Annotated in this window: 40 protein-coding genes and 1 tRNA gene; 24 read left to right on the top strand and 17 right to left on the bottom strand. The window is 66.7% G+C overall.

The features are described from left to right. On the bottom strand, window positions 1–1,059 hold a 1,059-nt coding region (locus Q0W90_RS04880; protein ID WP_297773421.1), incomplete at its 3' end, for an FAD-binding protein. Between the two features lie 65 nt (window positions 1,060–1,124). On the opposite strand from Q0W90_RS04880, the gene Q0W90_RS04875 reads away from it, so the two are divergent. From Q0W90_RS04875 to Q0W90_RS04865, 3 genes are read left to right on the top strand one after another with little or no spacing between them, the layout of a single operon-like run. After that, window positions 1,125–1,961, top strand: a complete 837-nt coding sequence (locus Q0W90_RS04875) for a uracil-DNA glycosylase (protein ID WP_297773417.1) — start codon at window positions 1,125–1,127, stop codon at window positions 1,959–1,961. Beyond that, window positions 1,958–3,088, top strand: a complete 1,131-nt coding sequence (locus Q0W90_RS04870; protein ID WP_297773415.1) for an FAD-binding protein — start codon at window positions 1,958–1,960, stop codon at window positions 3,086–3,088. The genes Q0W90_RS04875 and Q0W90_RS04870 overlap by 4 nt, the downstream gene beginning before the upstream one ends. A gap of 54 nt (window positions 3,089–3,142) precedes the next feature. Then, on the top strand, window positions 3,143–4,174 hold the full coding sequence (locus tag Q0W90_RS04865; protein WP_297773412.1) for an LLM class flavin-dependent oxidoreductase: 1,032 nt from the start codon (window positions 3,143–3,145) through the stop codon (window positions 4,172–4,174). Between the two features lie 7 nt (window positions 4,175–4,181). Here Q0W90_RS04865 and Q0W90_RS04860 read toward each other — a convergent pair whose 3' ends face one another. Together Q0W90_RS04860 and Q0W90_RS04855 are read right to left on the bottom strand one after the other, a co-directional pair. Next, on the bottom strand, window positions 4,182–8,126 hold the full coding sequence (locus Q0W90_RS04860) for a bifunctional diguanylate cyclase/phosphodiesterase (RefSeq protein ID WP_297697489.1): 3,945 nt from the start codon (window positions 8,124–8,126) through the stop codon (window positions 4,182–4,184). Between the two features lie 206 nt (window positions 8,127–8,332). Continuing rightward, the gene (locus Q0W90_RS04855; protein ID WP_297593108.1) at window positions 8,333–8,767 is read right to left on the bottom strand and encodes an HIT family protein; all 435 of its coding nucleotides are present in this window, start codon (window positions 8,765–8,767) and stop codon (window positions 8,333–8,335) included. Window positions 8,768–8,850: 83 nt separating this feature from the next. Here Q0W90_RS04855 and Q0W90_RS04850 point away from each other — a divergent pair, with 83 nt between their 5' ends. Further along, on the top strand, window positions 8,851–10,236 hold the full coding sequence (locus tag Q0W90_RS04850; RefSeq protein ID WP_297593110.1) for an amidase: 1,386 nt from the start codon (window positions 8,851–8,853) through the stop codon (window positions 10,234–10,236). Window positions 10,237–10,240: 4 nt separating this feature from the next. On the opposite strand, the gene Q0W90_RS04845 is transcribed toward Q0W90_RS04850, so the two are convergent. Then, complete coding sequence (locus tag Q0W90_RS04845; RefSeq protein ID WP_297593112.1) at window positions 10,241–10,747, bottom strand: DNA-deoxyinosine glycosylase; 507 nt, start codon at window positions 10,745–10,747, stop codon at window positions 10,241–10,243. Between the two features lie 40 nt (window positions 10,748–10,787). Between Q0W90_RS04845 and Q0W90_RS04840 the strand changes: the two genes are divergently transcribed. Together Q0W90_RS04840 and Q0W90_RS04835 are read left to right on the top strand one after the other, a co-directional pair. Further along, on the top strand, window positions 10,788–11,912 hold the full coding sequence (locus tag Q0W90_RS04840) for an adenylate/guanylate cyclase domain-containing protein (protein ID WP_297773408.1): 1,125 nt from the start codon (window positions 10,788–10,790) through the stop codon (window positions 11,910–11,912). Between the two features lie 285 nt (window positions 11,913–12,197). Continuing rightward, the gene (locus tag Q0W90_RS04835) at window positions 12,198–12,782 is read left to right on the top strand and encodes a hypothetical protein (RefSeq protein ID WP_297773405.1); all 585 of its coding nucleotides are present in this window, start codon (window positions 12,198–12,200) and stop codon (window positions 12,780–12,782) included. 33 nt (window positions 12,783–12,815) lie between these two features. Here Q0W90_RS04835 and Q0W90_RS04830 read toward each other — a convergent pair whose 3' ends face one another. The 3 genes from Q0W90_RS04830 to Q0W90_RS04820 all read right to left on the bottom strand — a co-directional run bounded on the left by Q0W90_RS04830 (window position 12,816) and on the right by Q0W90_RS04820 (window position 18,763). Then, window positions 12,816–14,597 (bottom strand): serine/threonine-protein kinase PknH/PknJ, encoded by a 1,782-nt coding sequence (locus Q0W90_RS04830; RefSeq protein ID WP_297593118.1) that lies wholly within the window; start codon window positions 14,595–14,597, stop codon window positions 12,816–12,818. 486 nt (window positions 14,598–15,083) lie between these two features. Next, window positions 15,084–17,000, bottom strand: coding sequence for an ABC transporter ATP-binding protein (locus Q0W90_RS04825; protein WP_297773403.1), 1,917 nt, complete (start codon window positions 16,998–17,000; stop codon window positions 15,084–15,086). Further along, the gene (locus tag Q0W90_RS04820) at window positions 16,997–18,763 is read right to left on the bottom strand and encodes an ABC transporter ATP-binding protein (protein ID WP_297593122.1); all 1,767 of its coding nucleotides are present in this window, start codon (window positions 18,761–18,763) and stop codon (window positions 16,997–16,999) included. Before Q0W90_RS04820 ends, Q0W90_RS04825 begins: the two co-directional genes overlap by 4 nt. 182 nt (window positions 18,764–18,945) lie before the next feature. Here Q0W90_RS04820 and Q0W90_RS04815 point away from each other — a divergent pair, with 182 nt between their 5' ends. Both Q0W90_RS04815 and Q0W90_RS04810 read left to right on the top strand, forming a co-directional pair. Next, window positions 18,946–19,503 (top strand): DUF3558 domain-containing protein, encoded by a 558-nt coding sequence (locus Q0W90_RS04815; RefSeq protein ID WP_297593124.1) that lies wholly within the window; start codon window positions 18,946–18,948, stop codon window positions 19,501–19,503. Next, the gene (locus Q0W90_RS04810; RefSeq protein ID WP_297593126.1) at window positions 19,500–20,072 is read left to right on the top strand and encodes a DUF3558 domain-containing protein; all 573 of its coding nucleotides are present in this window, start codon (window positions 19,500–19,502) and stop codon (window positions 20,070–20,072) included. The genes Q0W90_RS04815 and Q0W90_RS04810 overlap by 4 nt, the downstream gene beginning before the upstream one ends. A 7-nt stretch (window positions 20,073–20,079) precedes the next feature. On the opposite strand, the gene Q0W90_RS04805 is transcribed toward Q0W90_RS04810, so the two are convergent. After that, window positions 20,080–20,583: a histidine phosphatase family protein gene (locus Q0W90_RS04805; RefSeq protein WP_297593128.1), complete on the bottom strand. Its 504-nt coding sequence runs from the start codon at window positions 20,581–20,583 to the stop codon at window positions 20,080–20,082. A gap of 1,239 nt (window positions 20,584–21,822) precedes the next feature. Here Q0W90_RS04805 and Q0W90_RS04800 point away from each other — a divergent pair. The 3 genes from Q0W90_RS04800 (at window position 21,823) to Q0W90_RS04790 (ending at window position 26,934) form a co-directional block, all read left to right on the top strand. Continuing rightward, on the top strand, window positions 21,823–22,974 hold the full coding sequence (locus Q0W90_RS04800; RefSeq protein WP_297593132.1) for an exonuclease SbcCD subunit D: 1,152 nt from the start codon (window positions 21,823–21,825) through the stop codon (window positions 22,972–22,974). Further along, a complete protein-coding gene (locus Q0W90_RS04795; protein ID WP_297773400.1) occupies window positions 22,971–25,592 on the top strand; it encodes an AAA family ATPase in 2,622 nt (873 codons plus the stop codon). Before Q0W90_RS04800 ends, Q0W90_RS04795 begins: the two co-directional genes overlap by 4 nt. A gap of 97 nt (window positions 25,593–25,689) precedes the next feature. Next, entirely contained in the window at window positions 25,690–26,934 is a 1,245-nt protein-coding gene (locus Q0W90_RS04790) for an alpha/beta fold hydrolase (protein WP_297593136.1), read from the top strand. Here Q0W90_RS04790 and Q0W90_RS04785 read toward each other — a convergent pair. The 4 genes from Q0W90_RS04785 to Q0W90_RS04770 are packed head-to-tail and all read right to left on the bottom strand — an operon-like array spanning window position 26,921 to window position 32,340. Further along, window positions 26,921–28,627: an ABC transporter family substrate-binding protein gene (locus Q0W90_RS04785; protein WP_297773426.1), complete on the bottom strand. Its 1,707-nt coding sequence runs from the start codon at window positions 28,625–28,627 to the stop codon at window positions 26,921–26,923. The genes Q0W90_RS04790 and Q0W90_RS04785 overlap by 14 nt on opposite strands. Continuing rightward, window positions 28,608–30,443, bottom strand: a complete 1,836-nt coding sequence (locus Q0W90_RS04780; RefSeq protein WP_297773399.1) for an ABC transporter ATP-binding protein — start codon at window positions 30,441–30,443, stop codon at window positions 28,608–28,610. The genes Q0W90_RS04785 and Q0W90_RS04780 overlap by 20 nt, the downstream gene beginning before the upstream one ends. Continuing rightward, entirely contained in the window at window positions 30,440–31,315 is an 876-nt protein-coding gene (locus Q0W90_RS04775) for an ABC transporter permease (RefSeq protein ID WP_297593151.1), read from the bottom strand. The genes Q0W90_RS04780 and Q0W90_RS04775 overlap by 4 nt, the downstream gene beginning before the upstream one ends. Window positions 31,316–31,362: 47 nt before the next feature. After that, window positions 31,363–32,340, bottom strand: coding sequence for an ABC transporter permease (locus Q0W90_RS04770; RefSeq protein ID WP_297697483.1), 978 nt, complete (start codon window positions 32,338–32,340; stop codon window positions 31,363–31,365). Window positions 32,341–32,531: 191 nt separating this feature from the next. Here Q0W90_RS04770 and Q0W90_RS04765 point away from each other — a divergent pair, with 191 nt between their 5' ends. The 4 genes from Q0W90_RS04765 (at window position 32,532) to Q0W90_RS04750 (ending at window position 36,549) form a co-directional block, all read left to right on the top strand. Beyond that, window positions 32,532–33,023: a carbonic anhydrase gene (locus Q0W90_RS04765; RefSeq protein ID WP_297593141.1), complete on the top strand. Its 492-nt coding sequence runs from the start codon at window positions 32,532–32,534 to the stop codon at window positions 33,021–33,023. A gap of 202 nt (window positions 33,024–33,225) precedes the next feature. Continuing rightward, window positions 33,226–34,155, top strand: coding sequence for a sulfate adenylyltransferase subunit CysD (cysD, locus tag Q0W90_RS04760; RefSeq protein WP_297593143.1), 930 nt, complete (start codon window positions 33,226–33,228; stop codon window positions 34,153–34,155). Further along, entirely contained in the window at window positions 34,155–36,005 is a 1,851-nt protein-coding gene (cysC, locus tag Q0W90_RS04755; RefSeq protein ID WP_297773396.1) for an adenylyl-sulfate kinase, read from the top strand. The genes cysD and cysC overlap by 1 nt, the downstream gene beginning before the upstream one ends. A 58-nt stretch (window positions 36,006–36,063) precedes the next feature. Further along, entirely contained in the window at window positions 36,064–36,549 is a 486-nt protein-coding gene (locus Q0W90_RS04750) for an RrF2 family transcriptional regulator (protein ID WP_297599027.1), read from the top strand. Window positions 36,550–36,566: 17 nt separating this feature from the next. Here Q0W90_RS04750 and Q0W90_RS04745 read toward each other — a convergent pair whose 3' ends face one another. Then, a complete protein-coding gene (locus tag Q0W90_RS04745; RefSeq protein ID WP_297599029.1) occupies window positions 36,567–36,956 on the bottom strand; it encodes a VOC family protein in 390 nt (129 codons plus the stop codon). Between the two features lie 57 nt (window positions 36,957–37,013). Continuing rightward, a complete protein-coding gene (locus tag Q0W90_RS04740) occupies window positions 37,014–37,427 on the bottom strand; it encodes a VOC family protein (RefSeq protein ID WP_297599053.1) in 414 nt (137 codons plus the stop codon). 66 nt (window positions 37,428–37,493) lie between these two features. On the opposite strand from Q0W90_RS04740, the gene Q0W90_RS04735 reads away from it, so the two are divergent. Together Q0W90_RS04735 and Q0W90_RS04730 are read left to right on the top strand one after the other, a co-directional pair. Beyond that, the gene (locus Q0W90_RS04735) at window positions 37,494–38,372 is read left to right on the top strand and encodes an LLM class flavin-dependent oxidoreductase (protein WP_297773423.1); all 879 of its coding nucleotides are present in this window, start codon (window positions 37,494–37,496) and stop codon (window positions 38,370–38,372) included. Window positions 38,373–38,451: 79 nt separating this feature from the next. Next, on the top strand, window positions 38,452–39,324 hold the full coding sequence (locus Q0W90_RS04730; RefSeq protein ID WP_297599032.1) for a tetratricopeptide repeat protein: 873 nt from the start codon (window positions 38,452–38,454) through the stop codon (window positions 39,322–39,324). A gap of 63 nt (window positions 39,325–39,387) precedes the next feature. Here the strand turns inward: Q0W90_RS04730 and Q0W90_RS04725 are convergent, their stop codons facing one another. Next, entirely contained in the window at window positions 39,388–39,759 is a 372-nt protein-coding gene (locus Q0W90_RS04725) for a nuclear transport factor 2 family protein (RefSeq protein WP_297599034.1), read from the bottom strand. A gap of 67 nt (window positions 39,760–39,826) precedes the next feature. On the opposite strand from Q0W90_RS04725, the gene Q0W90_RS04720 reads away from it, so the two are divergent. Beyond that, window positions 39,827–40,357, top strand: a complete 531-nt coding sequence (locus Q0W90_RS04720) for an NUDIX hydrolase (protein ID WP_297599036.1) — start codon at window positions 39,827–39,829, stop codon at window positions 40,355–40,357. A gap of 64 nt (window positions 40,358–40,421) precedes the next feature. Beyond that, entirely contained in the window at window positions 40,422–40,931 is a 510-nt protein-coding gene (locus Q0W90_RS04715; protein ID WP_297599038.1) for a hypothetical protein, read from the top strand. 16 nt (window positions 40,932–40,947) lie between these two features. On the opposite strand, the gene Q0W90_RS04710 is transcribed toward Q0W90_RS04715, so the two are convergent. After that, window positions 40,948–41,625 (bottom strand): glycoside hydrolase, encoded by a 678-nt coding sequence (locus Q0W90_RS04710; protein ID WP_297599040.1) that lies wholly within the window; start codon window positions 41,623–41,625, stop codon window positions 40,948–40,950. A 201-nt stretch (window positions 41,626–41,826) separates the two neighbouring features. Here Q0W90_RS04710 and Q0W90_RS04705 point away from each other — a divergent pair, with 201 nt between their 5' ends. Next, window positions 41,827–42,177, top strand: a complete 351-nt coding sequence (locus Q0W90_RS04705) for a hypothetical protein (protein WP_297599042.1) — start codon at window positions 41,827–41,829, stop codon at window positions 42,175–42,177. A 30-nt stretch (window positions 42,178–42,207) separates the two neighbouring features. On the opposite strand, the gene Q0W90_RS04700 is transcribed toward Q0W90_RS04705, so the two are convergent. Next, window positions 42,208–42,283 (bottom strand) — tRNA-Arg (locus Q0W90_RS04700). Window positions 42,284–42,410: 127 nt separating this feature from the next. Between Q0W90_RS04700 and argS the strand changes: the two genes are divergently transcribed. The 4 genes from argS to thrC all read left to right on the top strand — a co-directional run. Continuing rightward, complete coding sequence (gene argS / locus Q0W90_RS04695; protein WP_297773392.1) at window positions 42,411–44,063, top strand: arginine--tRNA ligase; 1,653 nt, start codon at window positions 42,411–42,413, stop codon at window positions 44,061–44,063. Next, window positions 44,060–45,478 (top strand): diaminopimelate decarboxylase, encoded by a 1,419-nt coding sequence (lysA, locus tag Q0W90_RS04690; RefSeq protein ID WP_297599045.1) that lies wholly within the window; start codon window positions 44,060–44,062, stop codon window positions 45,476–45,478. The genes argS and lysA overlap by 4 nt, the downstream gene beginning before the upstream one ends. Window positions 45,479–45,481: 3 nt before the next feature. Next, window positions 45,482–46,807: a homoserine dehydrogenase gene (locus Q0W90_RS04685; RefSeq protein WP_297697480.1), complete on the top strand. Its 1,326-nt coding sequence runs from the start codon at window positions 45,482–45,484 to the stop codon at window positions 46,805–46,807. Beyond that, window positions 46,804–47,731 (top strand): threonine synthase (thrC, locus tag Q0W90_RS04680; protein ID WP_297773390.1); only part of this gene is annotated, 928 nt, incomplete at its 3' end. The genes Q0W90_RS04685 and thrC, both read left to right, overlap by 4 nt.

Below are 47,731 nucleotides of genomic sequence, written 5' to 3'. Positions count from 1 at the left end.
GATCCCGGTGACCAGCCGGCCCAGCGCGGGAAGCGGCACCCCGACATCTTCGAGCATTAACGAACCCTTGGCTTCGACGGCCGGGATGCAAAACCGCCGCGCGGCGACGAACGCTTCGCCCTCGTCGGGATCGTCGGTCGAGAACACTTCCGTCGCACCGCTTTCCGCGAACACCTTGGCCATGATTTCGGCGTCTTCGCTTCCCGCCCGGCCGCGCTCATCGGACCCGGCCACCAGCATGGCCGCCGCTTGACGGTCCAGGTCCATGCGCAGGGTGTCCTCGACGGCGTTGATCGCCACCGAATCCATGAACTCCAGCATCGAGGGGCGAAGCCGCGCGGTGACCGCGAGCACCGCGTCGACCGCGTCCTGTACCGACGAGAAGCCGGCCACCACGATGCTGGACGCGTTCTGCTTGGGTACCAGCCGCAGCGTGACCTCCGTGACGACGCCCAGCGTGCCCTCGCTGCCGACAAAGAGCTTGGTCAGCGAAAGGCCCGCCACGTCCTTGAGGCGTGGGCCACCCAGCCGGACTGCGGTGCCGTCGGCCAGCACCACCTGCATGCCCAGCACATAGTCGGTGGTGACGCCGTACTTCACGCAGCACAGCCCGCCGGCGTTGGTGGCGATATTGCCGCCGATGCTGCAGATTTCAAACGAAGACGGATCCGGCGGATACCACAGGCCGTGTTCGGCGGCGGCCTTCTTCACCTCGGCGTTGAACAGGCCGGGCTGGCAAACCGCGGTGCGGGTGACGGGGTCGACGGCGACGTCGCGCATCTTCTCCGTGGACAGCACGATGCCGTTGTCCAGGGCGGTCGCCCCGCCGGACAGGCCGCTGCCCGCGCCCCGGGTCACGACGGGCACTCGGTGCGCGGCGGCCCAGCGCAGCACCGTCTGCACCTCTTCGGTGCGCCGCGGCCGCACCACGGCCAGCGGTTTGCCGGCCGACGGGTCGAAAGCGCGGTCCTGGCGATAGCCCTCGGTCACGCCGGCGTCGGTGATGACCATCCCTTCGGGCAGGTCGGCGATCAGGCTGGCCAGGGCGTCAGAGCTCACGGCCCGATAGTAAGCCCGTGTCACGGCCCCGGACGGTGCCCGGGTCCGCATGACGTGGCGCCTGAATGCAGGATGTTCATGTGCTCGACCACCCACGCACCGGCCAGCCGTTCGACTCTCCGGTTGGCGCCGGTACCGGATGGCCGGGTGATCCGGCCACACCGCGGACCGCGGTGGCGGCCGACGCCGCTCAGGTCATCGCGTTCGCGGACCGCGCCACCTCGATACCCGAACTCGATGCCCTGGTGAGCGTGTGCCGGGCCTGCCCGCGGTTGGTCGACTGGCGCGAGGAGGTAGCCGTCGTCAAACGCCGGGCCTTCGCCGACCAACCCTATTGGGGCAGGCCGGTACCGAGCTGGGGATCGGCGCGGCCCCGGCTGTTGATCGTCGGGCTGGCACCCGCGGCGCACGGCGCCAACCGCACGGGGCGGATGTTCACCGGCGACCGCTCGGGCGACCAGTTGTACGCGGCGCTGTTCCGGGCCGGTCTGGTGAACCAACCGACCAGCGTCGACGCTGCGGATGGGTTGCGGACCAAGCAGATTCGCATCGTCGCGCCGGTGCGGTGTGCGCCTCCGGCCAACGCCCCGACACCGGCCGAGCGGGACACCTGCTGGCCCTGGCTGCAGGCCGAATGGCGGCTGGTGTCCGGCCACGTGCGTGCGGTCGTGGCCCTGGGCGGATTCGGCTGGCAAATCGCGCTGCGACTCCCTGGCGCCGCCGGCCCAGCAGCGGCGCGCAAGCCCCGGTTCGGCCACGGCGTCGTGGCCGACCTGGCACCCGGCGTGCGGTTGCTCGGCTGTTACCACCCGAGCCAGCAAAACATGTTCACCGGTAGGTTGACACCAGCAATGCTCGACGACGTCTTCCGCAAAGCAAAGGAACTGGCAGGGATCAAGTGAGCGAGGTTCTGGTATCCGGCGCCAGTGTGGCGGGTACGGCGGCCGCGTTTTGGCTTGGGCGGCATGGTCATTCGGTGACCGTGGTGGAGCGCCATCGCGGGCCGCGACCGGGCGGTCAGGCGATCGACGTGCGGGGTCCGGCGCTGACCGTGCTGGACCGGATGGGGCTGCTGGGTGCCGCCCAGAAGCGCAAGACGCAAATCCGCGGCTCCTCGGTCGTCGACCGTGACGGTAATGAAGTGTCCCGCGACACCGAATCGACACCCACCGGCGGGCCTATCGATAGCCCCGACATCGAGTTGCTGCGCGATGACTTGGTCGAATTGCTCTACGGCGCAAGCCAATGGACGGCAGACTACATCTTCGACGACACCATCACCGCGTTGGATGACGATGGTGCGGTCGTCCGCGTCACCTTCGAGCGTGCCGCGCCCAGCGAATTCGATCTCGTCATCGGCGCCGACGGATTGCACTCCAACGTGCGGCGATTGGCGTTCGGGCCGGAAGAGAATTTCATCGAGCGGCTGGGCACGCATGCCGCAATCTTCACCGTGCCCAATTTCTTGGGCCTGGACTACTGGCAGATGTGGCATTACGGGGACTCCACCATGGCGGGGGTCTACAGCGCGCGTAACAACGCCGAGGCCCGGGCCATGTTGGGTTTCGTGGAGACGGATCTGCGGATCGACTACCGCGACATCGAGGCCCAGTTCGCCGAGCTGGAGCGGCGCATGACCGGCGACGGATGGGTTCGCCCGCAACTGCTGGACTACATGCGGACCGCACCGGACTTCTACTTCGACGAAATGTCTCAGATCACGATGGACCGCTGGTCGCGCGGCAGGGTGGCGCTGGTCGGTGACGCCGGGTATTGCTGCTCGCCCCTGTCGGGTCAGGGAACCAGCGTCGCGCTGCTGGGCGCCTACATCCTGGCCGGCGAGCTCAAGTCTGCTTCCCACGACGGAACCGCCGATCACGAACGGGGATTCGCCAACTACCAGCGCGAGTTCGGCGACTACGTCCAGCGCAACCAATGGCTGGTCGTGGACAACATTCCGGGCGGTGCACCGATACCGCAAGAGGTGTTCGATCGCATCGTCGCCTCGATCGTCCCGAAGGACTACTGAGCCGCGTCGCCCCGGGTCGGGAACGTTTGCGGGTCCGCGCGCGTTGACGCCATCGTGCGTCTTTCCGTCCTTGATCTCATCCCGGTACGCACCGACCAGACGACCGGCGACGCGCTGGCGGCAACCGTGCAGCTGGCGCAGGCCGCGGATCGGCTGGGTTTTACTCGCTACTGGGTCGCCGAGCACCACAACATGCCCTCGGTCGGTGCCACCAGCCCGCCGGTGGTGATCGCCTATCTGGCCGCGCAGACCTCGCAGCTACGGCTCGGCTCGGGTGGGGTGATGCTGCCCAACCACGCGCCGCTGGCGGTGGCCGAGCAGTTCGCGCTGCTGGAAGCCGCCGCCCCGGGCCGCATCGACCTCGGCATCGGCAGGGCACCGGGCTCCGACCCGGTGACCTCATATGCCCTGCGCGGTGGGAATGACGGTCGAGACGTGGAGAATTTCCCCGAGTACCTCGACGACGTGGCCGCGCTGATGAGCGCGGGCGGCGTGCGGGTTCCGTTGCGCTCGGGCGACTACACCCTCAAGGCCACCCCGGCCGCCGCGACCGAACCGCGCCTATGGCTACTGGGGTCGTCGATGTATTCGGCGCATTTGGCCGCCGCCAAGGGGTTGCCGTACGTGTTCGCACATCACTTCTCCGGCAAGGGAACCGAAGAGGCGCTCGAGCTCTATCGCTCCCGATTCACGCCCAGCGCCGTGGCCGCGGAGCCGCTGACGTTTTTGACGGTCAACGCGACGGTGGCCGAAACCCGGGCGGAGGCAACGGCGTTGATCCTGCCCAACCTGCAGATGATGGCCAGGCTGCGGACCGGGCAGCCGCTGGGGCCGGTGCCGCTGGTCGAGGAGGCTGCGGTTGCCGAGTTGACGGGACAGCAGGAGCGGATAGTCCAGAGCGGTCTGCAACACGCCGTCCTGGGTGCGCCGGCGGAGGCCGCCGAGCAGATCCGGGCGCTTGCCGAACGGTTCGGCGTCGACGAGGTGATGGTGAACCCGGTGGCGTCGGCCCGCCGCGGCACGGACCCCAACGCCGCGCCGGCGCGCGTCGCGACGCTGGAGCTGCTGGCCAAAGAGCTGTTCTGACTCCCCGTCACGCCCTCGGGTTGGACGGGCTGGAGTGGGGATCTGGCGCGTGGGCGGCGATCCAGGCCCGCAAGTCTTCGGCCGGCAAGGGTGGGCTGTGCACGAAACCCTGGGTGATCATGCAGCCATAGCGTCGCAGGGCGTTCAGGGTCGCCTCGTCTTCGACGCCCTCGGCGACGAGGTCGGCGCCCAGGTTGTGTGCCAGCGCCACCGTGGACCGCACGATGGCGACCGATCGTGCGTCGTGAGCCAAGCGCGTTACGAAAATCCGGTCCAACTTCAGCTCGTCGACCGAAACCTCTTGCAGGCGAGCCAATGACGACCAGCCGGTACCGTAGTCGTCGATCGATATGCGAATTCCCAGGCGCTGCAATGCGGCGACGGTGTTGCGGGATCGTACGGAGTCCACCAGCGCGCTCTCGGTGATCTCGAGGATGAGCGCGTCTGCGGGTAGGTCGTAGTTTGCCAGCAGCCGCTCGACGGTACCGACGAGCTCGATGTCGAGCAGGTTGGTCGTCGACAGGTTCACCGCGACAGTGAGCGTGATGCCCTGCTCACGCCAGCACCGCACCTGTTGGAGAGCCATGCTCAGTGTGCGGTTGGAGATCTTGCGCATCAGTCCGGCGCGTTCGGCGAGGGGCAAGAACTCCTCCGGCAGCAGTGTTCCGCGGGTGGGATGCTGCCAGCGCAGCACCGCCTCGACACTGTGAACGCTGCCGTCGCGCCCGTCGATCTTGGGTTGGTAGTGCAATCTCAGCTCGTCGGTGTCGAACAATGCCGTCCGCAGCTCTTCGATCAGGTTGGGGTCGTTGTTCCGATATACCTCAAACGACGAGTCGTAGACCGCGATCTTGCTTTGGGCGGATTTGGCGTGTGCCATGGCGGTCTCGGCGCGGCTCAGCAGCTCTTGCGGATGGTCGCAGTGGTCGGGACACAGCGCGATGGCGATGCGGCCTTCGACTTGCACGGTGATCGGATCCAAGGCGATCGGCTCACTCAGAGCTTCCAGCAGCCGTCCCGCCTGAGCGCTGGCGGCGGTGAGATTGGCCCCGTCCGCGAGCAGCACGGCGAACTGGTCATCACCCACCCGCGCGAGCAGGTCGTCGCGACGGACACTGCCGGACAATCGGTTTGCGATATGACACATCAGCTCATCGCCGAATTGGCGGCCGATGGAATCGGTGATCTCGTGAAAATCACTCAGGCTCAACAACAACAATGCCCGCCGCGCGTGCCCTCGGCTCGGCACCGACGTGGGTCCCGGCGCCGCGGAAGCGGGTAATGCAGTCAGGGCGCTCGCCAGTGAGTAGCGGTTCGGCAGCGCGGTCAGCTCATCGCTCATGGCGTGCTTGTCGCTCGTTTGCAGCAGGCTCGCATCCCGGAAGGTCAGCGAGAACCGACCGGCCGCCATGACCAGGCTCAGTGCTGCCAGCGTCGCGGCGGCTCGCGAATCATGCGCCAGGACAATCACTCCCAGCGCTACCAGGGAGGTCGCCACCGGAGTGACATAGGGGCTGAATCGGCGTCTGGGTGGGGGCGCCGTGGGCGACGAAGGGGACCAACTCGCCATCGCGATGAGTAGCGACGACGCGGGCCAGCAGGCATCCAGCAGGGAGCCGGCCCGATATGAGCCGGCGGTCGTCTGGAACAGGTACGCCCCATCCGCCACCGCAAACAAGACCAATCCGGCCATCAGCAGCGCCCAGCGAACCTCATTGCGCCAACCGAGTATTGGTAACATACCGGCAGCCAGGGCCAGGAGCACCAGATCAATCCACGGATAGGCCAGACCCATCCATACGGTCGCCGGTGCGCGTGATGTCGCCGCCCGGATGGGACCCTCCGTCAAGGCCGCGGCCACCGCCGCCAACGTCAGGGCGCACACCACCGAATCGAGCTGAATCGGGATCGGCAGCCGCTTGAACCGTGCCCGCATGAGTAGCAGCAGCCCGGCATAGACGAAGGGGTAGTAGACCAAGTACACCGGGTCGGCCACCGACGGGGATCGACCGTTGGGCACCCACAGGGCGTAGACGATGTCACCCGCGGCCGAGAACACCATGCCGGCGGCGATCAGCGACCATGCCAACCGGTCAGCCGGTACGCGGTACGCACGAAGGCCAATCAGACCGGCCGCCAACACGTTCAGCGCCGAATACAGCGTCGTGGCCGAGAACATGCCATGTCCGGCGGCTGGATGTACGCCGCTGGAAACGGCGAAGGCGATCACCCCGATCGCCAGCACTGCGAAGGCGGCCCGAAGGCCTCGCGGTGGCCGACGGACGGCGTCGGCGACATCGCCGGAGGGCTGGTTCGATGTTCCTGTCGCGACGTCGGAAACCGGCGGCGACGCCCGCGGCGTGACCTCGGCGCTGACGCTGTCGGCGACGCGCGACGCGACGGCGGATCCCCTCGATCCGGGAGACGGCGGAAACGCATACGGCAAGGGCAGGTCGGGCATGAAGCTGCGGATGCATTGCCCGCCTTCACGTTTGGCGGCGTACATGGCTAGGTCGGCATGCCGCAGCAGCTGATCGACTGTGCACGTCGATGCGCCGGTGCACACCGTGAATCCGATGCTCGGCTGGACCGTGATCGGAATGCCGTCGATCAGAATGGCCCCGGCGAATGCGTCGAGGATCCGATGCGCGGCCGCCTGCGATTCCTTGACGGAAGCCTCGATGAGCGCCGCGAATTCGTCGCCGCCAAGCCGGGCGATGGTGCCACTTTCCCCTAACGCCGCGGTGAGCCGCCCGGCCACCCGGACAAGGAGTTCGTCGCCGGCCGGGTGGCCCAGGGCGTCGTTGACCGATTTGAAGTTGTCGAGATCCAGGGACAACACCGCGATGGGCATGCCGTCGGGATGCCGGCGCGCGACGGCCTGTTCCAGCCGCTGCAGGAAAAGCGCTCGATTGGCCAGACCGGTCAGGTGGTCACGAAAAGCCTCCCGCGCGACTTCCGAGAGCAGATCCTGGTTCTCGATCAGCACGACGAACTGCCGGGCCAGGACGGCGGCCACCAGTATGCCCAGCGCGCCGATCATCGGGTCGTGCAGCGAATTGCCCGCCGCGTGCGCCCAGCCCACCGCGGCGGCCAGGAGCAGCGGCAGGTAGGGCAGCCACAGCCGCGTCCGGAACTCGATCTCATCCGGCGATGCCGGCCCGGAACGCTCGTGCACGGCGGCCAGTGCTGCCAGCGCCAATATCGCCAGCCCCGTCACTCGCACCAGGTCACCGACACCGCCCGTGTGATAGCTGGCGATACCGGTATAGAAGACCAGCATCATGTCGGCGATGCAGATGGTGGCGACGCCACCGGCCAGCAGGCTGCGGCTCGGCCGGTCGCCGGGACGGGCCCGGGACAGCATCAGGATCGCCGTCGTCACCTGGACGATGTCGGCGAAGACCTCCGCCAGCGTCACCAGCCGCGCACCGGAATGCTCCTGCAGCTGCGCTTCGACCACGAACACCCAGGCGATGACGAACAGCGACGTCGCCACGATGAGACCGTCGAGAAGCAGACGCCGGGGACTGTTGCGAGACAACTGGGACAGCAGCACCAACGATGTCATGGCGCCGACCGGCCACAACAGCAGCACGAACTCGGCGGCCGCAGGGTGAGTGGCGTGGTCGAATTCCGGGCGCACGTCGTAGACCGCCCAAATGATTTCACCGGCCGCCCAGCCGAGCAGGGCCGTTACCAGCGCCAGCCAGCCGTATCGCTGCCGTGGGGCCTTGAAGCGGGCCGCGCGCCCGGCGTATGCCGCCGTGATGGCCAGGCATACCGCGATGACGAAGCCATTGGCCGGATGCGTGCCGTACGGGCCGCGCCATCCCCAGGACGACGACAGCAGGATCAACACGGTGGCTGCGCCGTATACGCCGGCGAGCCGCCACCCAGCGGGCGCGGGCACCCCAGCCCGCCGCCACGGATTCACCGCCCGCCGTCTCATAACCGCTCTAGCCGCTCCCCTGCTGTGTGGTGAAGAAACGAACGCTTCACCACGAGTTACAGGGCATTAAACCGCTGCAGATGTGCGCGAAGTGTGGCTTTTGCCAGGTTGGTGCGACACCGGCCGTGATCGGGTGGGTCTAGCTGTCGTAAACGCGCAGTCGACGAGCCCCGGCTTGCTTCACCAGGGGACGGCCCGCAACGAATTTAATCTGGCCGACTTGCGTCGATCCGGGTCAGCGCGTTGCGCAGAATCTGGCCGGTGGCGTCCCGATCGGGGTCGCGGCGCAGCAGCATTCCTTTGGCCACCGACAACTTGTCGCCGTTGCGGCGCGGCAAGACGTGCAGGTGGATATGGAATACGGTCTGGAAGGCGGCGCTGCCGTCGTTGATGGCGATGTTGGTTGCGTCGGCCAATTCCGTCGTGCGCGCCGCCCGGGCGATGCGTTGGCCCAGGGTGACCATTCCGGCCAGCGTCTCCGGCGCGGTGTCGGTGAGATCGATGCTGTGCCGTTTGGGCACCACCAGCGTGTGGCCGCGGGTGAACGGGCGGATGTCGAGGATCGCCAGGTAGTCGTCGTCTTCGTAGATCCGGATGGCTGGAGCTTCGCCGGCGACGACCGCACAGAACACGCAGGACATGTGGCCCACGGTACTTGGTTGTTCCGCCGCAACCACCCGAGACCAGCGGCGGCCCGGCCGATTTAGGGCGATACGCTGCCGCAGTGAACGATCTCGCCTTCGCCGGCGCGGCGGCACAAGCGCGCATGCTGGCCAACGGTGAACTGAGCGCACCGGAGTTGCTCGAGGTATACCTGGAGCGGATTGCGCACCTGGACAGCCAGCTGCGTTGCTACCGCGTGGTGCTCGCCGACGACGCTCGCTACGAGGCCGCCGTGGCGCAGGACCGCCTGGACGCGGGCGAACGGTTGCCATTGCTCGGCGTGCCGATCGCGATCAAAGACGACGTCGACGTCGCCGGGGAGGTCACGACGTTCGGCAGCGGCGGACACGGGCCCGCGGTGACCTCCGACGCGGAGGTGGTGCGCCGCCTGCGCGCCGCGGGCGCCGTCATCATCGGCAAAACCAATGTGCCCGAGCTGATGATGCTGCCCTACACCGAGTCGCTGACCTTCGGAGCTACCCGTAATCCGTGGGATCCCAGACGCACGCCAGGCGGCAGCAGCGGGGGCAGTGCCGCCGCGGTCGCGGCCGGGCTGGCTCCGCTGGCGTTGGGATCCGACGGGGGCGGCTCGATTCGCATCCCGGCGACCTGGTGCGGCGTGTTCGGCCTGAAGCCGCAACGCGATCGGGTGTCGTTGGAACCGCATGACAATGCCTGGTACGGGTTGAGCGTCAACGGCCCGATCGCCCGGACGGTGATCGACGCTGCCTTGTTCCTGGATGCGACCTCGACGGTGCCTGGGCCCGAAGGGGAGTTCGTGAGCGCGGCGACGCGCAACCCCGGTCGGCTGCGAATTGCGTTGAGCACCAAGGTCCCGACGCCCCTACCGGTCCGCGTCGGCAAGCCGGAGTTGACGGCGGTCGACCAGGCCGGTGCGTTACTTCGCGATCTCGGCCACGACGTCATCACCGCCGATCCGGAATATCCGGCCTCGGCGATGCTCGCCAACTACCTGCCTCGGTACTTGCGCGGCATCTGCGACGACGCGGACGCCCTGGCACACCCGGAACGTCTGGAAGCGCGTACCCGCAACATGGCCCGCTTGGGGTCTTACTTCTCGGACCGTCGGATGGAGGCGATCCGCGCGGCCGAGGGGGCCGTGATCTCGCGGATCCAGGCGATCTTCGACGACGTCGACGTTGTCGTCACGCCCGGAACCGCAACGGGCCCATCCCGCATCGGCGCCTATCAACGGCGCGGCGCCGTGTCGACGCTGCTGAGGGTGGGGCAGTACGTTCCCTACCAACAGATCTGGAATTTGACAGGACAGCCCGCCGCGGTGGTCCCGTGGGACTTCGACGGAGACGGCATGCCGATGTCGGTCCAACTTGTCGGCCGGCCGTATGACGAAGCGACGCTGTTGTCGGTGTCTGCGCAGATCGAAGCCGCCCGACCGTGGGCGCTGCGCCGGCCGCCGGTGTCATAACCGTTTAGTAGCGCTGCGCGGCGCTCGCGATCGGCGCCCAAGCCGCGAGCTTGGCACCCGGCCGCATCGCGTGGGCCGGGCTGGTCGACGGTAGCCGGTGATAGCGGATCTCGTCGGGTGCTGACACCAGCCTCCGGTACAGCTCGGCGGCCTTGGCGCCGTTGAAGTACACCACCGTGATGGTGGGGTAATCGGCGAACAGGCCGCCGAAATCGTTGACCGCCAGGCTCTTTGGATCGATGGCCGAGTCGGCGCTGCCGCCGCGGCGACAAGCGTGAAGCACATCCCACAGGGCGACCCCGTGGGATTGCAGTTCCGCCAGACGCCTGTCGTAGGGCGCGGCCGCGTCGAAGCCGAAAAGCTCACCGGTGATCGACCAGAACGCGTTGCGCGGATTGGCGTAGTACTGGTCCGCCGCCAGTGATTGCACACTGGGAAACGAGCCCAGGATCAGCGTCCTGGCGCGCTCGTCGACGACCGGCGGGAATCCCCGCAGCAACGGTGTGCTCATCACCTCACATCATGACGCACCGGCGTTGTACGTTGGCGACGTGCATCCCGGGGACGACCACACCATCGACGACCTGCTCGAAGGGCTCGAGGGAACCGCGCGCACCGAACGGGCCGAACTCGTGAAGTGGCTGTTCGACCAGGGCGTCACCGCCGAGGAGATCCGGGCGACCAATCCGCCTCTGTTGCTGGCCACCCGCCACCTCATCGGCGACGACGGCACGTACGTGTCCACCCGGGAGATCAGCGAGACCCACGGCATCGACCTGGGGCTGCTGCAGCGCGTGCAGCGCGCCATCGGTCTGGTCCGGGTCGACGACCCCGACGCGGTCGTTCACATGCGCGCCGACGGTGAAGCCGCCGCCTTCAGCCAGCGGTTCGTTGAGCTGGGACTGGATCCCGACCACGTGGTTCTCGTGGTTCGGGTGCTTGCCGAAGGTCTGTCGCGGACCGCCGAAGTCATGCGGTACTCCGCCCTTTCGGCGATCATCCACCCGGGCGCCAGTGAGCTCGAAATCGCCCAAGCCTCAAAGGCTTTGGTGAGCAAAATCGCACCCATGCTCGGCCCGATGATCCAGAACATGTTGTTCATGCAGCTGCGCCACATGATGGAGACCGAAGCGGTCAATGCCGCGGAGCGCGCCGCCGGCAAGCCGCTCCCGGGCGCGCGCCAAATCAGCGTTGCCTTCGCTGACCTGGTCGGCTTCACTCGCTTAGGCGAGGTGGTCACGCCCGAAGAGCTGGGCCATTTGGCCAACCGGCTGGCCATCCTCGCCCGTGACATGGCTGTTCCTCCGGTGCGTTTCATCAAGACCATCGGCGATGCGGTGATGTTCGTCTGCCCCGAGCCGCAGCCGTTGCTCGATGTCGTCGTGAAACTCGTCGACTCGGTCGATTCCGACAACGACTTTCCCCGGTTGCGGGCGGGGGTGGCCTCCGGCATGGCGGTAAGCCGGGCGGGCGATTGGTTCGGCAGTCCGGTCAACGTGGCGAGCCGCGTCACCGGCGTGGCGCGCGCGGGCACGGTCCTGGTCGCGGATTCGGTGTGGGACGTCATCGGGGAGTGCGGTGAGTTTTCGGGATCGTTCGCCGGTGCCCGCCGCCTCAAGGGCATCAAGGGCGAGGTCAAACTGTTTCGCGTCCGCCGGGGCGACGGCGAGAACTGACCGCCGCTCACGGCGGCCGCCGATGGTGTCGATATGGGCAGGCCCGGTGCGACTCGAGGGGGCGTCTGACTCCGTCTTACGCGTGTCCTACGCGGCCGGATTCCTACCCCGTGTTCCGGCGCTTCGAATTGGTCGCTTCCCGGGCCTGCTTCGCTACCCAAAATACGCCGTCGAACAGCCCGGATCAACGGGTTTTCCGGTCCGGGATGAGATCGGCGACCGACCATCTCTTCGCTGCCGGTGAACGCTGTTCTTTTATCCCCGTAACGGTGTAATCATGTAATCATGAAGGCTCATCACACACACGGCCGCCGATACGGCCGCCCCGGAGGCTGGCAGCAGGCCCAGCAACCCGACGCCAGCGACGCCGCGGAATGGTTCGCCGGGCGTCTTCCCGAAAAGTGGTTCGACGGTGATCCCACGGTGACCGTCGACCGCGAGGAGATCACCGTCATCGGAAAGCTCGCGGACGCGGCGAACTCCGAAAGCGAGGAGAGCGAGGCCCGCGCGGTCGGGCGTGCGTCACGATTCCGCGAGGAAACCCGGTCCGAGCGAATGCATATCGCCGACGAAGCTCAGGATCGCTACGGCCGCAAGGTTTCCTGGGGGGTCGAGGTCGGCTCCGCAACGGGCACGGAACGAATTCTGTTCACCCACATCGCAGTACCTGTCATGACTAGGCTGAAGCAACCAGAACGCCAGGTGCTCGACACGTTGGTCGATGCCGGGGTCGCCCGGTCACGCGCCGACGCCCTCGCGTGGTCGGTGAAGCTGGTCGGTGAGCATGCCGAGGAGTGGCTGGCCAAATTGCGGGATGCGATGACGGCGGTTGACGACCTGCGCGCGCAGGGCCCCGATCTGCCGTCGTAACACGCCCTACGGTCTTGGCGCGCAGCCGTCGGGCTACTCGTTGTCGATCCTGGCGACGATCTTGTCCGCGATCTGAGCGCCTTGATCGCTGACGTGGTACCCGCACGCGTTGATATCGACGATCACGTTGTTGGCCACGCTCAGTGCCCGCTGGCACTTCCAACCGTCGCCGCCTTCCTGAATATCCATCAGCGTGATCTTCGGCGGACCCCCTTGGACCTGGGCGAACGTCCACCGGTATGTCTTGCTGTTGTTCGTGACGGTGACCGTCTTGCCGGCGCAGCCCTTCCACTTCTCCGCGGAGTTCTGCAGGAAGCTCTTGGCCTTGTCGGGGGACGGAAACAGCACGACGGCCTGGTTGACCCAGTGGTCGTGTTTGTCGCCGGGCTCTGAGGAGATCAGTCCGCTGACCGAGGTATATCCGGTGCCGGTATACACCGGGTCTTGGGTCGTGTAGAGCGCGCCCTGGCAGTCGGGTGTCGACACCGTCACCGACGGATTGTCGGTTGACGTAATGGGTTTGCCCGGCTGCATCGTCGATGCGCCCATCACGGTGTTGATGTCGGACGGAGCGAGCAGAAGTCCGCTGAGACGGTCGGCCTCGAGCGGGGCGGCAGTCGGCGGTTCGGGCTCAGGTCGAATGAGGAGCCAGATGCTCACTCCGCCGACGATGAGAACCAGCACGGCGGCCACGGCCGCGAGGACGGGCCAGACACGACGGCGCGGTTTGAGCGGGGGTGGGCCCCAGGGCGTCGTGTTGGCGAACTGCGGCGGCGGGCCGCCCCAGTTGGCGTTGCCCCCTTGGTAATACGGCGCCCCGGGCGGTGTCGGCGGCGGGGTGTGGAAGGCGGGCTGGTACGGCGGGGGAGGCGGCGCGGGCGGCGCCGGTGCGGTGTTCAGCCGGGGATCGGGGCCGCCGACCGTGGGCAGTGCGGCCTCCTGACTGCGACGCACGATGGTGGCGGCGCGGTCTCGGTCGGGGCTGCTGAGCGCTTGCTTGGCGGCGAGTGCGAGGTCGCCCGCGCTCGCATAGCGGTCCTCGGGCCTCTTGGCCATACCCCGGGCGATTACCGCATCGAAGGCGTCGGGGATATCGGGGCGGTGCTGGCTGGGCGCGGGTATCGGGTCCGTCAGGTGGGCGGAGATCAGCACGCCGGCGCTGTCTGCCCGATAGGGCGGGGACCCGGTCAGGCACTCGAACAGCACACACGCCAACGCGTAGATGTCGGCGCGGTAGGTGACTTCGGCATCGGAAAACCGTTCGGGCGCCATGTATTTCCAGGTGCCGACGGCGGTGCCGAGTGGGGTGAGTCTTTCGTCGGTGGTGGCGCTCGCGATGCCGAAGTCGACGAGGTAAGCGAAATCGTCAGCCGTGACCAGGATGTTTTGCGGTTTGACGTCGCGGTGCATAACCCCGGCGGCGTGGGCGGCGTCGAGCGCGGAGGCGATCTGTGTGATGATGGCGACCGCGCGCGGCGGGGCCAGCGGACCGAAGCGTTTGAGCACGCTGTCGAGGTTCACGCCCTCGACCAAACGCATTTCCCAAAAGATCTGGCCGTCGATTTCACCGTAGTCGTGCACGGGTACCACGTGGGGTTCTTGTATACGTCCGGCGATGCGGGCCTCACGTTTCAGCCGCTCGCGGAAAACGGGGTCGCTGCTGAAGCTTTTGGAAAGAAGTTTGACCGCCACGGTCCACTCCTTGACGGTGTGTTCGGCCTCGTAGACCTCACCCATCCCACCGCGGCCCAGCAGCCGTTTCAGGTGGTAGGGCCCGAACATCGACCCCACCCGTGAGGCCTGCTCGTCGCTCATTCCTCGTCCTTCCAACCAGACCTCCCGGCCCGCGGGTCGTATGACAGCGTTGCGTGCGGACGCGCGGTCGGGGCCGGTGACTGAGCCATCCTGACGGTAAGTGCGCAGCCGTCCCGCCGCACAATAACCACGATAACGGCGACAGTTATCTGTCAGGTGGGTGCCCACGGACCGCGTGGCTTTTAGGCCTCGTGTTGGTCGTCAGCGGCGAGCTGAAAGGTGAATTCGTGGTCGCAGATGCGGATGCGGTCACCATTGTGCAGCCCGGCGGCCCATGCACCCCGGCGGCTTCTTCGGCGATGAACCGGCCGGGCCCCGCCGGCATGTCGGCACCGTCATCGCCCCGCCACGTCACACACTGTGGCACCGGATGGTCCGAAATGCGTTCGCGACCAGCGTGATCGCTAATTCCGAACGCGAATTATATTGTACCGCCGAACATGCCGGTCACCTGGCGCGATGGCCAACTTCAGCCGCGCGTGGTTGTCAGGCCCGGGTCATCGCGTAGTAGGCGCCACGCCGGGCCAGCAGTTGGGCATGGTCGCCCTGTTCGACGATCCGGCCGGCCTCGACCACCAGGATGCGGTCGGCGTCGCGGATCGTCGAAAGACGATGCGCGATAATGAAACTCGTCCGGTCCCGGCGCAGTTCACACATGGCGTGCTGGATGAGGGCCTCGGTGCGGGTATCGACCGAGCTGGTCGCCTCGTCCAGGATCAGCAGCTGCGGGCGGGCAACAAATGCGCGTGCGATGGTGATGAGTTGTTTTTCGCCGGCGCTGATGTTGGCGCCGTCGCCGCTGACCCGGGTATGGTAGCCGTCCGGCAACGACCGCACGAACCGGTCGACGTAGGCCGCCTCGGCGGCGGCAACCACCTCGTGGTCGCGTGCCTCCGGGCGTCCGTAGGCGATATTCTCCGCGATCGTCCCGTCGAAGAGCCAGGTGTCCTGTAACACCATGCCGATCCGCGAGCGCAGCGACTGCCGGTCCATCGTGGCGATGTCCACACCGTCAATGAGGATCTGGCCGGCGTCGACGTCATAGAACCGCATCAGCAGGTTCACCAGCGTGGTCTTGCCGGCTCCGGTCGGTCCGACGATCGCCACCGTGCTACCCGGTTCGGCCACCAGCGAGAGGTCTTCAATCACCGGAGCGCCCGGGCGGTAGGCAAAGCTGACGTGCGCGAACTCGACGCGCCCACCCGGTCGGTGAGTCGTGTCGGTGGGCCGGGGCCCGGCGGGTGCGGGATCCGGCGATTCTTCGGGCTCGTCGAGCAGGGCGAAGACGCGCTCGGCGCTGGCCACCCCGGATTGCAGGGTGTTGTACATCCCGGCCAGTTGGCTCAGTGGCGAATTGAACTGCCGGACATATTGAATGAAGGCCTGGATGCCGCCCAGGGTGATGTGCCCGGTGGCCACCTGCAGACCGCCCACCACGGCGACGGCGACGTAGCCGAGGTTGCCGATGAACGTCGTCGCGGGTGCCACCAGTCCGGAGAAGAACTGGGCGCCGAAGCTGGCCTGGTAGACGTCGTCGTTGAGGCTGCGGAACCGCTCGCGGGCCGCGGCCTGATGGCCGAACGTCTTGACCACCGTGAACCCGCTGTAGGTCTCTTCGACGTGGGCGTTGAGGTGCCCGAGGCTCGTCCACTGGGCGCGGAACAGGCGCTGGGAATGTCGCGCGATCGCCCGCGTCGCCAGCAGCGACAGTGGCACCGTCAGCACGGTGATGCCGACCAGCAGCGGCGAGATGGACAGCATCATCGCCAGCACCGCCACCACGGTCAGAACCGACGTCAGCAGCTGGCTGATCGTCATCGACACTGACGATTGGACGTTGTCGATGTCGTTGGTGACGCGGCTGAGCAGCTCGCCGCGTTGGCGGCCGTCGAAGTACGACAACGGCAACCGGTGGATCTTGTGCTCGACATCGGAACGCAGCGCCACCATGGTGCGCTGCACGGTGAGGTTGAGCAGCCGGGCTTGCACCCAGATCAGTACCGAGGAAAGGAGATAGAGGGCCAGCGCCACCGTCAGCGTCCGGGCCACGCCGCCCAGGTCCACACCGTGGCCCGGCACTACATTCATCCCGGACAGCAAGTCGGCGAAGGTGTTGTCACCCCGGTCGCGCGCGGCGGAGACGGCCTGTGCCTTGCTGATGCCGGCGGGCAGCCGGCGCCCGATGACGCCGTTGAACAGCAGATCGGTGGCGTGGCCGAGGATCCGCGGAACGATCACCCCGATCACCGTGCCCGCGATGCCCAGTGTGATCACCGCGATGCTCATCCGACGTTGCGGTGCAAGCTGTTTCACCAGGCGGGCGGCCGAGCCCCAGAAATCGCGGGACCGCCCGGCCGGGGCCGGGACCGCGCCGCGGGCGGGGGTGTTGGTCGACAAGGTCATTGGGTGCCCCCGACCTGACCTGATCGCACGGCGCCCACTGTTTGCGAGTCGGCGAACTCGGCGTAGGTGGGGCAGTCGGTGAGCAGTGACTCATGCGTGCCGGTGCCCACCAATCTCCCGCCGTCTATGACGATCACCTGGTCGGCCTGCGCGGCAGTCGAGACCCGTTGAGTGACAACGATGACGGTGGCTACGCTCGATATCTGCTCGAGGGCCGCGCGCACCCGCGCGTCGGTGTGCACGTCGAGTGCGCCGAACGAATCGTCGAACAGATAGATGGCAGGGTGGCGGATGACGGCCCGGGCGATGGCGAGTCGTTGCCGTTGCCCGCCGGAAAAGTTGATGCCGCCCTGGGCGACCCGCATGTGCAGTCCGTCATCGTGTGCGCGCACGAATCCGTCGGCGTCGGCCACCCGCAACGCTTCCCACATGTCCTCGTCGGTGATGACCTGTCCCGGGGCGGCGCCGTAACCCAGGTTGTCGGCGACCGTTCCGGAAAAGAGGTAGCCACGCTGGGGGACCAGACCGATCGCCGACCACAGCCGCTCGGTGTGGTAGTCGCGGACGTCGATGCCGTCGACCAGGACGGCGCCGCCGGTCACGTCGTAGAGCCGGCAGATCAGGGAGACCAGCGTCGATTTTCCCGAACCGGTGCTGCCGACGATCGCGGTGGTGGTTCCGGGCCGCGCGGTCAACGAAATACCTTGCAGCACCGGGCGATCGGCGCCCGGATAGGTGAATGTCGCGCCGTCCAAGCGGACTATCCCGGTGATCCGTCCCGGCGGGGATTTCGGGCTCGGCGGGTTTCGGACGGCGGGGCGGGTGCGCAGCACCTCGGTGATCCGCTCGGCGCATACCGACGCTCGCGGCAACACCACCAGCGTCATCGTCGCCATCAACACCGCCATCAGGATCTGGGTGAAATACGCCAAGAACGCGGTCAACGAGCCGACCTGCATTTGGCCGCGATCGATCCGCAGTCCGCCGAACCAGATCAGGGCCACGCTGGACACGTTGATGGTCAGCGTGGTCACCGGCAGCATCAACGCTTGCCAGTTGCCCGCGGTCAGTGCGGTATTCGACAGCGCGGTGTTGGCTCGCGCGAAGCGGTCACGCTCGAAGCCTTCCCGGGCGAACGCCCGGACAACCCGGACGCCGGCCAGCTGGTCCCGCATCACCCGGTTGATGCCGTCGATCAGGCCCTGCATTCTGCGGAACAGGGGCAGCGTGTGCGACATCACCCAGTAATTGGCCACCGCCATGATCGGCACGCTGACCAGCAGCAGCCACGTCAGCGCGGCCTCCTGGTGGACGGCCATGGCGATTCCGCCGAGGCACATTATCGGGGCCGTCACCAGCACGGTGCCCGTTATCTGGACCAGGTACTGGAGTTGCCGCACATCGTTGGTACTGCGCGTCAGCAACGTCGGCGCGCCGAATCGGGCGGTTTCGCGTTCGGAAAAAGTGACGACGTGTTCGAACACCGCGGCGCGCAGGTCGCGACCAAAGCCCATCCCGGTCCGGGACCCGAAATAGGTCGCCCCGATCGAGCACAGCACCTGCAATCCGGTGGCCCCGAGCATCACCATGCCGAGCCTGACGATCGTGGTGGTGTCGCCCTTGGCGACGCCCTCGTCGATGATGGCGGCATTGACGGTCGGCAGGTACAGCGACGCGAGGTTGCTGATCAGCTGCAGCACCATCAGCACCGCGACCAGCCGGCGGTACGGCTGGATGTACTGGCGCAGCAGTGCCAGGAGCATTGGGTAACTGTCGCACACCGTCCGCCCGGGCGTCCCCGCCAACCGCCCGACGCTCAACGCCCGCACCGCCCGGGTTTGCGGCGTGGAAATCCCTGCTCAGGCGCGTCGGTGGTTGACCCGCTGGGCTGCCGCTACAGTGCATCGTGTGGACCAGCAGCGGGCGGAACGGAAGCAGAGCAGCGGTGCGGCGTAACGCGAGGGCGCTGGCCCTTGTGGCGTCAGCATTGACGATCCTGATTCCCGCGGTGGCGGCCTGCTCCGATTCCGGCGGCAACAAACCCGGAGCGACGGCGTCGTCGACGCCGCAGAAAGGGCAAGGCAACCACGGGCCGATGTTCCCGCAATGCGGCGGCATCAGCGATCAGACGGTGGCCGAGCTCACCAGGGTGAGCGGACTGATCAATACCGCCCGGAACTCCGTCGGATGCCAGTGGCTCGCCGGCGGCGGAATCCTCGGGCCGCACTTCTCCTTCTCCTGGTATCGCGGTAGCCCGATCGGACGCGAACGCAAGACCGAGGAGCTCTCACGTGCCAGCGTCGACGACATCAACATCAACGGCCACGGCGGTTTCATCGCCGTCGGGAACGAGCCCAACCTGGGTGACTCGCTGTGCGAGGTGGGCATTCAGTTCCAGGACGACTTCATCGAGTGGTCGGTCAGTTTCAGTCAGAAGCCGTTCCCGCCGCCGTGCGACATCGCGAAAGAACTGGCTCGTCAGTCGATTGCGAACTCGAAATGATCGCCTCGATGCGCGCCGGATCGCAGAGCAGGACGACGGCCCGCGCAGCCGCAGCCGTGGTGATGGCCGCGCTGCTGGTGTTGACGGGCTGTTCCAGGTCGATCGGGGGCAACGCGGTCAAGGCGGGCGGCAACGTGCCCCGCAACAACAACTCCCAGCAGCAATATCCGAACCTGCTCAAGGAATGTGAGGTCTTGACCAGCGACATCCTGGCCAAGACCGTGGGTGCCGATCCACTCGATATTCAGAGCACGTTCGTCGGCGCGATCTGCCGGTGGCAGGCGGCCAATCCGGCCGGCCTGATCGACATCACCCGGTTCTGGTTCGAGCAGGGCAGTCTGAGCAACGAGCGCAAGGTCGCGGAGTTCTTGAAATACAAGATCGAGTCGCGGCCGATCGCCGGGATCGACTCGATTGTGATGCGTCCCGACGACGCCAACGGTGCGTGCGGCGTGGCCAGCGACGCGGCCGGGGTGGTCGGCTGGTGGATCAACCCGCAGGCGCCGGGTATCGATGCGTGCGGGCAGGCTATCAAGCTGATGGAGCTGACGCTGGCCACCAACTCCTGATCGAGGCTCATCGCGGCACCTCGAACCCGATGAGCGTGGCCACGCCGAGTTCCACCTTTTTCCACGTGCCCGGCACGGTGAGCACCGCGATCGCCGACGTGGGGAACTTGGCCGAAATTCGTTCGGCGGCATCGACATTCGCGTCCCCGGCACCGCTGAGCCCCAGCGCCAGGGTTGACATCGTCGGTTCGTGCCCGATGACTAGCAGCGTGCCGACGGCGTCGTCCACCGTGTTGATTTCGTCGATCAACGTGCCGGGGGTGCTGGCGTAGAGGCGCTCGCTGTATCGCACCGGCGCGTCGATGCCGGTGTTGAGCAACGTCTCCCGGGTGCGTGTCGCCGTGGAGCACAGCACTCCGTCGATGGCGGGCGCATTGGTGCGCAACCAATCGCCGGCGAGTCCGGCCTGCCGGATGCCCCGCGGCGCCAACGGCCGGTCGTGGTCGGCGACACCGGGCGGGTAATCCGACTTCGCGTGCCGCATCAACAGCAAGGTGCGCTGGCCAGTCACGAGCAATCAGAATAATCAGTGCGGCAAGTCGTCGTCATCCCGGTCGTCGAGCAGTTTCCGGGGTGGTGGCCGGTGTTGGTTGGCAGACGAACGGGCCGAACTCGGTTGTATTCGGTAGGCCTAGCGAATGGAGACGATCGGTCGACTGGCAGCACGGTCTCGGCGCCGACGGCCAGGACGCCTAGGGGGACGAATCCTAATTCCTCTGCGAGTTTGTCCCGGGCGTTGTAGAACTTGGAATAGCGGTCCCCCGCTCGTGGCACGCGCTGCCATTGCCGAAGCCAGAAGGCGTTACAGTGAAAGAGTCGTTGCGCACGGGAATTAGATTACTTGTGGCGCCGGGAGTTGCCTTCTGGGTAATCCTCAATTCGCCGGCAGCCTGGGCCGGGCCGGGCGGCAACCTTCCGGGTCCCGGCGTGTGCGACTATCCGGGTGTTGGCGGAAGTACTTTCGAGGCGGGGGCCACGACGTACTACTGCGATTTTCCTATCGAAGAGAACAGCACGCACTGGCACTGCGAATACGGCGGATGGAACATGGGCGGTCCCGGTGGCAACGCCCCCATCGGTGGAAGCTTCATGGGTTTTGGGTTGACCATTCCCGCAGGCGATTTCGGGGGTGCTTCCGGTAGCTGTTCATGGCGCTGGCCGGATAACACCATCGGCCCTGCACCGAATCCACCGGGCGCGTGGAAGAACTATTTGGTGCCCAAGCCGCCGCCGCCCGAACATCGGGCACCCCCGCCTCCATCAGCTGAGCCAGAGTCCGGGCCACCACCGACCATGAATCCGAATCCCGGCGATGAGCCACAGACGCCGGCCTACACCAACCCGGCGTTTCCGAATCCCGGCAGGCCTGTGAACCCGCCAAGTTAGCTTGTGTGGCAACCATCTACTACTTCGCTTTCTGCAGCGTGCTGCCATGGCACCTCGACCGGGTCGATCTCCAGGTATTGCGGCAGTTCCCGAGTACCAGCATGCGAGACTGACTGCAGCGACTTGTGCAGGCCTTCTGGTCTTGATTCACACTGGTGCAAGTCATCTGGGGCATGGTCGCGAGGGTTTTTGACCGCGACCTCGAGTCGGTTTCGGTCCGGACTCGATCCGCCGATCAAGAACTCCAGGATCTGGCCGGATTTCTCACACCAAGACCTGCCGATCGAGGTCCCGCGTCTTGTCGGTGCACAGACCTAAACTCGCGATGCCCCGGTAAACACGCAGTTCGAAAGGGGGTCGCGGCATGCGATTCCTGCACACCGCCGACTGGCAACTGGGTATGACCCGGCATTTCCTCGCCGGCGACGCCCAGCCACGCTATTCGGCGGCCCGCCGCGACGCGGTTGCCGGTCTGGGTGCGCTCGCGGCGGAAGTGGGCGCCGAGTTCGTCGTCGTGTCGGGCGACGTCTTCGAGCACAACCAGCTTCCGCCGAAGGTCGTGGGGCAGTCCCTGGAAGCCATGCGCGGCATCGGAATTCCGGTGTATCTGCTTCCGGGTAACCACGATCCCCTGGACGCCTCATCGGTGTACACGAGCGCGCTGTTCACCGCCGAGCGTCCCGACAACGTGATGGTGCTCGACCGGCCCGGGATCCATCAGGTTCGCCCCGGGCTGGAAATCGTCGCCGCGCCGTGGCGGTCGAAGGTGCCGACCACCGACCTGGTCGCCGACGTCCTGGACGGCCTGCCCGCAGCCGCGAGCACCCGAATCCTCGTCGCGCACGGCGGAGTCGACGCGCTGGACCCCGATCGGGACAAGCCCTCGCTGATCCGGCTCGCCACGCTCGACGACGCGGTGTCCCGCGGTGCGGTGCACTATGTGGCGCTGGGGGATAAGCACTCACTGACACAGGTCGGCGGCAGCGGCCGGGTGTGGTACTCCGGGTCGCCGGAAGTCACCAACTTCGACGACGTGGAATCCGACCCGGGCCACGTCCTGGTCGTCGACGTCGACGAGGCCGACCCGCGGCGCGCTGTCTCCGTGACCGCACGGCACGTCGGATGCTGGCGCTTCGTCACGATGCACCGGCAGGTCGACAGCAGCCGCGACATCGCCGACCTCGACGTGAACCTGGACCTGATGACCGAGAAGGACCGGACCGTGGTGCGCTTGGCGCTCACCGGTTCGTTGACGGTCACCGACCGCGCGGCGCTGGACGCCTGCCTGGACAAATACGCACGATTGTTCGCCTGGCTGGGCCTGTGGGAACGCCACACCGACCTGGCGGTGATCCCGGCCGACGGCGAATTCAGTGATCTCGGTATCGGCGGATTCGCCGCCGCGGCGGTCGAGGAGCTGGTGGCGACGGCGCGCGAGGAGAACTCCCGCACCGCCGTGGACGCGCAGGCGGCGCTGGCGCTACTGCTGCGGCTCACCGATCGGGGCGCGGCGTGAAGCTGCACCGGTTGGTCCTGACGAACTACCGCGGCATCTCGCACCGGGAAATCGAATTCCCCGACCACGGCGTCGTGGTGGTGTGCGGCGCCAACGAGATCGGCAAGTCGTCGATGATCGAAGCCTTGGATCTGCTCCTGGAATCGCGGGATCGCTCGACGAAGAAGGAAGTCAAACAGGTCAAACCCACCCACAGCGACGTGGGCTCCGAGGTATCCGCCGAAATCAGTTGCGGCCCATATCGTTTCGTCTATCGCAAGCGGTTTCACAAGAAGTGCGAAACGGAGCTGACGGTCATCACGCCGTGCCGCGAACAGCTGACCGGCGACGAAGCCCACGAACGGGTCCGGGCGATGCTGGCCGAGACGGTGGACAGCGACCTGTGGCATGCCCAGCGAGTGCTGCAGTCGGCGTCGACCGCCGCGGTGGATTTGTCCGGGTGCGACGCGCTGTCGCGTGCCCTTGATGTCGCCGCCGGTGACAGCGGCGGGTTGTGCGGCACCGAGCCGTTGCTCATCGACCGCATCGACGCCGAGTACGGGCGGTATTTCACCCCGACCGGACGTCCGACGGGCGAGTGGTCCGCCGCGATCGCCCGGCTGGCCGACGCCGAGGCGGCGGTCGCCGAGTGTGCGGCCGCGGTCGCCGAGGTCGACGAGCGGGTGTCTCGCCACGCCGTTTTGACCGAGCAGGTGGCCGACTTCTCCCAGCGCCGTATCGCTGCCGGCCCGCGCGTTGCGGCCGCGCGGCAAGCCGCCGAGCGGATCGCAGAACTCAGCGCGCAGCGGCGCGAAGCCCAGTTGGTCGCCGCCGCCGCGGCGGCCACGAGCGCCGCGGCGGGCGCCGCCCACACCGGACGTTTGCAGCTGCTCGCCGAAATCGACACCCGCGCCGGCGCTGTCGCCGAATCCGAAGCCCAGGTCCTCAAGGCTGCGGCCGCGCACTCGGCGGCGCTTGCCGAGGCCGAAGCCTGCGACGTCACGCTCGAGCAGGCCACCCAGGTCCTTGCCGACCTGCAGTGCCGGGTCGATGCCGCGCGGCAGGCCGTCGACCGGATCGCCGACCGCGAGCAGGCCGACCGGTTGAGCACTCGGCTGGCCAAGGTCGATGCCATCGAGCGGGATCGTGAGCGAATCTGCGCCGAGCTCAGCACGATAGCCGTCACCGAGGAATTGCTGCGACGAATCGAGGACGCCGCCGCCGCGGTCGAGCGCATCGGCGACCAGTTGGCATCGACGTCGGCGGCGATCGAATTCACCGCTGCGGCAGACGTTCATCTTGTGGTGGGTGGCGAACGGATCTCCTTGGCGGCGGGGCAAAGCTGGTCGATCACCGCCGCCGGGACCACCGAGGTCGAGGTTCCCGGTGTCCTGACCGCCCGGGTCATCCCCGGCGCGACCACGCTGGATATTCACGCGAAACACGCTGCGGCACAAAACGAGATGGCCGCGGCGCTGGCAACCGGTGAGGTGGCCGACCTCACCGCCGCGCGATCGGCCGACCAGCGTCGCCGCGAGTTGCAGAGCACCCGTGATCAGCTCAGCGCCACCCTGGCCGGTTTGTGCGGTGACGAGCAGATCGACGAGCTGCGCGCGCGCCTGGAGCAGCTACGCGCCGAACACCCGGCCGAGCCGGACCTTGGTGTCACGGACATCGGCGCTGCCCGCGCCGAACTCGACGCGGCCCAGCAGAGTCGCGTGGCCGCGTCGAGCGAATACGAGGCACGCCGCCAGGCCGCCGCCACCGCCGCCGCAGGGCTGGCCGACTTATCGACCAGGGCAACCGTCCTGCAGAACACGTTGGAAGCTCAACGCGCCGAGCTGCAGGCGGCCGCCGCCCGGCTGGCCGCGCAGCGCGCCTCGGCCAGCGACGAGGAACTGGCGTCCTCGGCGGACACGGCTTTGCGCGCCGAGCAAGCCGCGGAACAACGGGCCACCGAGCTCGCCGATGCCTTGGCGGCAGCGTCTCCCGATGCAGCCACCGCCGAATTGGCCGAGGCCACAAAGGAAGCCGAGTCGCTGCGCGAACGCTACGAAGAAGCCGCCCGCGCGTTGCGCGAGATCACCATCGAACTCTCGGTATTCGGCAGCGAGGGGCGCCAGGGCAAGCTGGACGCCGCGGAAACAGAACGCGAGCACGCCGCCACCGAACACGGCCAAATCGGCGGGCGGGCGCGGGCCGCGCAACTGCTGCGCTCTGTTATGACGCGCCACCGTGACACCACCCGGCAGCGCTACGTCGAGCCCTACCGCGCGGAGCTGCAGCGGCTCGGACGTCCCGTGTTCGGCCCCAGTTTCGAGGTCGACATCGACAGCGACCTGTGCATCCGCAGCCGCACGCTCAACGGGATCACGGTGCCCTACGCCTCGTTGTCCGGCGGCGCCAAGGAGCAACTCGGCATCCTGGCCCGGCTGGCCGGCGCCGCCCTGGTCGCCAAGGAGGACGCCGTCCCGGTGGTCGTCGACGACGCGCTGGGTTTCACCGACCCCGACCGGTTGGCCAAGATGGGGCAGTTGTTCGACAGCGTCGGGACTTACGGACAGGTGATCGTGCTCACCTGCAGTCCCGATCGGTACGACGGCGTCCAGGGCGCGCATCGCATCGATCTGAGCGCCTAGCCGTGGGCGGCTGACCTCGGCGGATACGGCCGGCGCGACGACCCGGCGCTGCCGTGGTGCCGTGCCTGCAGAATGGGACCATGGCGGTCCGACAGCAATGACGATGAACGCGAAGCGCAGCCGGGTGCAGGAGAAGCTGGCGGAATTGCCCGGCGTGCGCGCCGTACGCCGGCCGATCTCGCCCCATAGCGCCGACGAGTTCGATCTGTATTACGTGCGCACGGGCCACAAGTCCACCCACCCGCTGGTCATCATCCCCGGCGGTCCGGGCGTCGCGTCGGTGCAGATGTACAAGGGATTGCGGAGACGCGCAGCGGCGGCCGGTCTCGACGTCATCATGATCGAACACCGCGGGGTGGGGATGTCGCGCCACGACGATTCGGGTGCCGACCTGCCCCCACAGGCGATGACCGTGAATCAGGTTGTCGACGATGTGGCGGCGGTGCTCGACGACGCCCACGCGAGTTCGGCCGTCATCTATGGCGCGTCCTACGGCACCTATATCGCGGCCGGAGTCGGTGTGCGCCATCCTGATCGGGTACACGGGATGGTCCTCGATTCGCCGCTGCTGTCGCGGCACGACATCGTGATCGTGCGCCGTGCGATCCGCCGGCTGCTGCTCCGGGGCGACAGCCCCGAAACAGCCGCGTTGGCACCGAAAATGCGAAAACTCGTCGATGCCGGTGTGATGACGCCGGCGGCGACACAGGTCGTCGCGACAATCTACGGTTACGGTGGGGCCGACCTGCTCGAGCGGCAACTCGATCTGTTACTGGAGCACCGAAAACTGTTGTGGTGGACGATCTCCCGGTTCACCACCCTGAGCAACCTGCCGTTCCGGTATGAGGAAGATCTGGTGAGCCGCATCGCGTTCCGCGAGCTGGACTACGCGGCCGAGCCCGACGGCCTGCCCCTCGATCCCGCAGTGGCCGAAAGCGAAGCACGCACGCAGCGGGTAACTTTCGAGGACGAGCCCTATGACCTGCCAGCCGAAATGCCGAATTTCGGCTGGCCCACCGCGGTCGTTTCCGGGGGCCGTGATCTCATCACCCCGCCGGCAGTGGCGGATCGCGTCGCGTCGCTGCTGCCCAATGCGGCGCTCTTGAGCTTGCCGAGCATGGCACACAGCGCACTGGATTTTCGTGAGCCCGTCGCGCTCGCCGCGGCCGACGCGGTTCGGCGCGGCGATCTGGATGGGCTTGCCGCCCAGGCCTCGGCGCTGGACGCGCTTCCGCCGCGCCCCGAGGTGCGTCTGCTGTGGAAGTTGATCGAAACGGCGGTCGCGGCCGAAGGGGCACTGCCGATCCCGACGCGGCTGCTGCGGCGGCTCAGCTCCGCGTGAATCCGATGGCGGTGTAGTTCAGGTCGCCCAGACCGGCCGCGCCGAAGTTGGCCAGCGTGCTGCGCACCGCGATGTCGCCGGGCGATTGGGTGAGCGGAAGGCTGAACCCCTCCGCCCAGATGAGCTTGTCCAGGTCGTTGGCCAGTGCCCGCGCCCTGTCGGGGTCGAGTTCTTGCAGCGTTCGTTCGATGGCTGCGTCGATCTGCGGGCCGCCGATCTTGCCGAAGTTGCTTTCCCCATCGGATTTGTAGATCTGGGTCAGCGCTGACAGCGGAAAAGCATCGCCGAGCCAACCGAACTGGGCGACGTCGAAGGCTCCGACGTTGATGTAGTTGGTGAAGAAGCCGCTGCCCGCGCGGGCGACAAGTTCGAGCTTGACGCCGACTTGAGCGAGGCTGTGCTGGGCGATCTGCGCGAACTGTCTGCTGCCTTGGGCGTCATAGAACAAATCACGAATGATCAGCTGACGGCCGTCCTTCTCCCGAAACTGGCCGACCCGCTTCCAGCCCAAGGCGTCAAGCTCGCGGTTGGCCGCGGCCGGGTCGTAGGGAACCACCGAGCTGTTGTCCTGGTAGCCCTTCTGCCCGGCGACATAGATGTGATTGGCCAATGCCACCGGGTCAGTGGTGAGGCCGTATTGGACCACCTCGGCGATGGTCTGCCGATCGATGCCCTTGGCCACCGCGACCCGCAGCGCCTTATCGGCCAGGATCGCTCCCGGGGCTCCGTTGAACGTGATGTGAGACCAGGCCGGGGCGGGGGCGCGCCGGATCGTGATTCCCTTGGTGCGCGCGGCGATGGTCAGTTGATCGATCGTGCCCACCCCGGTGGCGTCGATCGTGTTGTTTTGCAGCGCCGGCAGCCGCGCGGCATCGTCGAGTACCAGGTAGGTGATGCTGTCCAGGCGGGGCCGCGCGCCCCACCATTTCGGGTTGCGGCTCAACACAATCCGCTGGGTTGTGCGATCCAACGACGACGCGATGAACGGGCCGGCCGACGGCCCCGGCCCCTCGAGCTGGCCCTTGTTGAACGCTTCCGGGGTGGCCGTCATGCTCTTGGGCAGCAGCATTCCGTTACCGGCGAACATGCCGCGCCACTCGGCGTATGGCTTGGCGAAGGTCATGACGGCCTGCCGGTCGTCGACGCCGCGGGTCACCGAGGCGACGCGATCGGCACCGCCGGGCCCGGCGATTTCGAAATTCTTGTCGGCGCCGCTCAACGCGTGGATCTGGCTGGCGATGTCCTCCCAGGTGATCGGTGTGCCATCCGACCAGACGGCCTCGGGGTTGATCGTGTAGGTCACCACTTGCGGTGCGGTGCCGGTGAGTTCGACGCTGGTGAAGTAGTTGGTGTCGACCGTCGTCGAGCCGTCCGGGCCGATGATGAAGGCACGTGGCAGGGTGGCCTTCATCATCGCGGCGACCTCGGCCGAATTGCCGTCGATGTGCAAAATGTTGAAGTTCGGTGGGAAGTCGGTGAGCGCGAGTCGCAGGCCGCCGCCGTCTTGCAGTGCGGCCGGATCGTGCGGGTTGATGTCGCTGGTCGTACCGACCTGCGCGTTATGCCCGGTTTCTGGAATCACGTCGATGGCCGGTGAGCAGCCCGACAGCAGCAGTGCAATCGCGAGCAGCGCCGCCACGAACCGGGCGGTACGACGTGGCCTGTCCGCCCGGCTAGACACGTTTGCCCGGATCCGGTTGTGGCACCGCGTTCAGCAGCCGACGGGTGTATTCGTGTTGTGGATTGCCGAAGACCTGCGGGCTGTCACCCTGCTCGACGATCGAGCCGGCGTGCATCACGACCACCTGGTGGGCGAGGTGCTTGATCACCGAAAGGTCATGGGAGACGAACAGATAGGACAAGCCGAAGAGCGCTTGCAGGTCGAGGAGCAGGTTGATGATCCCGGCTTGGATGGACACGTCGAGCGCGGAGACGGGTTCGTCGAGTGCCAGGATCTTCGGCTGCAGTGCCAGCGCACGCGCGATGCCGATGCGCTGCTTTTGCCCGCCGGAGAATTCGGCGGGGTAGCGGATCGCGTCGGCGCGGCGCAGGCCCACGATGTCGAGCAACTCGGCGACGCGCGCGTTGGTGCGGGGCTTGTCGAACCCGTTGGCGCGCAGGGGTTCGGCGAGAAGCTCGAATACCGGAAGCCGCGGGTCGAGCGAGGCGACGGGGTCTTGGAACACGACCTGGATGTCGCGTCGCAGCGATCGTCGGCTGGCCGCGCTCAGTGCGGTGACGTCGGTGCCGAGCACCTCGATCGATCCCGATTCGGGTCGGGTGAGTTCCAAGATCTCGTGCAACGTGGTCGATTTGCCCGAACCGGACTCCCCGACGATGCCCAGGGTGCGGCCCTGCCGCAACTCGAAGCTGACGCCGTCGACCGCGCGGACCTCCCCGGCGCTGCGGCGCAGCACGCCTTTGGTCAGTCGGTAGGTCTTGGTCAGGTCCCGAACCCGGACGACGACCGACGCGTCGCCGGATTCCGGCGAATGGGCTTTCGTGCTGACGCCGTAGATGTCCGCGGCGCTGCGCCCGTCAACCTGATCGGTGCGGATGCAGGCCGCCCAATGATCGGTGTCGACGGACAGCAATTCCGGCTCCTCGACCCGGCATTCGTCGACGACCAGCGGGCAGCGCGGGGCGAAGGGGCAGCCGCGATCCAGGCCGGCCAACGACGGCGGTGCACCGGGGATCGGCACCAACCGGGTGCCCTGCGCGGCGTCGAGCCGCGGGACCGAGCCCAACAGCCCGACGGTGTACGGCATCCGGCGATCCCGGTAAAGGTCTTGCACTTCGGCGGATTCGACGACCCGCCCGGCGTACATCACCAGCGCCCGGTCGGCGAACTCGGCAACCACCCCGAGGTCGTGCGTGATGATGAGCACCCCGGCGCCGGTGACGTCGCGCGCGGTTTTGAGGACTTCGAGGATCTGCGCCTGAACGGTGACATCCAGTGCGGTGGTGGGCTCGTCGCAGATCAACAGGTCGGGGTCGTTGGCGATCGCGATCGCGATGACCACCCGTTGTCGTTCGCCGCCGGAGAGCTCGTGCGGAAACGCGCGGGCGCGTCGCTCGGGCTGCGCGATGCCGACCAGCTCGAGCAGCTCCACCGCGCGGCGGCGTGCCGCTTTCCTGCCCACCCGCGGCTGGTGGATCTCGATCGCCTCGGCGATCTGGTCGCCGACGGTGTACACGGGCGTCAGCGCCGACATCGGATCCTGAAACACCATGCCGACCGCCTTGCCACGGAACCGCGACATCGCATCGTCGCCCAGGCCCAGCAGCTCGGTGTCGTGCAATCGGACCGAGCCGCGCACCTGCGCGTACTCGGGCAACAGGCCCACGACCGCCATCGCCGAAACGGACTTGCCCGAACCTGATTCGCCGACCATGGCGACGACTTCCCCCGATTCGATGCGGTAGCTGATGCCGCGCACCGCGGTCACCGGGTCGCCGCCGGTCCCGAAGGTCACGGCCAAGTCGGTCACCTCGAGCAGCGGGCTCATCGGCCGCCACCTCGCACCAGCGCACTACCGGGGTCGAGCGCATCCCGCAGGCCATCGCCGGTGATGTTGGCGCACACCAAGATCGCCACCAGCACCCCGGCGGGAAACAGGAACACCCAGGGAAAGGTGGTCGCGGATTGGGTGCCATTGGCGATCAAGGTTCCCAGCGACACATCCGGCGGCTGAATGCCGAAACCCAGGAAGCTCAAACCGGTTTCGGCCAGGATGGCCGAGGCGACATTGAGCGCCGCATCGATGATCAGGATGGATGCCACGTTGGGCACCACATGCCCGACGATGATGCGTCGGCTGGACACACCCATATACCGTGCGGCGCGGATGAATTCGCGCTCACGCAAACTCATGGTCATACCGCGCACCATGCGGGAACTGACCATCCAGCCGAAGCCGGCCAGCAGCAGAACGAGCATCAAGATGTTGGCCGAGTTCTTGGTTCGCGGCGTCACGATGGCGATCAGGATGAAGCTGGGCACCACCAACAGCAGGTCGACCACCCACATCAGCACGCGGTCGCGCCAACCACCGAAATAGCCAGAGATCGATCCGACGGTGGCGGCGATGCCGGTGGAGATGACCGCGACACAGACGCCGATCAGCATCGACTTCTGCATCCCCCGCAGGATCTGCGCCAACAGGTCTTGGCCCAGCGCGTTGGTGCCCAGCCAGTGACGCGCGTTCGGCGGCTGCAGCAACGCGGTGAAGTCGAGGTCCTCGTAGGAATAGGGCAGCACCGCGGGCAGCGTGTAGCAGCCGACGAACAACAGCACCAACAACGTCAGCGACGCTACCGCGAACCGATTGCGGGCAAATCTGCGTAACACCAGCGTGCGGCGCGACGTGAAGTCCGCCACGTCGGGGCCTGAAAGCCCGCGGGCGCCATCGATGTTCGCCTGAGAAGTCATGACACCCGGACCCGCGGATCAAGCGCTGCGTAGAACACGTCCGAGAGCAGGCCGGCCAGCAACACCACCGCGCCGGAGAACAACGTGATGGCCGCGATGATGTTGGTGTCTTGTGTCGCGATGCCCTGCACCAGCCATTCGCCCATGCCGTGCCAGCCGAAGATCTTCTCCACGAAGACCGCTCCGGTGACCAGCCCGGCCACCCCGTAGGCAAACAGGGTGGCCAGCGGGATGAGCGCGGTGCGCAACCCGTGCTTCACCAGCGCACGCCGCCGGGTCAGCCCCTTGGCGCGCGCGGTGCGGATGAAATCCTGACCGAGGACGTCGAGCATCGCGTTGCGCTGATAACGGCTGTATCCGGCCGCGGCGGTCAGCGCCAGGGTCAGCGACGGCAACACCAAATGCCGTAACCGGTCGAGTAACCGCGCGCCGACACCGCCGGTCACAGCCGGTGAGGTCTCCCCGGTGTAGTCGAAAATGTGTAGGCCCACCGCCCAGTTCACTCGCAGCGCGGCAAGGATCAACAGGCTGGCGATGACGAACGTCGGGGTGCTGAGGACCAGCAGAGCCACCATGGTGACGACCCGATCGCTGAGTCGGTACTGCCGAATGGCGCCCCACGCCCCGGCTGCGATACCCGCGATGGTGCCCACCAGCGAACCAATGATCAACAGGCGCAGCGTTACTCCGACGCGGCGCCCCAGTGACGCTCCGACGGGCTGCCCGGTGATGGTCGTGCCGAAGTCACCGCGGACGGCGTGCGAAGCCCAGTGCGCGTAGCGGATCGGTATCGGCTCGTCCAGACCGAGCGTGTGGGCCTTGGCGTCGATCACCGCTTGTGGCGGTCGCGGGTTGCGCTGCAACAGGCTGTCCAGCGGCCTGAAGGCCACCGACGTCAGGCAAAACGTCAAAAACGATGCGAGCGCCAGCAGCACGACGTAGTTGAGCAACCGGCGTGCCAGAAACCGAGTCATGCCCGACTCATGCTTGTCCGGGCAGCCCACGTCGCATTGGGACAGGTTATCGAGCCGGCGGCGGAGCGTCGCGCGTGCGGCGCTTTCGGCGACCTTCGGATCTGGTTGATTCTCACGCGTGAATCGCGTGTGATCGGTTGTTACGATCCACCGCGGCACCGAGAGGCCGCGACACTCCCGAGGAGGCTTGCGTGACGGTTACCGAGGATTATCTGGCCAACAACGCCGAGTATGCGAGCACCTTCAAGGGGCCGCTACCGATGCCGCCGAGCAAGCATGTCGCGGTCGTCGCCTGTATGGACGCCCGGCTCGACGTCTACCGCCTGCTCGGGCTCAATGAGGGGGAAGCCCACGTCATCCGCAACGCCGGCGGAGTCATCACCGATGACGTCGTCCGCTCGCTGGCCATCAGCCAACGACTGCTGGGAACGCGGGAGATCATCCTGATCCACCACACCGATTGCGGGATGCTCACGTTCACCGACGACGACTTCAAGCGCAGCATCCAGGAGGAGACCGGGGTCAAACCGCCGTGGGCGGCCGAGTCGTTCCCCGACGTCGCCGAGGACGTTCGGCAGTCGTTGCGCCGCATCGAGGGGAGTCCGTTCGTCACCAAGCACGTCTCCGTGCGCGGATTCTTCTTTGACGTCGCCACGGGCAAGCTCAACGAGGTCACGCTGTAGTCCGGCGGTTGGCCGCCGCGGTCGTAACGCCACGGCGAAATATCGCGAGGATTTTCGCCGCGTCGTTACATGCGCGGCCTCACGTGGCCCGGTAGCTCGCCCTTTCGCACCCCAGGTTGACAGCGCCACCGCTAGCTGGTCTGATATATCGCTAAGGTGCTAAATATGGTCAGTTCTGCCAGGTTTAAATAAAGGGAAAGCTATGACCAGCGATCTGAAGACGGCCCCCGCCGCCGGACAGTACGAATTGAGCCATCTGCGCTCGCTGGAGGCGGAGGCGATCCACATCATCCGGGAGGTGGCCGCTGAATTCGAGCGGCCGGTGCTGCTGTTCTCGGGCGGCAAGGACTCGATCGTCATGCTGCACCTGGCGCTGCGGGCGTTCCGCCCCGGTCGGTTGCCGTTCCCGGTCATGCACGTCGACACCGGGCACAACTTCGACGAGGTGATCGCGACCCGCGATGAGCTGGTCAACGAGTACGGGGTGCGCTTGGTCATCGCCTCCGTCCAGGAAGACATCGACGCCGGGCGGGTGGTCGAGCCGCGCCAGGGACGCAACCCGATTCAGACCGTGACACTGCTCCGCGCCATCCGGGAGAACAAGTTCGACGCCGCGTTCGGCGGAGCGCGCCGCGACGAGGAAAAGGCCCGCGCCAAGGAGCGTGTGTTCAGCTTCCGCGACGAGTTCGGTCAATGGGATCCGAAGGCGCAGCGGCCCGAGCTGTGGAACCTCTACAACGGCCGGCATCACAAGGGCGAACACATCCGGGTCTTCCCGCTGTCCAACTGGACCGAGTTCGACATCTGGTCCTACATCGGCGCCGAGAACATCGCACTGCCGTCGATCTATTACGCGCACCGGCGCAAGGTCTTTCGTCGTGACGGCATGCTGTTGGCGGTCGACCGGAACATGCAGCCGAACGCCGCCGAGCCGGTGTTCGAGGCATCGGTGCGTTTCCGCACCGTGGGGGACGTCACGTGCACCGGATGTGTGGAATCCGAAGCCGCCACCGTCGACGAGGTCATCGCCGAGACCGCGGTGTCCCGGCTCACCGAACGCGGGGCGACCAGAGCCGACGACCGGATCTCGGAGGCCGGTATGGAAGACCGCAAACGACAGGGATACTTCTGATGGCCCCGCCCACCACGCTATTGCGCCTGGCAACCGCGGGTTCCGTCGACGACGGCAAGTCCACGCTGATCGGTCGCCTGCTGTATGACTCCAAGGCCGTCATGGAAGACCAGTGGGCGGCGGTGGAGCAGACGTCCAAGGACCGCGGTCACGACTACACCGACCTGGCTCTGGTGACCGACGGCCTGCGGGCCGAACGCGAGCAGGGCATCACGATCGACGTCGCCTACCGCTACTTCGCCACTCCCAAGCGGAAATTCATCATCGCCGACACCCCCGGCCACATCCAGTACACCCGCAACATGGTCACCGGGGCGTCGACCGCCCAACTGGTGATCGTGCTCGTCGATGCGCGGCACGGCCTCTTGGAACAGTCACGCCGGCACGCCTTCCTGGCGTCCCTGCTGGGCATCCAGCACATCGTGCTCGCCGTCAACAAAATGGACTTGATCGATTGGGACAGAGAGAAATTCGAGGCGATCCGCGACGAATTCCACGCCTTCGCCGCACGTTTGGACGTGCACGACGTGGCCACCATCCCGATTTCCGCGCTGCACGGCGACAACGTGGTGACCAAGTCGGACCAGACGCCTTGGTATGAGGGGCCGGCGTTGTTGTCACACCTCGAAGAGGTGTACATCGCCGGTGACCGCAACATGGTCGACGTGCGGTTCCCGGTGCAGTACGTCATCCGCCCGCACACCCACGAACATCAGGACCACCGCAGCTACGCCGGCACCGTCGCCAGCGGCGTCATGCGTGCCGGCGATGAAGTCGTGGTGCTGCCCGTCGGCAAGCGCACCCGCATCACCGCGATCGAGGGGCCGAATGGTCCAGTGGAAGAGGCGTTTCCGCCGATGGCCGTATCCGTGACCCTCGCCGATGAGATCGACATCTCGCGGGGCGATCTGATCGCACGCACCCACAACCAGCCCAGGGTGGCGCAGGAGTTCGACGCGACGGTGTGCTGGATGGCCGACAGCGCGGCGCTCGAACCCGGTTGCGATTACCTCATCAAGCACACCACCCGCACCACGCACGCGAAGGTGACTGCGCTCGATTACCGGCTCGACGTCAACACCCTGCACCGCGACAAAACCGCGACGGCGTTGAAGCTCAACGAGCTTGGCCGCATTTCGCTGCGCACGCAGGTTCCTCTGTTGCTCGACGAGTACACCAGGAACCCCAGCACCGGCTCGTTCATCCTCATCGACCCGCACACCAACGGCACCGTGGCCGCCGGCATGGTGTTGCGCGACGCGTCGGCGCAGGCGGCAAGCCCAAACACCGTGCGGCACAGGCCATCAGCCATCGCCGAAGCTCGGCCCCGGGGTAAGACGGTGTGGTTCACCGGGTTGTCGGGTTCCGGCAAGTCGTCGGTGGCCATGCTGGTCGAGCAAAAGCTGCTCGAAAGCGGCGCTCTGGCTTACGTTCTCGACGGTGACAACCTGCGGCACGGTTTGAACGCCGACTTGGGCTTCAGCATGGCGGACCGCGCCGAGAACCTGCGCCGGCTCGCGCACGTGGCGGCGCTACTCGCCGACTGCGGCAACGTCGTGCTGGTCCCGGCGATCAGCCCGCTGGCCGAGCAACGCGAATTGGCGCGCAAAGTGCACGTCGAGGCCGGCTTCGACTTCATCGAGGTGTTCTGTGACACCCCGATCGACGAATGCGAAAAGCGTGACCCCAAGGGTCTGTACGCGAAGGCGCGCGCCGGTGAGATCACGCAGTTCACCGGCATCGACAGTCCGTATCAGCCGCCGGTCGATCCCGACCTGCGGCTCACCCCCGACGGCACCGTCGAGGAGCAGGCGCAGCGGGTCATCGACCTGCTCGAATCGCGCGGCTAGCCTGCCGGTCCAGCCCGGCTGCGCCGAAATGCTCACAATGGGTGGCACAATCCTGAGAGTGCGCATGTCAGCGAAGGCGGAGTACGCCGTGCGGGCGATGATCCAGCTCGCCACGGTGTCCGACGGGACGCTGGTGAAGACCGACGACTTGGCCCACGCCCAGGGCATCCCGCCGCAATTTCTCGTCGACATCCTGACCAACCTGCGCACCGACCGGCTGGTGCGCAGCCATCGCGGTCGCGAGGGCGGCTACGAATTGGCCCGTTCCGGCAGCGACATCAGCATCGCCGACGTGCTGCGCTGTATCGATGGTCCACTGGCCAGCGTCCGTGACATCGGACTCGGCGACTTGCCGTATTCGGGACCGACGGCCGCGCTCACCGACGTCTGGCGGGCGCTGCGCGCCAGCATGCGATCCGTGCTGGAAGAGACGACCCTGGCCGACGTCGCTACTGGCGGGCTGCCCAAGCATGTCGCGCAACTGGCCGATGATTATCGGAAACAGGAAAGCCAGCGCCACGGCACGGCGCGCACCGGCGACTAGACAAGCTGCTCAGCGGCTCAGCCGGCCGATCCGTAGGGGCGGGTGAGGATCTCCAGGGCATGGCCGGAGGGGTCTGGAAAATACACCCCGCGCCCGCCGTGATTGTGGTTGATCTCGCCGGGCCGCTTGGCGCCCGGATCCGCCCAGTGCTGTAGGCCGCGTGATCGGATCTTGTCGTAGATGGCGTCGAACTCCTGCTCGGAGACCAAGAACGCGTAGTGCTGGCGCGGGATGTCCGCACCTTCGGGGGCGTCCGCGTAGTCCAGATTGGCGCCATGTTCGAGTTCGACAACCATGAAGTGGCCAAACGGCTTTGGGCTGGGCAGCCCGAACAGCTCGGCGAGAAACTCCGCGGATTCTCGCTTGTCGCGCGACGCGACGATGGTGTGGTTGAAGCTGATGGTCATAGTTCTATCCAGTCAACCACCGATAGCCCGGCCCGACAACGCCAGAAGGGCCTTGCGCTACTTCGGCGCGGTCAACTCGAGCGCGATGTTGTCGGGGTCGCGGAACTCCAGGATGAATGACGGCCCGATGTCCTTGACCGGCTCGTGGGCAACCCCGAGTTCATCGAGATGCGCTGCCGCCGACTCTAATTCGGCTGTGCTAGAGAGCCGGAACGCAATGTGGTCCAGTCCGACACGATCCTCGTCGAAGCGGTCGGCGGCGACGGGCCGCAGCCCGAGTAGCGTGCCGCCGAGGTCGTAGATGACGCCGCCGAACAGGAAGCCCAACTGATCACGGGTGGACTCGTCGGCGTTCTCGGGGACCTCCAGTAACACTGGCCAGCCGAACACGCTCTCGTAGAACTGCCGTGATCGCTCGATATCGGTCACGGTCAGTCGGACATGTGCGATGGAAGTGCTGGTGAAGTCCATTCGCTCCATGGTTCCACTGATGGGCTGCATGTTAAACATGCCAGAATCGCGGTCGTGCAGATAGCGATGACCATGCCGGTGATGGAACCGGATCTGGATGCGACGGTGCTCGAGACCTGGGCCCGCACCATTGACGAGGGCCCGTTCTCGTCACTGTGCTGGGGCGAGCGCATCGCCTTCGACAACCCCGACAACCTGACGTTGCTGGGCGCTCTGGCCGCCTGGACCACCCGGGTGCGGCTGCTGACCACGGTGATTGTGCCGCAGCTACACGACCCGGTCATGCTCGCGAAGGGTCTGGCGACGGGTGATCTGCTGAGCGGCGGCCGGCTGGCCGTCGGCATCGGGGTGGGCGGCCGGCACGAGGATTACCACGCCGTCAGTGCCGACCTGGGGACGCAGACGATGCGCGACATGGCCGAACGGGTGGCTGTGATGAAGCGCGTGTGGGCGGGGGAGAAGATCACCGACTCGGTGCTGCCCGTCGGGCCGGCGCCGGTGCAGCTTGGCGGCCCGCCGCTGTTCGTGGGCAGTATGGGGCCGAAGACCATCCGCAGCGCCGCCGCGTGGGCCGACGGGCTGGCCGGCACCACCCTGGACCTCGATGTCGCCAAGCAGAACGAGCTCTTCGACGTGACGCGCGACGCGTGGGCGCAGGCTGGCAAGCCCAAACCCCACTTGATCACGTCGTTTTGGTTCGCCTTCGGGTCACCCGAGGGGTCCCGCGCCCAGATGCACCGTCATCTACGCCGCTACATGAACTGGATTCCGGCCGAATACGTCGACGCGATGGCGCCGATGACCGGCTGGGCCGGCAGCGAAGACGAGCTGCTGGACGTGTTGCGCACGTTCGAGGAGATCGGCACTGACGAGGTTCAGCTCATCCCGACGAGCTCGGATGTCGACCAGCTTCGCCGCGCAGCCGACGTGGCGGGGCGGCTGTAGCTCGCCCCGGCTCGGAACGGCCCGGCGGGCGGCACAGGGTGAATTGCCGCATCCGGGAAGTGGCGATTTCATTAGCGATATGACGCAGCAGGAGTTGCCCGCCCCGCTGGCCGAAATGACCGGGCTGATGGCGGAGTGCGCGAACAACGGGGATTTCGCCGGGACCGCGCTGCAGGCAAACGAGCTGGTGACCCTGTGCCGGGCAACGCTCGGTGAGCGCAATCCCAACGTCCTCGAGCTCAAGGTCGCGCTGGCCACCTTGCAGCTGCGCGCGGGCGATGACGCCGTCGCCTACGCCGACCTCGAAGGGTTGGTAGCGGACCTCGTGGAGGTGCTCGGTCGCGATCACCTGAGCACGTTGACCGCTCGTCACCTGTTGGCGGGGCGACAACAACCCCCGCTGTCGTCGCTGTCCGAATGGTCGCAGCTCGTCTCCGACGAACAGCGTATTTTAGGGGCCGAACACGAGAGCACGTTGGTGGCTCGCGAAAAGGTGGCTGAGAAGCGTTGGGAGATAGGTGATTTCGTCGGTGCCATGGCCGAGGGGCAACACGTGCTCGCGGCGCGGCGCCGGGTGCTCGGTGACGATCACGCCGACACCCTCGGGACGAGGTTGATACTGGCGATCTGGCGGGGCCGGGCGGGTGACATCCCGGCGGCCGTCGCCGAACTCGAGCCGCTGATCGGCGAACTGCGCGACAAGCTGGGCGACGACCATGTTCATCTGCTCATGGCGCGGCACATGTTCACGCTGTGGGCCCCGGACCGGGCCGGCGCCACGGACGGGGTCGCCGCATGGGAAGCGCTGGTCGAGGAAGAGACCCGCGTGCTCGGTGACGAGCATCCGGTGACCATCGCAGCCCGCCAGGAATTGGCCGGATGGTGTGCCCGACACCGCGGCCACGCAGATGAACCGGGCGCCCAAGGGTCGGTGGACCGGTCCGCTCCGTGACCTCGATGTGCTGCTGGGCAGCACATGAGTCAAGCCGTACGTCAACGGAATTGGCGAGTTATGTTACAAAATCTGAACGTCAGCAGGTGACCAGAATGCCCGCATCGACGTGATCTTGGCATCCGCATCGAACGACATCGTCGAGATGGGCGAAATGCGGGTACGGCTATCACCGGCGTGCAGCGTGAGGTGCCAGAAGAAGGCGGCCTCGCCGCCAGAGACCCGCAATTCGGCGAGTTCGGTGTCCTTCTTGGCGTCTTGGAACCCCGCATAGAACCCGCGGATGGCGTCATGCCCGCGGCGAATGTCGGCTCCGATCGGATCCTCGATGGTGGCGTCCGCGGCGTACAGGGTCACGATGTCGTCGGCGGTGCCGGTCGCGACGAGCGCGAGATAGCGATTGACGGTCTCGGTGATGGCTTCTGGGGACGGCATGGCTTCGGACGCTACTCCTCGCCATCGCCGCGGCTTGAGGTGCGGTATTCGCGGCAATACTGGCGGCGTGACTTTTATCGAACGCCTCGCGAGCCGCGAGATCTATCGGAATCCGTGGATGGTCCTGCGCGAGGATGACATCCGCCGCGCGGATGGCAGTGCCGGCATCTACAGCGTCGTCGACAAGCCGACCTATGCGCTCGTGATGCCATATGACGGGCACCGCTTCCGGTTGGTCGAGCAGTTTCGCTACCCCATCGGGAAGCGTCGGTGGGAGTTCCCCCAAGGTACCGCTCCGGGAATGGCCGACCCCGAGCCGGCCGAATTGGCCAAGCGTGAGCTGCGCGAGGAAACCGGATTGCGCGCAACGGCGTTCGAGCCGCTCGGCGAGCTCGACGTGGCGCCGGGAATGACCAGTCAGCGCGGATGGGTGTTCTTGGCGACGGGGATCGTCGAGGGAGAAGCCGACCGCGAGCACGAGGAGCAAGACATGCGCAGCGCGTGGTTCCCGCGCGAAGAGGTCGAGCAGATGATTCGCCGGGGAGTCATCGCCGACGCGCAGTCGGTCGCCGCGTACGGCCTATTCCTGCTGCGCTGAGCGACACACGTGATCGTGTCCTGGCCGAGATCGCACTGCGTCATCGAACACCCACCATTGACCAATGCGGCCGAGGTTTCGGGTAGTTGCGGTGCTCGCTGCCGTGACTGCCTCGGTCGCCGGAACCCCCGCCGTCTGCGCGCATGCGGTGTCACCGTCGTGGAACGGCAAATACTCGCTGGTGAGGTATGCGGTAAGTAAATCCGGCACCAGCATCGCCGCGACGCAAGCCGAACCCACCTTCAGCGCCGACTACGTCTTCACCACCGCATGCGCGTCGGGCAAGTGCGTGGCCACCGCGACCGACGGCCCCACCCCCAAGAACCCGACGCTGCCCCAGCCTTCGCACTACACCTGGGATGGGGCGAAATGGGTGGAGCGCTTCGACTTCCAATGGGATTGCTATACAGGCGAGGGCGCTGCGAAGGTGTGGGCACCCGCGAGGTCGTGGGCCTTTTACACCCCGCAGCGCGACGGATCGTTGCGCGGTGTCTGGCACACCGACATCAGCAGCGGCCCATGCCGCGGAACCGTCGAAATGCCGGTGGCGGCGTTTGCCGCCGGGCCGACATGACGGAGACGCCGTGAAATCAGTCCGGCGGCGCGGTGGTCATGGAGGCGATGTAGTAGATCTCGTGCCCGGTCGGATAGCCACCGCCGTCAGTGGCGATATGCACGTGGTCGTAATGGTCGGCTGTTTCTGAGCCCAAGTCCGCCATCCAATTGCCCCCGCCGACGCCCGGGTAGATCTTCTGCCGCCAGATCACATGGTTGATGCCCCACCGCTTCGCATTCGCCAGCGCATATCCGGCGATCTGATTGCCGAGGTCGATGCCTTCGGGGGTGTGGAAGTTCGGGATCATCACGTCGATGGCCAACCCGTTGGGATGCCACGGCAGCGGGTCCTGCCGATACCCATAGATGGTCTTGACCTGGGGAAAGAGCACGCCGATGACGCGCGCCGCCCAGATGGTCTTGACCTGTAGCCGATCCTCGGACGCGACCCCGCGCGGCAATGCGAGCTGGAATTGCTGGCCAGCCGAAGGGGCGGGCGGTGCCAGCGCGGTCAGCGCCTCCACCTCGGCGGGACTGGCGGTGTGCGGCGGGCCAGGTGAGCGAGTGGCCGTGGTGGATGGGGTGGCTGCCGGTGGCTCGACGCAGCACCGTGGCTTGGTGCCCTGGGCGTGGATCATGGCGGCCGAGACGACGAGCGACGCCGCGATCGCCAGCCACCGGCCACCGCCCTTGGCGAACACCTTCACGCCCACGACCGGCAGCTTAATGTCGTCTGTGACGCGTGGGGCGATGTTTGGCGAACACTGCGGCCGTCGGCGGATCCCGCTCGCGGCAAGAGCCGGCGGTTCGTTCAGACAAATGTGACCGTCTGGGCCCCAGCAGAAGTGGGTAAACAACGCACTAGCGCGTCGCGGGCAGCGTGAAATCGAATCACAGTCGAAAGGCGGCATCACATGGTTCGTCACGAGGGGGGCCGGTGGGACGTCGGAATGAAGGACGCCGCGGTTTATGTCGAGCGCGTCTCTGACAGCGACGAGCGCGTCTTCGAGGATTCGTTGACTGCTGAGGAGGCCCGCAAGATAGCCGGACTTTTGACGAAGTACGCGGACAAACTCGATGAGCAGCGGGACTCCGACAAGGCCAAGGAGTCCGACGAATCCGAGGAGTCCGAGGAGTCCGACAAAGCCGAGGAGTCCGACGAATCAGAGGAGCCCGACGAATCAGAGGAGTCCGACGAATCAGAGAAGTCCGACAGGCCCGAAGATTCCGAGGAGTCCGACAAGGCCGATAAGTCGTCGGATTAGCTGCAAGATACGCCTGGCCTGCGGTAACGCTGGTGCCCCCGGCAGGATTCGAACCTGCGGCCTTCTGCTCCGGAGGCAGACGCTCTATCCCCTGAGCTACGGGGGCGCACCGACATTCCTGTCGCGCCATGGGGCTTTCCAACAAGCACGCACAGACTAGCGCATCGGGGCGGTCGCCCTGCCACCGCAATGGATTCGAGGCGAGGGCACCCCAGCCAATAGGATGGACGCTCGTGACCCCCGCTGACCTGGCTGAGCTGCTCAAGACCACCGCCGCCGCGGTGTTGGCCGAGCGTGGGCTGGATGCTGCCGCGCTGCCGCAGACGGTCACCGTGGAGCGCCCCCGCAATCCCGAGCACGGCGATTACGCGAGCAACCTGGCACTGCAGCTGGGCAAAAAGGTGGGCGCCAACCCCCGCGAGCTGGCCGGATGGCTCGCCGAGGCGCTGTCACAGGCCGACGGCATCGCGGCGGCAGAGGTGGCCGGGCCGGGCTTCATCAACATGCGCCTCGAGGCGTCGGCACAGGCGATCGTCGTCAACAACATCATCGACGCCGGCGATCGCTTCGGTCACTCCGACGCGCTGGCCGACCACAACATCAACCTGGAATTCGTCTCGGCCAACCCGACCGGACCGATCCACATCGGCGGAACCCGCTGGGCCGCGGTCGGCGACGCGCTGGGCCGGCTGCTGTCCACCCAGGGCGCCGACGTGGTGCGCGAATACTATTTCAACGACCACGGCACCCAGATCGACCGCTTCGCCAGCTCACTGATCGCCGCCGCCAAAGGGCAACCCACGCCGGCAGACGGCTACGCCGGCAGCTACATCAACGACATCGCCGCCCAGATATTGCAGAAGGCGCCCGACGCGCTGAGCCTGCCCGAGTCCGAGATGCACGAGACCTTTCGCGCCATCGGCGTCGACCTGATGTTCACCCACATCAAGGAGTCGTTGCACGAATTCGGCACCGACTTCGACGTCTACACCCACGAAGACGCGATGCACACCAGCGGTCGGGTCGACCAGGCCCTCGCCAGGCTGCGCGAGACGGGCAACATCTACGAGGAGGACGGCGCAACGTGGTTGCGCACCAGCGCCTTTGGTGACGACAAGGATCGCGTCGTGATCAAAAGTGACGGCAAGCCGGCCTATATCGCCGGGGACATCGCCTACTACCTGGACAAGAGGCAACGCGGCTTCGACCTATGCATCTACATGCTGGGCGCCGACCACCACGGTTATATCGCCCGCCTCAGGGCCGTGGCCGCGGCCCTCGGCGACGACCCGGCCACCGTCGAAGTGCTCATCGGCCAGATGGTCAATCTGGTCCGCGACGGCCAGCCGGTCCGGATGAGCAAGCGCGCCGGCACCGTGCTCACGCTCGACGACCTCGTCGAGGCGATCGGCGTCGACGCGGCGCGCTACAGCCTGATCCGTTCCTCGGTGGACACCCCGATCGACATCGATCTGGCGCTATGGTCCTCCGCGTCCAACGAAAACCCGGTCTACTATGTGCAATACGCGCACGCCCGGCTCTCGGCGCTGGCCCGCAACGCCGCCGAGCTCGGCCTGATCCCCGACACCGGGAACCTCGGCCTGCTCAGCCACGACAAGGAGGGGACGCTGCTGCGCACCCTCGGCGAATTCCCCCGGGTGCTCGCCACGGCGTCATCCCTGCGTGAACCGCACCGGATCTGCCGCTATCTGGAAGACCTCGCCGGCGACTACCACCGGTTCTACGACTCCTGCCGGGTGCTGCCGCAGGGCGACGAGCAACCCACCGATCTGCACACCGCGCGCCTGGCGCTGTGCCAGGCGACCCGTCAGGTGATCGCCAACGGCTTGGCGATACTAGGCGTCACTGCCCCGGAGCGAATGTGAACGTTCATCCCGCTGGTCCTCGGCACGCCGAAGAGACCCGTCACGCCGAAAGCCCGCCACGGCCGCAATCCCCCGAGGAGCTGCTACTGCTGGCGCCAAACGTGTGGCCCCGCAACACGACTCGCGACGAAGCCGGTGTCACCAGTATCGCGGGAGTCAGTGTGACCGACCTCGCCCAGGAGTACGGCACCCCGCTGTTCGTCGTCGACGAGGCCGACTTCCGCTCCCGCTGCCGCGAGATCGCGTCGGCCTTCGGCGGCGGCAAGAACGTGCACTATGCGGCCAAAGCGTTTTTGTGCAGCGAGATAGCGTGCTGGATCGACGAAGAAGGCCTCTCACTCGACGTGTGCACCGGCGGCGAGCTGGCCGTGGCACTGCACGCCGACTTCCCACCCGAGCGGATCACCTTCCATGGCAACAACAAGTCGGTCGCGGAGTTGACCGCCGCGGTCAAAGCCGGTGTAGGCCATATCGTTTTGGACTCGATGACCGAAATCGAACGTCTGAATGCCATCGCGGGGGAGGCAGGCATCGTCCAGGACGTCTTCGTTCGTCTCACCGTAGGTGTCGAAGCGCACACCCATGAGTTCATCTCCACCGCACACGAGGACCAGAAATTCGGCCTGTCCGTGGCCAGCGGCGCGGCGCTGGCGGCCGTCGGCCGGGTATTCGAAACCGAACACCTGCGGGTGGTCGGTCTGCACAGCCATATCGGTTCGCAGATCTTCGACGTCGCCGGTTTCGAACTCGCCGCGCGCCGTGTCCTCGGCCTGCTGCACGAGGCGGTCGAGCAGTTCGGTGTCGAGCAGACCGCACAGATCTCCACCGTGGATCTCGGTGGTGGACTTGGTATCTCCTATCTGGCCGCGGACGACCCGCCGCCGATGGGTGAACTGGCTGCCAAGCTGAGCGCGATCGTGCAGAACGAGTCAGCAGCCGTCGGACTGCCGACACCGCGTCTGGTGGTCGAGCCGGGACGCGCCATCGCCGGGCCCGGCACCATCACCCTCTACGAGGTGGGCACCGTCAAGGACGTCGACGTGAGCGCCACCGCTCACCGGCGTTACGTCAGCGTCGACGGCGGCATGAGTGACAACATCCGCACCGCGCTCTACGACGCCCACTACGATGCCCGGCTGGTCTCGCGGATCAGCGATGCGCCGGCGGAGCAGGCGCGTATCGTCGGAAAGCATTGCGAGAGTGGCGATATCGTGGTGCGCGATACCTGGGTGCCCGGCGACCTGCGCCCCGGAGACCTGATCGGGGTGGCCGCCACCGGTGCCTACTGTTATTCATTGTCGAGTCGTTACAACATGATCTGCCGTCCCGCCGTCGTCGCGGTGCGTGATGGGCGCGCGCGTCTGGTCCTGCGCCGCGAGACGGTCGACGATCTACTGAGTCTGGAAGTGAGGTGAACTGTGCCCCGTGACGAAAAGCCGGTCGGTGTAGCGGTACTCGGGTTGGGCAACGTCGGTAGCGAAGTTGTCCGAATCATCGAGGACAGCGCCGATGACCTCGCGGCTCGTGTCGGTGCACCCCTGGTGCTGCGCGGCGTCGGAGTGCGCCGCATCGCCGATGACCGCGGCGTTCCCGTCGAGCTGCTCACCGACGACATCGAAGGGCTCGCCGCACGCGACGACGTCGACATCGTCGTGGAGTTGATGGGGCCGGTAGAGCCGTCGCGTAAGGCGATCCTGCGCGCCCTCGAGCACGGCAAATCGGTTGTCACGGCGAACAAGGCGCTGTTGTCCATCTCTACCGGCGAGTTGGCGCAGGCGGCCGAAAGCGCCCATGTCGACTTGTATTTCGAAGCGGCGGTCGCGGGCGCCATTCCCGTCATCCGGCCGCTCACCCAGTCACTGGCGGGCGACACGGTGTTGCGGGTCGCCGGCATCGTCAACGGCACCACCAATTACATCTTGTCCGCGATGGACAGCACCGGCGCCGACTACGACACCGCGCTGGCCGAAGCCAGCGCGCTGGGCTACGCCGAGGCCGACCCCACTGCCGACGTCGAGGGCTACGACGCCGCGGCCAAGGCGGCGATTCTGGCATCCATCGCCTTCCATACCCGGGTGACCGCCGACGACGTCTACCGCGAGGGCATCACCAAGGTCACCCCGGCCGACTTCGAGTCCGCCCGGGCCCTGGGCTGCACCATCAAGCTGCTGTCCATCTGCGAGCGCATCACGGGCGACGATGGCCAGGAGCGGGTTTCGGCCCGCGTCTATCCGGCGCTGGTGCCGTTGTCGCATCCGCTGGCCACGGTCAACGGCGCATTCAATGCGGTCGTCGTCGAGGCCAAGGCCTCCGGACGGCTGATGTTCTACGGTCAGGGCGCCGGCGGCGCGCCGACCGCGTCCGCGGTGGCCGGCGACCTGGTGATGGCCGCGCGCAACCGGGTGCTGGGCAGCCGGGGCCCGAAGGAATCCAAATACGCCCAACTTCCCATCGCCCCCATGGGTCTCATCTCTACGCGCTATTACGTCAGCATGAACGTGGCCGACAAGCCTGGCGTGTTGTCTTCGGTGGCAGCCGAATTCGCCAAGCGCGAGGTCAGCATCGCCGAGGTGCGGCAGGAAGGTGTCGCGGACGAGGGCGGGCGACGGGTGGGGGCCCGGATCGTCGTGGTGACCCACCGCGCCACGGACGCCGCGCTGTCCGAAACCGTCGACGCCCTGGCCGATCTGGATGCCGTGCAGAGCGTGACAAGCGTGCTGCGACTGGAAGGGACCACCCTATGAGCGCGCCGCGCACCGCCGTCCATCAGCCCTGGCCCGGCCTCATCGAGGCATATCGGGACCGGTTGCCGGTGGGCGACGACTGGACCCCGGTCACCCTGCTCGAGGGTGGCACCCCGCTGATTGCGGCGGCCCGTCTCTCGGAAAAGACCGGCTGCAGAGTTCACCTCAAGGTCGAGGGCCTCAATCCCACCGGCTCCTTCAAGGACCGCGGCATGACGATGGCGGTCACCGATGCTGTGGCGCGCGGCCAGCAAGCCGTCTTGTGCGCCTCGACCGGAAACACGTCGGCGTCGGCGGCGGCCTATGCGGCCCGCGCCGGGATCACGTGTGCGGTGCTGATCCCGCAGGGCAAGATCGCGATGGGCAAGCTGGCACAGGCGGTTATGCACGGCGCCAAGATCGTCCAGATCGACGGCAACTTCGACGACTGCCTGGAACTGGCCCGCAAGATGGCCGCTGACTTTCCGACGATCTCGTTGGTCAACTCGGTCAACCCGGTGCGCATCGAGGGCCAGAAGACGGCCGCTTTCGAGATCGTCGACGCGCTGGGTGCCGCGCCGGACGTGCACGCCCTTCCCGTCGGTAACGCGGGAAACATCACCGCGTACTGGAAGGGGTACACCGAATATCACCACGAAGGCCTGATCGACAGGCTGCCGCGAATGCTGGGAACCCAGGCGGCCGGTGCGGCCCCGCTGGTGAACGGGGCGCCGGTCAAGAACCCGGAAACGATTGCGACCGCGATCCGCATCGGTGCGCCGGCGTCGTGGACGGCCGCCGTCGACGCGCAGCAGCAATCCAATGGCCGTTTCCTGGCGGCCACCGATGAGGAGATTCTGGCCGCCTACCACCTGGTGGCCGAGTCCGAAGGTGTCTTCGTCGAACCCGCCTCGGCGGCCAGCATCGCGGGTCTGCTCAAGGCCG

This window comes from Mycobacterium sp. (assembly GCF_025933915.1).
Lineage (GTDB): Bacteria > Actinomycetota > Actinomycetes > Mycobacteriales > Mycobacteriaceae > Mycobacterium.
This window is presented reverse-complemented; position numbering and strand designations above follow the sequence as displayed.

What these genes read in the sequence shown, in the direction of transcription:
- cysC (WP_297773396.1), top strand. Translation starts at nt 34,155, where the DNA reads ATGGCCCCGCCCACCACGCTATTGCGCCTGGCAACCGCGGGTTCCGTC.
- Q0W90_RS04770 (WP_297697483.1), bottom strand. Translation starts at nt 32,340, where the DNA reads ATGACTCGGTTTCTGGCACGCCGGTTGCTCAACTACGTCGTGCTGCTG.
- Q0W90_RS04790 (WP_297593136.1), top strand. Translation starts at nt 25,690, where the DNA reads ATGACGATGAACGCGAAGCGCAGCCGGGTGCAGGAGAAGCTGGCGGAA.
- Q0W90_RS04860 (WP_297697489.1), bottom strand. Translation starts at nt 8,126, where the DNA reads ATGAGACGGCGGGCGGTGAATCCGTGGCGGCGGGCTGGGGTGCCCGCG.
- Q0W90_RS04855 (WP_297593108.1), bottom strand. Translation starts at nt 8,767, where the DNA reads ATGTCCTGCGTGTTCTGTGCGGTCGTCGCCGGCGAAGCTCCAGCCATC.
- Q0W90_RS04810 (WP_297593126.1), top strand. Translation starts at nt 19,500, where the DNA reads ATGATCGCCTCGATGCGCGCCGGATCGCAGAGCAGGACGACGGCCCGC.
- Q0W90_RS04875 (WP_297773417.1), top strand. Translation starts at nt 1,125, where the DNA reads ATGCAGGATGTTCATGTGCTCGACCACCCACGCACCGGCCAGCCGTTC.
- Q0W90_RS04730 (WP_297599032.1), top strand. Translation starts at nt 38,452, where the DNA reads ATGACGCAGCAGGAGTTGCCCGCCCCGCTGGCCGAAATGACCGGGCTG.
- Q0W90_RS04780 (WP_297773399.1), bottom strand. Translation starts at nt 30,443, where the DNA reads ATGAGCCCGCTGCTCGAGGTGACCGACTTGGCCGTGACCTTCGGGACC.
- Q0W90_RS04735 (WP_297773423.1), top strand. Translation starts at nt 37,494, where the DNA reads ATGACCATGCCGGTGATGGAACCGGATCTGGATGCGACGGTGCTCGAG.
- Q0W90_RS04835 (WP_297773405.1), top strand. Translation starts at nt 12,198, where the DNA reads ATGAAGGCTCATCACACACACGGCCGCCGATACGGCCGCCCCGGAGGC.
- Q0W90_RS04830 (WP_297593118.1), bottom strand. Translation starts at nt 14,597, where the DNA reads ATGAGCGACGAGCAGGCCTCACGGGTGGGGTCGATGTTCGGGCCCTAC.
- Q0W90_RS04745 (WP_297599029.1), bottom strand. Translation starts at nt 36,956, where the DNA reads ATGACCATCAGCTTCAACCACACCATCGTCGCGTCGCGCGACAAGCGA.
- Q0W90_RS04740 (WP_297599053.1), bottom strand. Translation starts at nt 37,427, where the DNA reads ATGGACTTCACCAGCACTTCCATCGCACATGTCCGACTGACCGTGACC.
- Q0W90_RS04825 (WP_297773403.1), bottom strand. Translation starts at nt 17,000, where the DNA reads ATGACCTTGTCGACCAACACCCCCGCCCGCGGCGCGGTCCCGGCCCCG.
- Q0W90_RS04715 (WP_297599038.1), top strand. Translation starts at nt 40,422, where the DNA reads ATGCGGCCGAGGTTTCGGGTAGTTGCGGTGCTCGCTGCCGTGACTGCC.
- Q0W90_RS04725 (WP_297599034.1), bottom strand. Translation starts at nt 39,759, where the DNA reads ATGCCGTCCCCAGAAGCCATCACCGAGACCGTCAATCGCTATCTCGCG.
- Q0W90_RS04820 (WP_297593122.1), bottom strand. Translation starts at nt 18,763, where the DNA reads ATGCTCCTGGCACTGCTGCGCCAGTACATCCAGCCGTACCGCCGGCTG.
- cysD (WP_297593143.1), top strand. Translation starts at nt 33,226, where the DNA reads ATGACCAGCGATCTGAAGACGGCCCCCGCCGCCGGACAGTACGAATTG.
- Q0W90_RS04705 (WP_297599042.1), top strand. Translation starts at nt 41,827, where the DNA reads ATGGTTCGTCACGAGGGGGGCCGGTGGGACGTCGGAATGAAGGACGCC.
- Q0W90_RS04800 (WP_297593132.1), top strand. Translation starts at nt 21,823, where the DNA reads ATGCGATTCCTGCACACCGCCGACTGGCAACTGGGTATGACCCGGCAT.
- Q0W90_RS04845 (WP_297593112.1), bottom strand. Translation starts at nt 10,747, where the DNA reads ATGAGCACACCGTTGCTGCGGGGATTCCCGCCGGTCGTCGACGAGCGC.